Below are 56,167 nucleotides of genomic sequence, written 5' to 3'. Positions count from 1 at the left end.
GGTAGGCCTCGATGATCGGCAGCTGGATGTCGGCGAGCGTCGCGTGCGGCGCATCGGCGGGCCGGGGCTGGGTGCGCGAGAGCATCAGGCCGTCGCCGGCCAGGCCCGCGCGCGCACCGCCGCTGACCGAGAAGCTGGCCTGCCAGACCCGGTCGGGCAGCTGCGCCGAGACCGGGTACAGCCGGTCGCCGCCCAGCAGCGGGCGTCCGGCCCAGGCTTCGCGCAACTGCGCGAGGTGGCTGGCGAACACCGTCGCGCGCTGCTCGCTGTGCTGGCCGAAGGCGGTGAAGGACGAGGGCGTGCCGCCCGTGCCCACGCCGAACTCCAGCCGCCCGCCGGCGATCAGGTCGAGCACAACCGCATCTTCGGCCACGCGCACCGGGTTCTCCAGCGGCAGCGTGACGATGCCGGTGCCGAGCCGGATGCGCTGCGTGCGCGCCGCCACCGAAGCGAGAAAGACCAGCGGCGACGGCAGGCCGCCCTCGGCCTCGTGGAAGTGGTGCTGCGCGACCCAGGCCGAATCGAAGCCCAGGGCTTCGGCGTGCACGATCTGTTCGGTGACGAGGCGGTAGCGCTCGGCGGCGGTGGCGTCGTCAAGAAGCCGGCTGAAGAAGCCCAGGCGTTGAATGTTGTGAAACAAGATCGGAATTCCTTTTGCCGGGGATAGCGTCGATGAGTTCGCGCGTGTAGTCGCTGTGCGGCCAGAGGAAGACGTCTTCCACGCGACCGGCATCGACCTGCCGCCCGTTCTGCAGCACCGACACGGTGTCCGCGATCTGGCGCACCACCGCGAGGTCGTGCGAAATGAAGAGATAGGTCAGGCCGAGTTCGGCCTGCAGTTGGTCGAGCAGCCGCAGGATCTGCGCCTGCACGGTCACGTCGAGCGCCGAGACGGCCTCGTCCAGCACCAGCACCCGCGGCTCGAGCACCAGCGCGCGCGCGATCGCCACGCGCTGGCGCTGCCCGCCCGACAGCGCATGCGGCCGGCGTTGCAGCACCGCGGGCGGCAGGCCGACGCGCGCGAGGATGTCCTCCACGCGGCGCTGGCGCTCGGCGGCGTCCAGCGGATCGAAGTTGCGCAACGGCTCCTCGATGATCTGGAAGATGGTCTGGCGCGGGTCGAGCGAGCTGAAGGGGTTCTGGTGGACCAGCTGGATCTTGCGGCGGAACTGCCGCAGCGCCTCGCCGCGCAGGGTCGTGAGTTCGGTGCCTTCGATCAGGATGCGGCCGCTGGTCGGCTGGCGAAAACCCACCACGTCGCGGATGGTGGTGGTCTTGCCCGAGCCCGACTCGCCCACGATCGCATGCGTGGTGCCGCGCCGCACGCGGAAGGACACGTCGTCGACCGCGCGGAAGCGCGTGCCCCCCTTGCCGCCCACGGCGAAGTCGTGCACCAGGTGTTCGACCACGATGGCGAAGTCGTCTTCCGCGGTTGCCGCCGGTGTGCGCTCCGGCCGGAAGTCCGCCATCGCGAGCGAGGGCGCGTCGGCCAGCAGCTGGCGCGTGTAGGGGCTGCTCGGCTTGCGCAGCAGCTCGGCCGTCGGGCCCTGCTCCTGGATGCGGCCGCCCTGCAGCACCACGATGCGGCTCGCGCGGTCGGTGGCCACGCCCAGGTCGTGCGTCACCAGCAGCACGGCCGTGCCGTAGGCCAGGCGCAGTTCGTCGATCAGGTCGAGGATGCGCTTTTGCACCGTCACGTCGAGCGCGCTGGTGGGCTCATCGGCAATGATCAGCGCGGGCTGCAACGCGATCGCGATCGCGATCAGCACGCGCTGCTTCATGCCGCCCGAGAGTTCGTGCGGGTACTGGCGCGCGCGCAGTTCGGGCTGCGAGAGCCCGACGCGGGCCAGCAGCTCGACCACGCGGGCGTTGATCTCGCGCCGCTCGACGCGGCGGTGGATGCGCAGGATCTCGGCCACCTGCTCGCCCACGGTGCGCACCGGGTTCAGCGAGCTCGTCGGGTCCTGCGGGATCAGGCTCACGACGGACCCACGGATGCCGTCGAAGCGCTTCTGCGACCAGTTCGCGACGTCGACGCCGTTGAGCCGGATCGCGCCGGCCTCGCGCTGGCCGTTCTCGGGCAGCAGGCCGATCACCGCCTGTGCGGTGGTGGTCTTGCCCGAGCCCGATTCGCCCACCAGCGCGACGATCTCGCCCGGGTGGATGGTGAAGGACACGTCGTGCACCACACGGTGCAGCGTGTCCTGGTCGCGGTAGCCGATCGCCAGCCCTTCGACCTCGAGCACCGGTGCGACGGCCGCGCTCATCGGCGCGCCTTCGACACCGCCACGCTGATGCGGTTGGCCGACAGCACCACGGCCACCACGACCAGGCCCGGCACGGTGGTGAGCCACCAGCCGGTCGAGATGTAGTTGCGGCCTTCGGCGATCAGCAGGCCCCATTCCGGCGTGGGCGGCGGCGCGCCGTAGCCCAGGAAGCCCAGGGTCGAGATCGAGAGGATGGCGCTGCCGAACTGCAGCGCGGCCATGGCCACCACCGAGGTCAGCGAGTTGGGCAGCACATGGCGCCAGAGCACGCTGCGAAAGCTGCCGCCGCTGCCGAAGGCCGCCTCGACGTATTCGGCGCGGCGCACCCGCACCACCTCCGAGCGCACCAGCCGCGCGAAGCCCGCCACCGAGGCGATGCCGACCGCGAGCGCGGCGTTCAGCGTGCCGAAGCCCAGGATGATGATGATGCTCAGCGACAGCAGCAGCGAGGGCACGGCCAGCAACACGTCGACCACGCGCATCAGCGCGTCTTCCACCAGCCCGCCGACCGAGCCCGCGAGCACGCCGATCGCGGTGCCCAGCAGCAGGCCGACGGTCACGGCCAGGAAAGCGCCCGACAGCGAATGCACCGCGCCGTGCACCACGCGCGCATAGAGGTCGCGGCCCAGGCCGTCGGTGCCCAGCAGGTGGGTGGCGCTCGGTGCCAGCAGGTGCTGGCCCGAGGTGCCCTGCACCGGGTTGTAGCCCGAGAACAGGCCCGGCGCGATGGCCCACAGCGTGACGGTGGCGATCACCAGCCAGGCGAGCAGCAGACCGGGTTGCGCGCGGCGCACGGCCTTCCACGCCTTGTGCAGGCCCTTGCGCCATGCGGGCGTGGCCTTCGCCGGAACGGCCGCCGGGCTGGCGGCCACCGGGTTCGCGACCGCGGTGCGGGCCGCGCCCGTGGGCGCCAGCGAATCGATCTCGAGAGTGAGGCTCATGGTGTCAGTGGCCCAGTTGGACGCGCAGGCGCGGGTCGAGCACCGGATACAGCAGGTCGACCACGAGATTGATGAGAACGAAGGCCGCGGCGGAGATCACCACGATGGCCTGCAGCACCGCCGTGTCCTGGTTGCCCACCGCCTGCTGCGTGAGGCTGCCCAGGCCGTTGAGCCCGAACACCGCCTCGGTCACCACCGCGCCGGCCAGCAGTTCGCCGAACAGGATGCCCGCGATGGTCAGCGTCGGCAGCACGGCGTTGCGCGCCACGTGCTTCCACAGCACCCAGTTGCGCGTCGCGCCCTTGGCCCGCGCCACGGTCACGAAGGGCTGCGTGAGCACCTGGTCGATGTTGCGCATGAGGATCTGCGCCAGCGGCGCGGAGATCGGGATGGCCAGCGTGAGCGTGGGCAGCACCAGCCCTTCCCACTTGCCCGGGTTGATCACCGGGATCAGGCCGAGCCGGAACGAGAAGACCTGGATCAGCATGATGCCCAGCCAGAACACCGGCACCGAGATGAACAGCGAGGGCAGCGACTGGATCGCCGCGCGCAGCCAGGCGAAGCGCGTGAGGTTCGACAGGAAGGCCAGGCCCACCGCCAGCAGCAGCGCCACGCCGAAGCCGAAGCTCGCGAGCCGCAGCGTCGGCGGCAGGTTGACCGCCAGGCCCTGGCTCACCGGCACGCCAGCCTGCATCGAGTAGCCGAAGTTGCCGCCCAGGAAATTCCACAGGGTGTGGAAATAGCGCTCCCACACCGGGCTGTCGGCGCCGTAGGCGGCGCGGATGTCGGCGATCTCCGTCGGCCCCAGCCCCAGTTCGGGGTTGAGGAACTTGATCAGCACCGCATCCCCGGGCAGGGCCTGCAGCAGCACGAAGGACGCGGTGAACGCGGCCCACAGCACCACCAAGGCCTGCGCGATGCGGCTCCAGAGGTACTTGCTCATTCAGCGGCTCAGTGTGCGGCCAGCCAGGCGGCGTAGAAGCTCGGCCGGCCGACGGCTTCGTAACCCACGTCTCTGACCCACGGCGCGCCCGCGAAGGCCTGCGGCTCTTCGAAGATCGGGATCACGTAGGCTTGGTCGATCAGGTAGTTCTGCACCTCGCCGACCAGCGCCAGCCGCTTGGCCGGATCGACCTCGCTGGCGATGCCTTCGAGCAGCCCGTTGAGCTTGGCGTCCACGAAGCCCTTGACCTTGTCGCTCACGCCGCCCTTCTGCAGCAGCACGTTGCGGTTGGTCGGGTAGTACTGGCTCTTGATCACGTCGGGATCGGCGCGGCCCACCATGGTCGGCAGCACCGCCGTCTTGGCCGGGTCGAGGTTGTCGAGGGTCGTGGTGCCCGCGTCGCCGGTGAGCACGTTGAGCTTGACGCCGATCTTGGCCCACTGCTGCGCCACCAGTTGCAGCGTCGCCTTGTTCTGCGGCTGGGGCAGCGCCTCGTAGGCACGCAGTGCCAGTTCCTGGCCGTCCTTGCTCCGCGTGCCGTTGGCGCCGACGGTCCAGCCGGCCTCGTCGAGCAGCTGCTTGGCCTTGGCTTCGTCGTAGCCCAGCTTGGCCGACAGGTCCACGTAGCCGGCCGCGGTGGCGGCGATCACCGAGGTGGCTTGCGGGTAGTTCGAGGAGAACAGGGTCTCGACGATCTCCTTGGTGTTGGTCGCATGCAGCAGCGCCTGGCGCACGCGCACGTCCGCCACCAGCGGGTTGTCCGGACGGAAGTTGATGCTGTTGTTGACGCCGCGCGTCGAGGGCGCGTAGATCGCGAAGCCCTGGTCCTTCACGCGCTTCTCGTCGTAGGCCTGCACCTGGCGGATGAAGCCGGCCTGCCCGGCCACCAGCGCGCCGATGCGCACGCTGTCCTCGGGCGTCACGATGAGCTTGATCTCGTCGAGTCGCGCGCGGCCCTGGTGCGCCAGCGTGGTGGGGCCCCAGGCGTAGTCCTTGCGCGCCGCGAGCACCAGTTCCTTGCCCAACGTCTCGCTGGCGACGACGAAGGGGCCGGAGCCGATGATCCGGGTCGCGTCGCCCAGCTCCTCGAAGGGGCGGGCCAGCGTGCTCAGCGACACCAGGCCCGAACCGATCACCGAGGTGCCCTGCAGGAAGCCCGGCGACGGCTTCTTGAAGTAGAACTTGACCGTGCGTGCATCGATCACTTCGCTGCGGTCGTAGTTGTTGATGGCCTCGGACACCGGCTGCTTGAGTTCCTTGTTGCCCTTGCCGAAGGTGTCGAAGTTCTTCGCCACCGCGGCCGCGTCCAGCGGCGTGCCGTCGGAGAAGGTCACGCCTTCGCGCAGCTTGAAGGTGTATTCGGTCACGGCATCGTTGACCGTCCACGACTCCGCGATCCAGGGCTCGACCTTGAGCGTCTTCGGATCCTGGTAGGTGAGCTTGTCGGTGATCTGGTTGAGGATGCCGCCGTTCGGATAGAAGCCGCCCGCGGGTGGGTACAGGTTGGTGTGCGCCTGCTGCTCCAGGTAGACCAGCGTGCCGCCGGTCACGGGGGCCGAGGAATTCGCGGCGACCGCGGCGGCCGGCGCATCGGCGGTCTTGGAGCAGGCGGCGACCAACGCCATCAAAGCCACGACGGCAGCGGCCGCAGCCGCGCGCTCAAACCTTCTGGAAAACACGATCACGAAGTACTTTCGATGGAGAGGAAGAACGGCCCGGCGGCGCTCGCAAGCGCTTCGCCGGCCTGGGAAATCGTAGTCAGGCGCCTGTGCTTTGGGCACCGATTAAGTAGCATCCTTATGCGCCCAGCAGATAAGCGATGCCCGCATCTCGCGCGTGAACCCCGGTGCGGAATTCAGTCGCGTTTCACGGCTGGCGCCGGGGTGCCCGCACGCTCGAACTCGATGCGCGCGCCATGGCTGCGCACCCGGTCGAGCGCACCGAGCGGCTGCGTGGCATCGGCGGTGCGCAGCACCAGCGCATAAGGGCCTTCGACCTGGTCCTCGGTCGCCTCGCGTGCCGTGGACAGCACCAACGCGCTGCTGCCGAAGGCGATCACCGCCAGCCGCAGGCCCTGCCCCGGCAGCGGCACGGGCTGCCCGATCGCGACATGGGCGCCATTGCCGAACAGCGCGCGGTAGCGCGCCAGCGTGGCGTCGAGGTTGTGCACCGCGACCGCCAGGCTGGCCACGCCGAGCGCGCCGTTGGGATGCACGCGCGCGCCGCCCTCGGGCACGCGCAAGGCGCGCGGCGTGACGTCGCCGCACAGGAAGGGCAGATCGGTGGACGGCGGCCGTGCGGTCTGCCAGTGCAGGCGTTCGCCGTCGGGGCGCAGGCGCCCGCCTTCGAGCGGTCCGTCGAGCACCAGGCCGCGCTGGCCGGCCTGGGCCACGGTGTCGGCGACGCTGCGCGGCAGCAGGGCGAAGTCGATGATGCCTTCGCCATGGCGCTGCAGCAGTTGCCACCAGCGCTCCTGCGGCGCGGGCTGCTTCCAGGCGATGAGTTCGAAATAGCTGCCGTCGGCGAACACCACCAGGGCGTTGTGCGTCGAGCGGCCGGGATGGTCGCCGCCGCGCTGTACGTTGAAGCCCAGGGCGGTGTAGTCGGCGATGGTGGTGTCGAGGTCGTGGACGGCGATGACGATGTGGTCGAGCGTGAGGGACATGGCGGGCGCTCCTGTTCAGGCCGCGACGCGGGTGTCAGCCAGCGAGTTGGTGAGCTTGACCTCGGCCCGGATCGTCTGCGGATTGCGCAGCAGGTTCAGGATCGGGCAGTTGCGCTCGACCGCCTCGAACAGCGCGTCGATGTCGGCGCGGCTGGCGGGCGAATCGATGTGCACGGTGTAGGCGATCTGGTGCGGCCAGATGGGCGTCTGCTCATGGCCCGGCTTGCCGCCGCGCGGATCGATGATGCCGGTGACCTCGACCTCGAGGCTCTCCAGCGGCACCTGGCGCTCGGCCGCCTGGATCAGGAAGATGTGGGTCACGCAGGTGCCCAGCACGCCGAGCTGCAGTTCGGGCGAGCTCGGGCCCAGGTTGTAGCCCGCGAAATCGGGCGGGCTGTCGCTGATCACCTGGTGGTCGCGGATGCGCAGGCGGCGCACGCCGCTGCGGCCTTCGGCGCGCACCGTGGCCTTCAATTGCGCCGGCTGCGCAGTGCCGGCCTCGATGGCGGCGCTGCGCGCCAGCACGGCCGCGCGTTTCTCGGCCAGGTAGTCGTTGAGATGGCTCATGGTGTTCTTTCTTCGTTCCAGGGACGACGCCCGGCGGACCCGCCGGGACGCATGCGCCCTGGTTCCGGGGCAGCGGAAGCCCGGGATTCTTCGCGCCGGCGGCGCGACAGGGAACGAAGAAAAAGAAGCTGGCTTGCTCGGAATCCGCATATCGCGCCGGCACGCTTCGCCTCGAGGCTCGGTGGCCGCTGCGCGGCACGTGGTCCGGATGACGCCGCCGGAACGGCGCCGGCCTCAGTCCGCGCCGAGGCGCTTGCGCGAGCCGGATCTTCTGGGGAAGAGCCGCAGCATCTGGAGGCCGGTGCGCGTGATGGAGGTCACGGTGGCGGTGGGGTTCATCCAGCCGACGGGCGTGCGAACCGCCTTCGCGATGTCGGCTTCCACATGGCCTGCGATCACCAGGATGTGGATCGCGTCGACGTCCTCGCCGCCCTTGATCGTCACGGGAAAGTTCGTTTCGGAGAGCGACTGGAGCATGGAAATCGACATGGGTCGTGCGTGGGCCGTCCTTGCAGAGCAAGCCCTTTGAAGTTTCGTTGTGACGCGACTGCATTGCTTCGGGCGGGCGACGAAGCATCCCTTCGACATCGACATCGCCATCGCGGCCCCTTTTCATGGCCGGCGTCCCCTGTGCGCTGTCCGCGACCTTGGGCCGCACAGGGACGAAAGCGCCAGCAGACGGCCTTGGAAGCAAATTGTGACGGAATGATACTTGTCCTGACACGCCAAGCAATGGCGGTCGTGGCTTGCGGCCGATGCGCGATGTACCGGCCGTCAGTGGCTCGCCGGTGGCCGGGGCGGAGCACGCCAGAATGTTAGGCTCGCGCGCGACCGGCAGTTGCCGGGCTCTCACGACCTGCCATGACCACCGACTCGCTCACCTCCTCCCGCTCGCTGTCCTACGTTGCCCTGTTCGCCGCCTTGATCGCGGTGTTCGGCATGATCCCCAAGATCGACTTGCCGCTCGGCGTGCCGATCACCCTGCAGACCCTCGGCGTCATGCTCGCAGGTTGCCTTCTTGGGCCTCGGCGCGGTTTTCTCGCCGTGGCGCTGCTGCTGCTGGCCGTGGCGCTCGGGCTGCCGCTGCTGTCGGGCGGCCGCGGTGGGCTCGCCGTGTTCGTCGCGCCCTCCTCCGGCTTCCTGGTCGGCTGGATGTTCGGCGCCTTCACCTGCGGCTGGATCATGCGGCGCCTGTCGGGCGCGCGCGGCAAGGCCTTGTTTGCCGCAACCTTCGTCGCCTCGCTGGTCGGCGGGATCGGCGTGGTCTACCTGTTCGGCATCGCAGGCCTGGCCATGGCGGCCAAGCTCTCGCTGCAGCAGGCCGCCGTCGCGGTCCTGGTGTTCGTGCCGGGCGACCTCATCAAGTGCCTGGTGTGCGCGCTGATGGTGCAGACGGTGGCGCGCGGCCTCCCGAGCTGGCGGCTCGACCGCGACTGATGCCGCTCCAGCCGCCCGACTTCCAGACCGTTCATGCGCCGCTGGCCTGGTGGGCCCGGCACTCGCCCTCGGCGATGGCGCTGGACGACGGCGACGTGCAACTGAGCTTCGCCGAGCTCGCGGCGCGCGTGGCGACCGATGCCGCCGCACTCGATGCCGAAGACGCGCCCGCCGTCGTGTGGGCCCACGAGACGGCCTCTCCCGTCGACCAGCTGCAGCGCTTCCTGGCGATCATCGCCAGCGGCCGCACCGCAGCCGTGAGCGACCCCGACTGGCCCGCACGCGTGCGCGACGAAGTGCGGGTGCGCATGGCCTCGCTTGCGCGTGCCAGGCCCGGCGCGGAACCCGTGGCGGCGGGCTCGCCCTTCTACATCGGGTTCACTTCCGGCAGCACGGGCGTGCCCAAGGGCTTCCAGCGCACGCATGGATCGTGGACGCGCAGCTTCGACATCTGCGTGCAGAGCTTCGGCCCCGCCACGCAAACGACCCTCCTGGTCCCGGGCCGGTTGTCGCACTCGCTGTTCCTCTTCGGCGCGCTGCTGGGCTTGTGGACCGGCGCGGGCATGCGCGTGCAGCCACGGTTCTCCGCCGCGTCGGCGCTGGAGACGCTGCGCCTGGGCCAGGCAGGCAGCCTGGTCGCGGTACCGAGCCAGTTGCTGCTGATGCTCGAGCATGCCCAGCGTCATCGCATGGACCCCATCACGGCCACGCAGCTCGTGATGATCAGCGGCGCGCCTTGGCCGCGCGCGCGTACCACGGCGTTGCGGGCCTTGTTCCCGTCGGCCCGCATCGTCGAGTTCTACGGCGCATCGGAAACCTCCTTCATCGCCTGGGTCGACAGCGACCGCAGCGTGCCCGACGACGTGGTCGGCCGGCCCTTCTCCAATGTCGAACTGCGCGTCGAGGCGCCCGCACCCGGCCTGATCTATGTGCGCAGTCCGATGGTGTTCAGCAACTACGTCACGCTCACCGCCGAGGAAGACAGCACGGCCGTGCTGCGCGACGGCGACTGGCTCTCCGTGCGCGACATGGGCCACATCGACGAAGAAGGCTTCCTGCATCTGGTCGGCCGGCAGCAGCGCATGCTGCTGGTCCAGGGCAAGAACCTGTTTCCGGAAGAAGTCGAGAACGTGCTGGCCGGACACCCCTCGGTGGCCGCCGCATCGGTCCAGGGCCTGCCGCATGACGTGCGCGGCACGCAGGCGGTGGCCTTGCTGGTGCTGTCGGATGCCACCGACCGGTCGGCGCTCGTGGCGTGGTGCCAGGAGCGCCTGGAGCCCTTCAAGTTGCCGCGCCGCTTCTACGCCGTCGATGCGTGGCCGCGCACGCCCAGCGGCAAGACGGATCACGCGGCGCTGGCACGCCTGCTCGCCGCGCATCTCGCATCGCCGAACGCACCGGCGGCGGGCTTGAGGCTGTTGTGAACGCACCGGTGATCCTCGGCTGGGCGCGCAGCGCGGTGATCCCCGTGGGCGGTGCGCTCGGCGCGCTGGCGGCCCACGAGATCGGCGCGCCGGTGCTGCGCGGCCTGCTGGCGCGCTTCGGCATTCCGGCCGGCGCCGTGGATGCCGTCGTCGTGGGCAATGCGCTGGGTGCGGGTGGCAATCCGGCGCGCATGGTGGCGCTGGCCGCCGGCCTGGCGGACCGAAGCGCCGCGCTGTCGGTGGACACCCAATGCTGCGCCGGACTGGACGCCGTGAGCATCGCCGCCGGCTTGCTGGCCAGCGGTGGCGCGTCGGTGGTGGTCGCTGGCGGCGTCGAAGCCTGGAGCCGCGCCCCCATCCGCCAGCATCGCCCGCGCCACGCGGCGGAACGCCCCGTCGACTACGACCGCCCGGCCTTCGCCCCCGACCCCGAGCGCGACCCCGACCTGCTGCACGCGGCCGCGCGCCAGGCGGCCTTGCTGTCGATCAGCCGCAGCCGGCAGGACGCCTTTGCGGCCGAGAGCCATGCGCGCGCGCTCGCGCTGCGCGACCGGATGATGGCGCAGGAGATCGTGCCGATCGGGGACGCCACGCATGACAGCTACGCCCGCCCGCTGACACCGGCACGCATGGCGCGCATGCCGATCGCGGCCAGCGCCGAAGCGGCACCGCCTGACGCGATCGATCGCCCCGACACGGCCGTCAGCCGGCTGGCGATCGCGCCCCGCGCCGACGGCGCCGCCTTCGTCGTGATGGCGACGCCGCAGGCCGCGGCCGCACTGCAATTGACACCGCACTTTCGCTGGCTCGGCGGTGCGTCGGTCGGCGTGGCGCCGGAGATGCCGATGCTCGCCGCCGCCGAAGCCGCCAGCGCCCTGCTGCAACGTGCCCGGCTCGGTGTCGACGCGCTCTGGGGCCTCGAGCTGCACGAAGCCTTCGCCGTGCAGGCACTGGACTTCATCCAGACGCTCGGCATTGACCCGGCGCGACTCAACCGCGGCGGCGGGGGCCTGGGCCGCGGCCACCCGATCGGTGCTTCCGGCGCGATCAGCCTGGTTCGCCTGCTCAGCGACATGCAGTGCGACGCGCCGCCCGGTGCGCATGGCCTCGCGGCGATCGCGGGTGCCGGTGGCGTGGGGGCGGCAGGCCTCGTGCAGCGGCTCTAGCGCATGACGCTGAAGTAGTCCTCCAGCGGCCGTCGCGCCGTGCGCACGGCGTTCTCCGGCGCCAGCGGATCGGCGTAGCCCAGCGCCAGGCCGCAGACGACGGATTGGTCGTCCCGCAGCGCGAGGGTGGCGCGCACCAGCCCCGGATAGGACGCGATGGCACCGATGGGGCAAGTGCCGATGCCCTGCGCGTCGGCCGCCATCATCAAGGCGAAGAGGCACATGCCCAGGTCCATGTAGCAGCCGCTGCCCATGCGCGCATCGATCAGCACCAGCAAGGCCGTCGGCGCATCGAAGAAGCGGAAGTTGCGCTCGAACTGCGCATCGCGCGCGGCGCGGTCGTCCCGTTCCGCGCCCAGCGCGCCATACAGCGCCTGGGCCGCCGCGACCTGCCGGCGGCGCAAGCTGTGCGGCATCGGCACCGGGAAGTAGCTGTAGTCCTCGGCCTCCCGCGCGCCACTGCGGAAGGCGCCCACCAGGGCCGACGACAGACGCGCCCGGGCATCGCCCTCGAGCGAGATGAATTCGCCGGGCTGCAGGTTCGCCCCGCTGGGCGCGCGGCGCGCCTGCACGAGAAGGTCTTCGAGGCAACCGTCGGGCAGGCGCTGGTCGGTGAAGCCACGCGTCGCGCTGCGCTGCGCGAGCAGCGCCGGCAAGGCCAGGTGGGCGGGAATGGCGGGCGCGGTGACCGGCTCGAGGGGAAGGACGCTGTGCATGCCCGCATTTTCGTCAGCAAGCCGAAGGCGGATCCACGCGAGGCGCGCTCGGTGGTGCCAAGGCGCGGCCTTTCAAACCGCCGAGGGCACCGCACGTGCCGCTGGCGGAGTCCGCACGCGAACCTCATCGTCGATGCGCACGAGAACGTCTGGCATCAGAAGTCAGGCTCTGGCGCGCTCGGCTTTCCGCGCTTGGCCGCCCTCACCTTTTCTGATGTGCGCCCCTCAAATATTCTTCCTCCCATCTTCAACGCCACAAAATCCAAAGCCTCACCCTAGGTGAATCCACCTACTTTCATTTCTGACGTACGCACCTCATTATTCCGCCATGCCATTGGAAAACGATCCCTCCAGCCCGCGAGCGACCCTGAGCGATGTCGCGCGCGAGGCGCAGGTCAGCCTCGCCACGGCCGACCGTGTCATCAACAACCGTCCGGGCGTTCATGCGCGCTCGATCACGCGGGTCAAGGAAGCCATCGATCGCCTGAACTACCGGCCCGACCCCGCCGCAGCCCGGCTGGCGCGCACGCAACTCCATCGGGTGTGCTTCGTGCTGCCCTCGGGCAACAACAGCTTCGTGGAAGTGCTGCGCGACCAGGTCGTCGAGAACGGCCCGTGGATGGCCGATCACCGCGTGACGGCGCGCACGCTGGAAGTGGATGTCTTCGAGCCCCAGCGTCTCGCGGCCCTGATCCTGTCGCTGGAAGACCAGTGCGAGACCGCCGTCATCATGGCGCTCGACCACCCGCAGGTGCAGCACGCCATCGACCACCTGGTGGCGCGCGGCAAAGGGGTGATCACGCTGGTCTCGGACGTCCCCCGATCGCATCGGCAGCACTTCGTGGGCATCGACAACGTGGCCGCGGGCCGCACCGCGGCCACGCTGCTGGGCCGCTTCGCCGGACGGGTGCGCGGCGACATCGGCGTCATCGTGGGCAGCCTGTCGCTGCGCGACCACGCGGAACGCAGCTTCGGCTTCAGCCAGGTGATGGGCGCCGAATTCGCCGCGCTGCGGGTGCTCCCGCCGCTCGAAGGCAAGGACGACCCGCGGCTCACGCAGCGGCTCACGGCCCAGCTGCTGGCCGAGCATCCGCAATTGCGCGGCATCTACAGCGTGGGCGCGGGCAACCCCGGCATCTCGGCCGCGCTCCAGGCCAGCGGCCGGGCCCGCGAGATCGTGTTCGTGGGCCACGAACTCACGCCGGCCGCGCGCGCCGACCTGCTCGACGGAACCATGGACGCGGTGATCAACCAGGACGCCGGCCACGAGATCCGCTCGGCACTGCGCCTGGCCATTTCGCGCATCACCCACGAACCGGTGCATGCGGACCAGGAACGCATCCGCATCGACATCTACCTCAAGGACAACCTGCCGTGATCACCCTGGGCATCGACCTGGGCACCTCCAGCGTCAAGGCATTGCTGCTGGACGACGACCGCCCGCTGGCGGTCGCGAGTGCGCCCTTGCGGGTCAGCCGCCCCCACCCGGGCTGGTCGGAACAGGACCCGGCGCACTGGTGGCAGGCGACCTGCGACTGCCTCGATGCGCTGCGCACGGAGCACCCGCGCGTGCTTGCCGCGGTGCGCGGCATCGGCCTGTCGGGCCAGATGCACGGCGCGACCCTGCTCGACGCGAACGACGAGGTGCTGCGCCCCTGCATCCTGTGGGACGACGGCCGCAGCGCCGCCCATTGCGAGGCGCTCGAAGCGCCGGCGCTGCAGCTGCGCGCACGCACCGGCAATCCCGCGATGCCGGGCTTCACCGCGCCCAAGCTGCTCTGGCTGCGCGAACACGAGCCGCACCATGCCGACCGCATCGCCAAGGTGCTGCTGCCCAAGGCCTGGCTGCGCTGGAAGCTCACCGGCGAGTTCGCGGAAGACATGTCCGATGCCTCAGGCACGCTCTGGCTGGACGTCGGGCAGCGGCGCTGGTCTTCCGAACTGCTGGCCGCCTGCGGCCTGGACACCTCGCAGATGCCGCGCCTGGTCGAAGGCACCGAGCGCACCGGCGAACTGCGCGCCGAGTGGGTGGCCCGCTGGGGCTTCGACCGCGCGCCGGTCATGGCCGGCGGTGCAGGCGACAACGCGGCCGGCGCGATCGGCGTGGGCGCGGTCGCGGCCGGCGACGCCTTCGTCTCGCTCGGCACCTCGGGCGTGCTGTGGGCCACCACCGCGGGCTTCGCGCCGGCGCCCGAGCGCGCGGTGCATGCCTTCTGCCATGCGCTGCCCCGGACCTGGCACCAGATGGGCGTGCTGCTCTCGGCGGCCTCCTGCCTGTCGTGGTGGGCCGGCATCCAGCATGTGAGCGAGGAAGCGCTGCTGCGCGAACTCGAGGCCTCGTCACCGGGCGACCCGGCCTGCTGGTTCGCGCCCTACCTGTCGGGCGAACGCACGCCGCACAACGACACGGCGCTGCGCGCCGGCTTCCTGCAGCTGTCGGCGGCGACCGACCGGCCCGCGATGACGCGCGCCCTGCTCGAGGGCGTGGCCTTCGCCTTCCGCGACGCGCGCGATGCACTGTCGGCCGCCGGCACGGTGCTCACGCAGGCCGACCTGATCGGCGGCGGGGCCCGCTCGGCGACCTGGAACCAGATCCTGGCCGACGTGCTCGACCTGCCGCTGCACCAGGCGGCCGGTTCCCAGCACGGCTGCGCGCTCGGCGCGGCCCGGCTGGCCCGTGCGGCCGCCGACGGCGAGCGGCTCTTTTCCAAGCCCCCGCGGCTGCGCAGCTTCGAACCCGATGGCACGCGTGCGCGCCGCTACGACGAGATGCATGCGCGCTGGCAACAGCTCTACGGCCTGATCCGACACGCCCCTTCGGCGCAGGCCACGGCGGCCGCCGCCGATCCTTCCACCGCTCCTTCCTGACCCACCTGGAACACACGCCATGACCTCTGTGCCCTCTGCCGCGGCGCGCCCGCCCTTCTTCGGATTCGAAAGCCCGATCGTCTTTCGCGGGACCGAATTCCGTCCGTCGCCGGGCGAGCCCTTTGCCTACCGCTACTACGACAAGGACCGGCTGGTGCTGGGCAAGCGCATGGAAGACCAGCTTCGCTTCGCGGTCTGCTACTGGCACAGCTTCGTGGGGGCGGGCCTCGACCCCTTCGGCGACGCGACCTTCCAGCGGCCCTGGCACGGTCCGGGCGACCCGATGGAACAGGCCCTGCACAAGGCCGACGTGGCCTTCGATCTGTTCCGGCTGGTCGACACGCCCTTCTTCACCTTCCATGACCGCGATGTGGCGCCGGAGGGCGCGACGCTGGCGGAATCGAACCGCAACCTGCGCCAGGTCGCCAAGGTGTTCGAGCGCCATATCGCCGACACCGGCGTGCGCCTGCTCTGGGGCACCGCCAACCTGTTCTCGCACCGGCGTTACATGGCCGGCGGCGCGACCAACCCCGACCCGGAGGTCTTCACCTATGCCGCCGCGCAGGTGAAGAACGCGCTCGACGTGACGCACGGCCTGGGCGGCGCGAACTACGTCCTGTGGGGTGGCCGCGAAGGCTACGAGACGCTGCTCAACACCGACCTCAAGCGCGAACTGGCGCAGCTGGGCCGCTTCCTGAACCTGGTGGTCGAGCACAAGCACAAGATCGGCTTCAAGGGGCCGATCCTGCTCGAACCCAAGCCGGCCGAACCCACCAAGCACCAATACGACTACGACGTCGCGACGGTCTACGGCTTCCTGCAGGCGCACGGCCTGGAAAAGGAAGTGAAGGTCAACATCGAGCAGAACCATGCGCTGCTCGCGGGCCACAGCTTCGAGCACGAGATCGCGCTGGCCCATGCGCTGGGCATCTTCGGCTCGATCGACATGAACCGGGGCGACGAACTGCTGGGCTGGGACACCGACCAGTTTCCCAACAACCTGCAGCACGTCGCGATGGCGCTGTACGAGGTGCTGCGCGCTGGGGGCCTGAGCACCGGCGGTCTCAACTTCGACGCCAAGCTGCGGCGCCAGTCGATCGCCCCGGACGACCTGGTCTGGTCGCACGCGACGGCCATGGACCTGTGCGCCCGCGGGCTGCTGGTCGCCGAGGCCATGGTGCGCGACGGCGCCTTGCAACGCCACGTCGACACGCGCTATGCGGGCTGGGACACGCCCCGCGGCCAGTCGATCCTGCGCGGCGATGTGTCACTGGCGGCGCTCGCCGAGCAGGCCGAAGCGAATCCCGTCGAGCCGCAGCCCCGCTCGGCCGGTCAGGAACGGCTCGAGCACCTCGTCAGCAGCTACCTCTGAACGAACCCCACCAAGGAGCGAGACATGGCCAGCAACATCAAGGGCCCAGGCATCTACCTGGCCCAGTTCGCGAGCGACGAAGCCCCCTTCGACTCCTGGCAGTCGATCACGCGCTGGGCCGGCGGCCTGGGCTTCAAGGGGGTGCAGATCCCGTCGTGGGACGCGCGCATCTTCGACCTGCGCCGGGCGGCGGAATCGAAGACCTACTGCGACGAGGTGGCGGGCATCGCACGCGAGAACGGCGTGGAGATCACCGAGCTGGGCACCCACCTGCAGGGCCAGCTGGTGGCCGTGCACCCGGCCTACGACGAAGCCTTCGACGGCTTCGCGCCGGAGGCGGTGCGGCGCAACCCGCAGGCGCGCCAGGCCTGGGCGGTGGAGCAGATGCTGCTGTCGGCACGCGCCTCGCGCCACCTGGGCCTCAAGAGCACCGTGAGCTTTCCCGGCGCGCTGGCCTGGCCCTACCTGTATCCGTGGCCGCAGCGGCCCGCGGGCCTGATCGAAGCCGCCTTGGACGAGCTGGCCAAGCGCTGGCGCCCGGTCTTCGACGCCTTCGACGAAGCCGACTGCAACGTCTGCTTCGAGTTGCATCCGGGCGAGGACCTGTTCGACGGCACCACCTTCGAGATGTTCCTGCAGCGCGTGGACGACCATCCGCGCTGCTGCATCAACTACGACCCCTCGCACTTCTTGCTGCAGCAGCTCGACTACCTCGAATTCATCGACATCTACCACACGCGCATCAAGGCCCTGCACATCAAGGATGCCGAGTTCCGCCCCACCGGCCGCCAGGGCGTCTATTCGGGCTACCAGCCATGGATCGATCGCGCGGGACGCTTCCGCTCGCTGGGCGACGGCCAGATCGACTTCGGCGCCATCTTCTCCAAGATGGCCCAGTACGGCTACGACAGCTGGGCGGTGCTCGAGTGGGAATGCTGCCTCAAGCACCCCGAGACCGGTGCCGCCGAAGGCGCGGCCTTCATCCGCGACCACATCATCCGGGTCACGGAAAAAGCCTTCGACGACTTCGCGGGCGGCGAGAAGGACCCGGCCCAGCTGCGACGCATGCTGGGCCTGGCGCCGGTAGCGCCATGACCATCGAGGCCAGTTACAGCCATGCGGAGGCGGCGAGCGCCCGCATCCGCCTGGGCATGGTGGGCGGCGGCGAAGGCGCCTTCATCGGCGCCGTGCACCGCATCGCCGCGCGGCTCGACGACCAGTTCGTGCTGAGCGCCGGCGCGCTCTCCTCCACGCCGGAGAAGGCGGCCCGCTCGGCCGCCGCGATCGGCCTCGCGCGCAGCTACCCCGACTACCGCACCATGGCGCGCGAGGAGGCCGCGCGCGCCGACGGCATCGAGGTCGTGACCATCGTGACGCCCAACGACCAGCACGCGGCCGTGGCCGAGGCCTTTCTCGAGGCCGGCATCCATGTGATCTGCGACAAGCCGGTGACCACGAACGTCGCGGATGCGCACCGGCTGCAGGCGATCGCGCAGGCGCGCCGTCGCATCTTCGCCGTGACCTACAACTACACCGGCTACCCCATGGTGCGCCAGGCGCGCCGCATGGTGCGCGACGGCGAGTTGGGCGAGATCCGGCTGGTCCAGGTCGAGTACCCGCAGGACTGGCTGACCGAGCCGCTCGAGACCACCGGCCAGAAACAGGCGGCCTGGCGCACCGACCCGCAGCGTTCGGGCCCGGGCGGCTGCATCGGGGACATCGGCACGCACGCCTACCAGCTCGCGGGCTTCATCGCCGGCATGCAGCCCTCGCAGCTGTGCGCCGAACTCAGCACCTTCGTGCCCGGCCGAGCGCTCGACGACAACGTGCAGATCATGCTGCGCTATGCCAACGGCGCGCGCGGCATGCTCTGGGCCAGCCAGGTCGCGCCGGGCAACGAGAACGCATTGCGCATCCGTGTCTACGGCAGCCGCGCCGGGCTCGAATGGCAGCAGGAGCAGCCCAACAGGCTGCAGGTGTCGCGCTTCGGCGAGGCGCCGCAGACCGTCTCGCGCGGCAGCGGCGCGGCCCATGCGGATGCCGCCCGCGTCACGCGCCTGCCCGCGGGCCATCCCGAGGGCTACTTCGAGGGCTTCGCCACGCTCTACAGCGAGATCGGCCATGCCATCCGCGCGGCGCGCGACGGCCGCGCGCCGGCGGCGGAAGTGAACTTCCCGACGCTGGAAGACGGCATCCACGGCGTCGCCTTCATCGAAGCGGCGATCCGCTCGTCCGCCGACGGCGGCCTCTGGGTCGGTGTGTGAGATGAGCCTGCACGTGCGCTTCGACGCCATCACGAAGAACTTCGGGCCGGTGCAGGTGCTGCACGGCGTGAGCTTCGACATCGCGCCCGGCACGGTGCTGGGCCTGCTCGGGGAGAACGGCGCGGGCAAGTCCACGCTGATGAAGATCCTCTCGGGTTACGAGGTCCCCAGCGGCGGGACGCTCACGATCGACGACGCGCAGCGCTCCTTCGCGAGTTCACGCGACGCCGAAGACGCGGGCGTGGTGCTGATCCACCAGGAGTTCAACCTGGCCGAGGATCTCACGGTGGCGCAGAACATCTTCCTGGGCCGCGAGAAGCGCCGGGGCTGGCGGCTCGACGACGAGGGCATGCGCCGCGCGGCGCAGGAGGCGCTGGGCGCGGTCGGCCTCGCGGTCGATCCCGACACCCGGGTGCGCGACCTGATCGTCGCCGAGAAGCAACTGGCGGAGATCGCCAAGGCGCTGTCGCGCAACGCGCGGCTGCTGGTGATGGACGAGCCGACGGCCACGCTCACGCCCTCCGAGAGCCAGCGGCTCTTCGGCCTGATCCGGAGCCTGCGCGCGCAGGGCACGACCATCGTCTACATCTCGCACAAGCTCGACGAGGTCGCACGGATCACCGACGAGATCGTGGTCATGCGCGACGGCCGCTTCGTCATGCGCAGGCCGACCGCGCAGCATTCGCGCCAGCAGATGGCGAACCTGATGGTCGGGCGCGAACTCTCCAACATGTTCCCCGTGCGGCGCCGGCCCGAGCCGGCGGCGCCGCTGCTGGCCGTGCGCGGGCTGAACGTGCCGGGCTGGGCGCACGACGTGAGCTTCGAGGTGCGTCCCGGCGAGATCCTCGGCTTCGCCGGGCTGGTGGGCGCGGGCCGCACCGAACTGTTCGAGGGCCTGCTGGGCCTGCGCGCGCGCGACGGCGGCACGGTCGCGCTCGAGGGCCGGCCGGTCGCGTTCGCCGATCCGCGTGCCGCGGCGCGCGCCGGCCTCACCTACCTGAGCGAGGACCGCAAGGGCTGCGGCCTGCACGTGCGGCTGCCGCTGCAGGACAACCTCACGCTGATGGACCTGGACCGCCACGCGCACCCCTGGCTCGACCGCCGCTCCGAAGCCGCGGCGCTGACGCGCGCGGTGGCGGACTTCGGCATCCGCACACGCGACCTGGGTGCGCGCGCCGGCGCGCTGTCGGGCGGCAACCAGCAGAAGCTGGCGATGGCCAAGGTGCTGCAGCCCGGCCCGCGCGTGGTGGTGCTCGACGAGCCCACGCGCGGTGTCGACGTCGGCGCCAAGCGCGACATCTATTTCCTGATCGACCAGGTGGCGGCCGAAGGCCGTGGCGTGGTCGTCATCTCGTCGGAGCTGATGGAACTGATCGGCCTGTGCCACCGCGTCGTCGTGATGCGTGCCGGCACGGTCCAGGCCACGCTCGACGCCGATCACCTGACCGAAGAGGAGCTCATCGCGCATGCCACCGGCACCCACTGACAGCCTGACGCCGCCCGTCGGCATCGACCCGACGGCGCCCCCTCCGGCGCGACGCGGCGGCACGCCCTGGCGCCAGCGCCTGCGGGAAACCGGGCCGATCGCCGGCCTGGTGCTGCTGTGCATCGCGGGCACGCTGCTCAACCCCGACTTCGCGACCTGGGACAACGCGATGAACGTGCTGACCCGCACGGCCTTCATCGGCATCATCGCGGTGGGCATGAGCTTCGTCATCATCAGCGGCGGCATCGACCTCTCGGTGGGCTCGATGGCGGCGCTGATCGCGGGCTGCATGATCCTGGTGATGAACGCGCTGGCGCCGCATGTCGGGTCGCCGGTGACGGCGGTGCTGCTGGGCATGGCGGTGGCGCTGGTGCTGGGCGCGTCCTTCGGCCTCGCGCATGGCCTGCTCATCACCAAGGGCCGCATCGAGCCCTTCATCGTGACGCTGGGCACGCTCGGCATCTTCCGCGCCTACCTCACCTACTTCGCCGATGGCGGTGCGATCACGCTCGACGGCACGCTGTCGGATGTCTACAGCCCGGTGTACTACGCGAGCTGGCTCGGCATCCCGGTGCCGATCTGGGTCTTCGCGGCGATGGCGCTGGCGGGCGCCTTCCTGCTGAACCGCACGCGCTACGGCCGCTACGTGCAGGCGATCGGCTCCAACGAGCAGGTGGCGCGCTATTCGGCGGTGGCGGTCGACCGCGTGAAGATCCTCACCTACGTGCTGCTGGGCTGCTGCGTCGCCGTGGCCACGCTGCTGTACGTGCCGCGCCTGGGTTCGGCCTCGCCCACCACCGGGCTGCTCTGGGAGCTCGAAGCGATCGCCGCGGTGATCGTGGGCGGCACCGCGCTCAAGGGCGGCGAGGGCCGCATCCTCGGCACCGTGATCGGTGCCGTGCTGCTCTCCGTGATCAGCAACCTATTGAACCTGACCAGCATCATCAGCGTGTACCTGAATGCGGCTGTGCAGGGCTTCGTGATCATCATCGTGGCCTTTCTCCAGAGAGGTCGACGATGACGATGCGCGCGGTGGCCAGCCGGCAGCGCGCGGACTTTGACGCCCAAGAAAACCCCATAGGAGACATATCATGGACAGAAGGCTTTTTTCCGCCATCGCACTCGCCGCATGTGCGCTGTGCAGCACCGCTTCCTTTGCCGACAGCAAATCGGTCATGGGCGTGTCCGTCCCCGCGGCCACGCACGGCTGGACCGGCGGCGTCGTGTACTGGGCCAACCGCACCAAGGCCGAGCTCGAGAAGCAGTACCCCGGCATGAAGGTGTTCGTGAAGACCGCCGGCTCGGCGACCGAGCAGGCCAACCAGATCCAGGACCTGCAGACGGTCAACAAGATCGACACGCTCGTGATCCTGCCCTTTGAATCGGCGCCGCTGACCAAGCCGGTGGCGCAGGTCAAGGGCAAGGGCGTGTTCGTGACGGTGGTGGACCGCGGCCTGACCGACCCGGCCGCCCAGGACGCCTATGTGGCCGGCGACAACCCGGGCTTCGGCAGGGTCGCTGGCGAGTACATGGCCAAGACGCTGGGTGGCAAGGGCAACGTCGTGATCCTGCGCGGCATTCCGACCGTGATCGACAACCAGCGCGTGGACGCCTTCAACGAGGTCATGAAGGCGCATCCCGGCATCAAGGTGCTCGACGCCAAGCACGGCAACTGGAACCGCGACGACGCCTTCAAGGTGATGCAGGACTACCTCACGCGTTTCAAGCAGATCGATGCGGTCTGGGCCTCGGACGACGACATGGCGGTCGGCGTGCAGAAGGCGATCGAACAGGCGAAACGAACGGACGTGAAGCTGGTCGTGGGCGGCGCCGGGTCCAAGGACTACATCAAGAAGGTGATGGACGGCGACAAGGTCGTCTCGGCCGACGTGACCTACGCACCCAGCATGATTGCCGATGCCATGAAGATGACCGCCGAGGCCCGCGCCACAGGCAAGCCGATGCCGGCCTCGACGATCGTGCCCTCGGTGCTGGTCACCAAGGACAACGCGGCGAAGTACTACTTCCCGGATTCGCCGCACTGAAGATGCGTGGCGCGCATCGGCGCCGGTTCCATCGCGCGCGGCGCGGCCGCTCGATGCGCCTGTCGGCCGCCCAGCGTGGGCGGATCAGCGCATCGGGCGGCTGCATGTTGACCACCTCCGCCGAGCCCGGCCAGGGCCCCGCCACGCTCATCACCAGGATGCAGCCTTCGTCGATGGCCAGGGCCGGATCGTTGATGCGCCGGTGGTAGTCGTTCAAGCTTTTGAACCCCACCGCCCGCGCCTCGAAGAGCCTCTCCTAGCCCGGCCGGTTCAGGTCGTGCTTGCGGAAGCACTCGGAGATCACCGAGGTTTTCAGGATGGATCGACGCCGCTGACGTCGCAGGGCACGACCAAAGCGCGGTCGGGATCGAGTACGCCGGTCCCGGGCTCAGCAGCCATGACGCGGCATAGACATCTCTTCATGAGAGCGGAAGACTGGCGCGAACGGCCTGAGACGACCTCGCTGACGCGGGTCGGTTGAGACAGGCGACGACCCAGGGTGCGCCAAGCGCCAGTGCCAGGCGTGACTATCGCGTGATGGCAATCCGTGTGTCGCTGCCGCCCAGAGACGGCGCCCGAGGGACAATCTCGCGACCACAGATCAGGCTGGCAAGCAAGGGCAAGCCCGGAAGCGCCCGATCTCAGCGACCTCTGGAGGGAAGCCGCGAATGCGCATGGCAGGACGCTGGTCGTGCGAGATCTCGGTGGCCACGGCCTCCAGCTCGAGCGGGTCAACGGTATGCCAATGACGGTGCAGTCGGTGCGCGAAGGCAGCGATTCATTCGGTTTCAGGCATCTGGTCCGTTGCGCCAACCCACATAAATACTGCATATCCACACAGTCTTTTGATGCACTGCACCGATGCGACCTCAGCACAACCTGTTTTGAAGATGGCCGCGCACCGCGCCTGCATCGCCTCCGCGCCAGGCACGGATCGACACCGGACGGCCGAAGAGACGCGATGCTGCCCCTCTCCGACCAGCGCGCGTCAGCGCGGCCTTCCCGCTGCATCGCAGCCTCCACCGCATTCCTTTGCGGCCGCGTGTCCCGCGGCCTAGGAAAAGAGCCGCTGCCCCGGCACCGAATCCAGCAGCTTGACGGTGTACTCGTGCTTCGGCGCCGAGAAGAGGCTGCGCACATCCCCCTGCTCGACGACCTGTCCCTTGCGCATGACCAGGACCTCGTCGCTGATGTGCTGGACCACGGCGAGGTCGTGCGAGATGAACAGGAAGGCCACGTCGGTCTTGGCCTGGATGTCGCGCAGCAGGTTCAGGATCTGGGCCTGGATCGAAACATCGAGCGCCGACACGGCCTCATCGCAGATGATGATCTCCGGCTCCGAGGCCAGCGCGCGCGCGATCACGATGCGCTGGCGTTGCCCGCCCGAGAACTGGTGCGGATAGCGCTCCAGCGCGGAGGTCGGCAGCCCCACCTTCTCGAGCAGTTCGGCCGCGCGGTCCTTCAGTTGCGAGGCTGGGCAGAGGCCGAAATTCCGCAGCGGCTCCGAGACGATCTGGTGGACCTTCATGCGCGGGTTGATCGAGGAGTACGGGTCCTGGAAGACCAGCTGGAGCTTGCGGCGCGCGGCGCGCAACGCCGAGCCCCTGAGCGCCAGCCAGTCGCGCCCGTCGATGTTCACCTGGCCGCTCGTGGGTTCGATCAGCCGCATGATCATCCGCGCCACCGTCGACTTGCCGCTGCCGCTCTCGCCCACGATGCTCAGGGTCTGGCCGCGCGCCAGGTTGAAGGAGACGCCGTCGACGGCGCGGAAGGTCTTGCTGCCGTCCTCGCTCTTTTTGGTCTTGTAGTCCTTGACGAGGTTGCGGGCCTCGAGAACGTGGGCATCGGCACGGGGTACCGGCATCGCTGCGGTGTTGGGCATCACGTGGCCTCCATCATTGAGTTCAGGTCCGCCAGCCGCGTCCTCTTGTCCAGTCGAAGCGCATGCGCACCCCGGTGGAAGGCCGGCCGTGCCGCCAGCAGCGCGGCAGTGTACGCATGGCGGGGCCGCTGCAGCACCTCGGTCACCACGCCGGTCTCGACGACGTCGCCGCGGTACATGACCATGACCTCGTCGCAGACGTCGCCGATCACGCCCAGGTCGTGCGAGATGAACACCACGGCCGTGCGGTACTCGCGCTGCAGGTCCTTGAGCAGCATCAGCACCTCGGCCTGCACCGTGACGTCCAGCGCCGTGGTCGGCTCGTCGGCCACGATCACCTTCGGGTCGCACATCATGGCCATCGCGATCATCACGCGCTGGCGCATCCCGCCCGAGAGCTCGTGCGGATAGCTCTTGAGCCGCTCCCTGGCCTTGGGGATCCGCACGCGGTCGAGCAATTGCACGGCCTTGGCCAGTGCCTCCTTGCGGCTGCAGCCGCTGTGCACCATCAGGGCTTCCGAGAGCTGATAGCCGATGCTCAGCACGGGATTGAGCGAGGTCATCGGTTCCTGGAAGACCATCGCCATCCGGTTGCCGCGCAGTTCGCGCAGCCGTTGCTCCGACGCGCCCACCAGTTCCTCGCCGGCGAGCCGGATGCTGCCGGCCGTCACCTTCAGGGGCGGGCTCAGCAGGCCCATCAGCGCAAGCGACGTCAGCGTCTTGCCGCTGCCGCTTTCGCCGACGATGCCGACGGTCTTCCCCTCGACCAGCGAGAAGTTGACGTCGCGCACGAGCGAGCTGTCGCCCTCCTCGCCGCCGACCGCGATCGACAGCCCCTTGACCTCGAGAACGTTGACGCTCATCACTTCTTTCCTTTGGGGTCGAACAGGTCACGGATGCTGTCGCCCAGCACATTGACCGCGAGGATCGTGAGCGCGAGCACGATGCCGGGATAGAGGATGGCCCAGAAGGCGACCTGCACCGACAGCCGGCCGCCGCTCATGATGTTGCCCCAGGTCGGCGTCTCCTGCGGCAGGCCGACGCCCAGGAAGCTCAGGTAGGCCTCCAGCAGGATCGCCGAGGCGCAGACGAAGGTGGCCTGCACCGCCAGCGGCCCGGCCGCGTTGGGCAGGATGTGGCGGTACAGGATCTGCGGCACCGTGCAGCCGGTCACGATGGCGGCCTGCACGAACTCCTGCTCGCGGATGGTCAGCACCACCGAGCGCACGAGCCGCGCCACGCGCGGGATCTCGGGGATGGTGATGGCGATCACCACGGTCTTGATGTCGGCGTTGAAGAGTGCCATCAGCGCCACGGCCAGTACGATGCCGGGCATGGACATGATGCCGTCCATGATGCGCATCAGGATCTTGTCCAGCGCGCTGAAGTAGCCGCTGACCAGGCCGATGGTGGTGCCGATGAGCAGCGCCAGCACCGTCACGGCCACGCCCACCACGAGGCTGACCCGGCCGCCGTAGAGGGTGCGCGTGAAAACGTCGCGGCCGAACGAGTCGGTGCCGAACCAGTGCGCCATCGATGGCGCCTGCAGGCGCTGCAGCGGTGCCATCGCCTTGGGATCGAAGCTCGTGAGCTGGCTGGCGAAGAGCGTCGACACGACCAGCAGCAGCAGGTAGGTCGCGCAGACGAGCGCGAGGATGTTGCGGGTTCTGAGCAGTTTCATGTGCGGACCCGTGGATCGACCATCACGTAGAGGATGTCAACGGCCAGGTTGACCAGGAAGTAGAGGCCGGAGAAGAGCAGCAGCAGCCCCTGGATCACCGGGTAGTCGCGGCGCAGCACCACGTCCACCGTGAGCCGGCCCAGGCCGGGAATGGCGAACACGCTTTCGGTGACCACCACGCCGCCGAGCAGCACCGCCACGCCGGCGCCGATGGTGGTGATGATCGGCGGCGAGGCGTTCTTGAGCGCATGGATGCCCAACACCACCAGCGGCCTGAGCCCCTTCGCCCGGGCCGTGCGGATGTAGTCCTGCTTCATCACCTCGATGATCGAGGAGCGCGTCATGCGTGCCACCAGCGACGCATAGGCCAGTCCCACCGTGACGGTCGGCAGCACCAGGTGATGCAGCGATTTGAGCGGGTCTTCGAAGATCGAGACATAGCCCTGGACCGGGAACAGGCCGGCCTGGATGGACAGCTCCCGCACCAGCCCGTAGCCGATGAGGAACACCGGCAGCGAGAAGCCCAGCACGACCATCACCATCACGATCCGGTCGATGAGCTTGCCCTGGTGGATGCCCGCCACCACGCCCAGCGGCACGGCGACCGTGACCGAGAACAGGGTGGCGCACAGGGTCAGCATCAGCGTGGGTTCCAGCCGCTGGCCGATGAGCTCGGTCACGGGGATGTGCGCGAACAGCGACATGCCCAGGTCGCCCTGGACGACGTGGCCCGCCCACCGCAGGAAACTCAGGATCAGCGGCTGGTCGAGGCCGAGCTGGGCGCGAATGGCGACCAGCTCCGCCGGCGTGGCGTTGTCGCCGGCCATGATGATGGCCGGGTCGCCAGGGCTGAGTCGCAGCATCAGGAAAATGAAGAGGGCCACGATGACGACCACCGGAATGGTCGCCATCAGCCGGGAGAGAATCAGCCTTGGCATGACGTGCGCTGCGCGTTACTTCGAGACGTTCCAGAACACTGGAATCGACGAATTGATCATTCCCTTGAGCTCCTTGCTGAGCGCCGCGGGCTGGGCGAACTGGCCCCAGACGACGGAAGGCGTGGTCTCGTAGGCCAGCTTCTGGATGTCGGCCGCCAATTCCTTCTGCTTGGCGAGGTCCGCGGTCTCGCGGAACTCGGCGAGCTTCTTCGTGATGCGCTCGTCGCAGGACCAGCCCGGGTAGTCGGCGCAGTTGCTGCCGATGTAGAGGTTGGTGAGCGGGTTGGCCATGTCGTAACCCGCGTTGTGCACGGAGAACATGTGCCATCCGGTCTTCGAGGCCCGCTTGGACACCACGCTGCCCCAGTCCATGCTCTGGAGGTCGACGTTGAAGCCGACTTCGCGCAGCGACTGGGCCAGCACTTCGGCCGACACGCGCGGCGCCTCGATGTCCGTGCCCTGCAGGATGGTGATCTTCTCGCCCTTGTACTTGGTCTTGGCCAGGGCGGCCTTGGCCGCCGCGATGCTGCGCGGCGCGACGAGTTCGCTGCCCGCATTGGTCTCGTAGGTCCCGCCGCAGCTGAAGTAGGCCAGGCAGTTCGTGACCGCGTACTCGGGCGGCACGCCCAGCGCGGCCATGAACTTCGACGAGTCGACGGCCATGTTGACAACGCGCCGGATCGCCGGGTCGTCGAAGGGCTTCTCGAGGTGGTTCAGGCGGAAGTGGCCCATGAACATGCCCGCGCCCTTGGCGCTCACGAGCTGGACGCTCGGGTCCTTCTGCAGCAGCTTCAGCATGTCGAAGCTCGGGTACTGCACATAGTCGACCTCGCCGGCCTGCAGCGCCGAGATGGCGGTGTTCGCATCAGGGATGACCTTCCATATCACCCGGTCCACCTTGGCGACCTTGCCGCCCGCCAGGAAGTCCACGGCCTCCTTGCGCGGCACGTAGTCCTTGAAGCGCTCGAAGGTCATCTGGCTGCCGGGCTTCCACTCGCTGCGCTTGAAGACGAAGGGACCCGAGCCGATGATCTCGGGCACCTGCTCGCTCAGGGGCGTCTTGGCCAGGCGCGCCGGCATGATGAAGGGCACCATCGCCGAGGGCTTGCCCAACGTCTGCAGCACCTGGCCGTAGGGCTTGCCCAGTGTCAGGACGATGGTCTTCTCGTCGGTCGCGACCAGGCTCTTGGTGGCCGCCGTGAGGGCCTTGCCCAGGGCGTCCTTCTGGCCCCAGCGCTGCAGCGAGGCCACCACGTCGGCCGAGGTGACCTTGCTGCCGTCATGGAACTTGAGGCCGTCACGCAGGACGAACTTGTAGACCATCTTGTCGGGGCTGATGTCGAAGCTCTCGAGCATCTGCGGCTTGACCGAGCCGTCCTCGGCCTGCGAGAACAGCGTGTCGTACACCATGAAGCCGAAGGTGCGCGTGATGTAGACCGTGGTGAACGACGGGTCGAGTACCCGCACGTCCGCCTCCAGCACGGCGGTCAGCGTCTTCTTGTCGTGGAGTTGGGCATGGGCGGCGGTGACGCCGAGCAGCGCGGCGACGGCGCTCAGTTGCAGGGTCCGGGCGAGGCGGGAAAGAACGGGGCTCATCTTCAATACTCCATCGGTCAACGGGCGGAATGGGTGGGGCGGCGGTCTTGCCACTGCAGCTGGGTTTCCAGCTGCGCCGCGATCTGCAGCAGCAGGTCTTCGCGGCCTTCGCTGGCGACGATCTGGATGCCGATCGGCAGTCCGGACTTCGACACGGTCAACGGCACGGAGATGGCCGGCTGGCCGGTGACGTTGAAGGGTCGCGCCATGGCCGAGATGACCTTGCCCTTGTGGAAGGGCGCCCAGGGGTCGTCGGTCGTGCGGAACGCGCCCAGCTTGGGCGGCAGTTCGCAGACCGTGGGCGTGACCAGGATGTCGTAGTCGTTCCACCAGCTCTCGACATCGCGCGACCACGCGTGCAGCCGCTCCAGCGCACGCACGTACTGCACGGCGTTGTAGGTCTGGCCGTCCTGGAGGTACACCCAGTTCAGCGGCTCGATGTCCGACTCGACGATCTTCCGGCCGATGCGCTCGCCCCAGGCTTCCAGCGAGGCGGCGGTCCAGGTGCGGATGATCACGCCGACGTTGCTCATCATCACGTCGTTGTCGAGCGCGCGCGGATGCGACTCGTCGACCGCGTGGCCCATGCCCTCGAGCAGCCGGCCGCACAGCCGGGTGGCCTCGATCACTTCGGGGTCCATCGGGTATTCGTTGCCGGGCGTCTGCAGCATCAGGCCCGCGCGCAGCCGCGGCGGCGCGATCCGATGGACGCCTTCATAGCCGCCCGCAGGCGCCGCCTGCAGCGGGCCGTAGGGGTCGCCGGGCATCGGCTGGCCCAGGATGTCCAGCACCGCCGCGCTGTCGCGCACGGTCCGGGTGACCACGTGGCGGCTCACCATGCCGGCCCAGCCTTCGCTTTCGACCGGCCCTAGCGAGACGCGGCCGCGCGAGGGCTTCAGGCCGACCAGGCCGCATTCGCTGGCTGGCACGCGGATGGAGCCGCCGCCGTCGCCCGCGTGGGCCAGCGGCACCATGCGGGCCGCGACCGCCGCGGCCGAGCCGCCGCTGGAGCCGCCGGTCGAATGTTCGAGGTTGTAGGGGTTGCGGGTCGGGCCGTGCGCCAGCGGCTCGGTGGTCGTCATGGTCCCGAGCTCGGGCGTGTTGGTCTTGCCCACGACGATGAAGCCGGCGTCCTTGAGGCGGCGGAACAAGGTCGAGTCCTCGGTCTCCTTCCAGCCCAGTTCCTTCAGGAACTTCATGCCGCCGTGGTAGGGCTCGCCGGCCAGCGTACCGTCGAGGTCCTTCACGAGGATCGGCACGCCGCGGAAGCGGCCGGTGCCGTTCTGCGCGCGACGGGCTTCGTCGAGCGCACGCTCGTAGCGTGGATGGATGACCGCATGCACATCGCCATTGACCTGCTCGATGCGATCGATGGCCGCTTCGACCATCTCGACGGCGCTGACCTCGCCGCTGGCGACCAGTTCCGCGCAGGCCACCGCATCCAGTTCGCTCAACTTTCTATCCATATGTACCTCGTGATGCCCGTTCGGGCGTTGTTGGAAAAATGACTTCGCAGTGCCTGCAATTTTCAGACCATATCAGTCATACCTCACATCGTATTTACCCGAATGGTCATTTTTATCTACCGAATGGTCCAAATTCATCCAAAAAGCTCTGGCTCGGTGCCATCGGGCACAGCCCTGGTGCGACGTGGGTTCCGATTCGGTGCAAGTCTGGCGATGCGCGGAGCCGGGCCCCGCACGATGCCCCGTCGATTGGTCTTCTCATTGGAAGAACTCTGCTTTTTCTCGAGTGATGCACGCCGGGATGCGGTGCATCACGCACCTTTCGCCCCCCGTGTTCGGTTGAAGATCCACCCAAGGAAGCATCGACCGTTCGCATTGAAAGGGTCTACCCGATGTGTACGTTCGGGCAGAAAGATACTATGATTCAGCCACAAATCGCCGAAAGTTGGCATAAAAATGACCGAATGTGTTGTGAACGAAGCGCGTGCCGGCGCTCAGAACGAGGCCAGTGCCGCCAAGGGGCGGTTCGACGTCGCCATCATTGGCGCCGGCGTGGTCGGCTGCGCCGTGGCCCGCCGCTTCGCGCTGGCCGGCGCGCGGGTCGTGCTGATCGAGAAGGGGGCGGACCTGCTGTCGGGCGCATCCAAGGCGAACAGCGCCATCCTCCACACCGGCTTCGATGCGCCGCCGGACAGCCTGGAGCACGCCCTGGTCCAGGCGGGCCGGGAGGAATACCTTCAGATCGCCGACGGACTCAACCTCCCGCTGGTGCAGACCGGCGCGCTGGTGTGCGCCTGGGACGCGCAGCAGGCCGACAAGCTGGCCGCCATCGAGGCGCAGGGCCGGCGCAACGGGGTGCAGAAGCTTCGCATGCTCGGCGCGAAGGAAGCGCGGCAGTCCATGCCGCACCTGTCCGAGCGGCTGGTGCAGGCGCTGGAGGTGGTCGACGAGCACGTGATCGACCCGTGGTCGGCCCCGCTCGCCTACCTGACCCAGGCCGTGGCGCTGGGCGCGGTGTTCCTGCGCCATGCCGAACTCGTGCGAGGCAGCTTCGACGGCGGCTGGCACCTGCAGACCACCGCGGGCCGGGTCGAGGCCGCGTCGGTCGTGAACGCCGCGGGACTGTTCGGCGACCTCGTCGACGAGCGGCTGGGCCTGCCCCGCAGCTTCGAGATCCGGCCGCGCAAGGGCCAGTTCGTGGTGCTCGACAAGGCCGCCGCGCGCTACGTGCCGCGCATCGTCCTGCCCGTGCCCACCGAGATCACCAAGGGCATCGTGGTGTGCCCCACGGCCTTCGGGAACGTGCTCGTCGGCCCGACCGCCGAGGAGCAGGAAGACCGGGACCGGGCCACGGTCGAGCAGGCCACGCTGGAGATGCTGCTGCGCAAGGCGGCCGAGATCGTGCCCGCGCTCGCGGCCATTCCGGTGACCGCGGTGTATGCGGGCCTGCGCCCCGCGACCGAGGACAAGGCCTACCGGGTCTTCGTGCGCGCCGAACAGCGCGTCATCACGCTGGGCGGGATCCGCTCGACCGGCCTGAGCGCCGCGCTGGGCCTGGCCCAGCATGCGCTGCAGCTGCATGCGGGCTTCGGCACCGTCGCGCACGCGTCGCCTGCCGTGCCTACGGTGCGCATGCCCAACCTCGCGGAATGCCGGCCGCGCGACTGGCAGGCGCCCGACCATGGCGAGATCGTCTGCCACTGCGAGCTGGTGACCAGGCGCGAGATCGTGGCTGCCCTGAACAGCCCCGTGCCCCCGGGTGATTTCGGCGGGCTGCGCCGACGCACGCGGGCCGGCATGGGCCGTTGCCAGGGCTTCTACTGCAACGCCAGGCTGGCCGACATGACGCAGGACCTCTGGACTGCGCCGCTGGCCGTCAAGGCCGGGGAAGCAACCCGATGAGCGCGACCCATGATGTGATCGTCGTGGGCGGCGGCCCCTCGGGCGTCGCGGCGGCCGTGGAACTGCGACGGCGCGGCGTGAGGGACGTGGTGCTGCTCGACCGCGAATCCGAACTCGGCGGCGCGACGCGCCATTGCAGCCACTCGCCCTTCGGCATGCGGGAGTTCCATCGCGTCTACCTCGGCGCGAGCTACGGTCGCCGACTGCAGCAGGAGGCACTGGCCGCTGGCGTCGATGTCCGCACCTCGCACTCGGTGGTGCGCCTGGGCGACGACGGCGAACTGCTGGTGAGCAGCCCGCAGGGCGTTTCCAGCCTGCGGGGCCGCCGCATCGTCACCTCCACCGGCGCCCGAGAAACACCGCGTTCGGCGCGGCTGGTGTCGGGGGACCGGCCGCTGGGCGTGCTGACCACCGGCGCCCTGCAGTCCTATGTGGCCTTCCACGGGCTCATGCCTTTCCGCAGGCCGGTGATCGTCGGCTCCGAACTGGTGTCCTTGTCTGCTCTGCTCACCTGCGTCTCCCACGGTGCCAGGCCCGTGGCGATGCTCGAGGCCAACGCGCGGGCAACCGCCAAACAACCGCTGACTTGGCTGCCGACGGTCCTGGGCATCCCGTTCCACCGCGGCGCGGAGATCGTCGACATCCAGGGTCGCCAGCGGGTCGAGTCGGTCACGCTCCGGCGCGGCGAGGTCCTGACCAGCATCGCCTGCGATGGCGTGCTGTTCACGGGCCGATTCACGCCCGAGGCGTCGCTGCACATGCTCTCCGGCCTGGGCATTGCCGACGGCAGCGGCGCGCCGCTGGTAGACCAGTACGGCCGGCTGCAGAATCCGCTCTACTTCGCCGCCGGCAACGTGCTGCGGGCCGTCGAGACCGGCGGCTGGGCTTTTCGCGAGGGTCGGGCGGTCGGAAGAGCCGTCGCCGAAGACCTGTCGCGGCCGGCTTCGGCGTGCCAGCCCGTGCGGGTCCACTTCGACGCGCCGATCAAGCTGGTCGTGCCGGGCCTGGTCAGCAGCGGTGACCGCATGGCGGTCAACGCCTTCCGGCACTTCCAGCTGCGCATGACGTGCGCGGCGGTCGGACGCATCACGCTGCTGCTCGACGGCCTCCCGGCTTGGCAGCAGAGCGGCCGCTGGTTGCCCGAGCGGCGCATCCTGGTGCCGATGCCGCCCGGTGCGCCGGACGCCGGCCGGATTTCGTTTGTCTTCGAGGAGAAAGCCTGAATGCGGATTGCAGCGATCGACCAGGGAACGACCTCCACCCGCTGCCTGGTGGTGGAAGCACAGGGCGTGAAGCTGGCCGCTTCACTGCGCCATGCGCGACACCACCCCGCGGCGGGATGGGTCGAGCACGACCCCGAGGAACTGCTCGCGAACGTGCGCACGGTGCTCGACGCCGCGGGCCCGGTCGACGCGATCGCCCTCGCCAACCAGGGCGAGAGCTGCCTGGCCTGGGACGCGGCGACCGGCCAGGCCCTGTCGCCGGTCATCGTCTGGCAGGACGCGCGCACCGAAGCCGCGCTCAAGGCCCGGGGCGAGGCGGCGGACCGGCGCTCGCGCGAGATCACCGGCCTGCCGCTGGACCCCTACTTCTCCGCCAGCAAGCTGGCCTGGCTGGTGGCGCACGTGCCCGCGGTGTCACAGGCGCGGCGCGCCAAACGCCTGCGACTCGGTACGACCGATGCCTTCTTCCTCCAGCGCCTCACGGGCCAGTGCCTGACCGACGTGGCCACCGCCTCGCGCACCGGCCTGATGGACCTGGCGCGGCTGGCATGGAGCCCCGAGATGTGCGAGGCCCATGGCGTGCCCATCGAATGCCTGCCGCGCATCGTGCCGGTCGATGAAGGCTTCGGCTGCATCGAGGGCGTACCGGTGCTGGCCTCCATCGTGGACCAGCAAGCCGCGCTGTATGGCCACGGCTGCAGGGCGCCGGGCGACAGCAAGATCACCTTCGGCACTGGCGCCTTCTTCCTGGCGATCACGGGGCCGCAGCGCCCGGCGCCGTCCGACCTGCTGCCGACCGTGGCATGGCAGATGAAGGGGAAGCCGCCGGTCTATGCCGTCGAGGGCGGGATCTATGACGCGGGCGCCGCGCTGGAATGGGCACGCACCCTCGGCCTCTTCTCCTCGCTCGAGGAACTCGAGACCTTCGAAGGTCCATCCGCACTCAGCCGGGGCATCGTCTTCGTCCCCGCGCTGTCGGGCCTGGCGGCACCGCACTGGGACCGAACGGCCGCGCCGCTGTTCATCGGCATGGACCACGCCACCGACCGCCGCGACCTCGTGCGCGCGGTGCTCGAGGGCATCGCCATGCTGACGGCCGGACTGGTGGACGCCGCCGCCCGGAACTGCGGCCTGAGCGACACCCTCTCCATCGATGGCGGCCTGTCGCAGAGCCACTACTTCGCGCAGTTCCTGGCCTCGGCTTGCGGGCGGACGGTCACGGTGCCGTCGATGTACGAACTGAGCGCCCTGGGCCTGGCCGGCCTCTGCGGCGTGGACGTGGGAACGATGCGGGGCACGCTGCGCACCTTCCGGCCGGACGGCCTGGTGGGCGCCGAGGACCATCGGCGCTTCGCATCGGCCCTGGCCCGCGCGCAGCACTGGCGCCAGTGAGCGCCCCCCGATTCCAAGATTTTTTCAACGAGCCTTTCAACAGGCGGAGGTAGAGCAATGCGTAAGATTTTCCTGGCCTGTCCCTACGGTCACGACGACAAGGAGGTGGTGGCGCAGCGCTTCCAGCTGTCCAACAGGGTCGCCGCCCGGATCGTGAAAACCGGCTGCGCCGTCTTCAGCCAGGTGTCCATGTCGCACCCGATCAACGGCGAACTCACGGGCCTGGACAAGGCGGGCATCGGCAAGCTCTGGGCACCGGTGGACCAGGTCTTCATGGACGCCATGGAGGAACTCATCGTCATCGACGCCCCGGGCTGGAAAGACAGCGCAGGTGTCGCCCGCGAGATGCAGATCTTCAAGGACCGCGGCTGCCCGGTCCATCTGTGGAGCGTGGTGGAAGCCAGCTTCGCGGCGAACTGACTGCCGCGCGGGCCATGCGGAAGCCGCGTGCAGTCCAGGTCGGCAAAAGACATGGAATAGACTTGTAGAGCAAAGGATCAGGGCGCGCCCGCAAGAATGAAACCAATAGAACGTCGAGAACAGATTGTGCGATTGGTGCGCGAGAACAGCCGCGTTTCAGTCGAGGATTTGGCCGGGATGCTCGGTGCGTCCAAGGAAACCGTTCGACGCGACCTCTCCGGCCTGGCAGAGGAAGGGCGCATCCGCAAGGTACATGGCAGCGCGGTCCTGCCCGAGGCCACGAGCGAGAACTCGTTCGACATCCGGATGAACGAGAGTGCGCCGCACAAGAAGCGCATCGCCAGGCGTGCCGCGCAGTTGTTCAAGCCCGGCGATTCGCTGTTCATCGACACCGGCACCACCACGCTGATGTTCGCCGAGGCGCTCGCCGAGTCCACGGGCCTGACGGTGATCACCAACTCGGCGTCCATCGCGCGCGTGATCGGCCAGGGACGGGGCAAGAACAAGGTGTTCCTGCTCGGCGGCGAATACCGCGAGGAGTCGAGCCAGAACCTGGGAAGCTTCGTGCTCGAGCAGATCTCACGCTTCCGCGCCGACCACGCCGTGCTGACGGTGGGCGCTATTTCCCAGTTCGGCGCGATGGACTTCGCGCTCGAGGAATCGGATGTGGCGCGCGCCATGGTGGCGCATGCCAGGTCGGTCACGGTGCTCGCCGACTCCTCCAAGCTGGGCAGGGAGGCCCTCTTCCCCTGGAGTCCGCTGGCCGGCATCCAGCGCCTGGTCACAAATCGGATGCCGGAGGACATGGCGCTCGCCAACGCCCTGGGCGTCGCGCGCGTCGAAGTCATCCTGGCCGATGACGCCAGCCTCTGAGGCGCCTGTCTTGGGGCGCGCTACGTCTCGGCGCGCCGAAGCTGCCACGCCACGGTCAACAGCCCCACGCTACCGATGACCGCCAGCACCACCGCGGCGCTCGACAGCGCCTGACCCAACGCAGCGGGCGTGCCGCCGAAAACGCGCTCGGCCACCAGCGCGATCAGCGTGGGCGCCACCGCCGACCCCATGATCCCCACCCAGGCGAAATGCACGCCCGTGACCTTGCCGACCACCGCGCTCGGCGTGAGCTGGACCACCGTGGCGGTGCCGATGGTGAACAGGCTCGTCGCAGCCAGACTCAACAGCGCGATCAGGCACCAGGCCACCCATACCGAAGGTGCACCGGGGATCAGGAAAGCGGGCACCGACACCGCGGCACAGAGCAGCCCGCCCAGCATCGGAACGGCCGCCACGCCATAGCGTTTGCGCACCAGGTCCACCAGGAAGCCGGCGCCGAACTGGCTGGAGGTGCTCAGCAGCAAGGTGATCAGGCCGAAGACCAGGCCGATCTCGCCGGCCGCGAGTTTCCAGGTGCGGCCCATCAACGCCGGGATCCAGGTCGAGAAGCCGGTGAGCAGCATGATGGTGGCGGCGTTGGCCAGGAACAGCGGCACGAAGAGGCGCCACGGGATCGGCGCCTTGGGCGCCGCCGGCCGGTCGGGCTGTACTGGGTCCGGCGCCTGCCAGCGGCGCACCGGTTCGGGAAAGCTGAACACCAGCAGCGCCACCGGCAGCGAGGCCAGGCCGCAGGCGATCAGCACCAGCTGCCAGCTCTTCACCACGCCCAGCAGCGGCAAGTTCAGGCTGCCGCTCTCACCCACCACCGTGAGGATGGCGCCGCCGGCCAGCAGCGCACAGCCGCCGCCCAGGCTCGCCCCCATCGCCCAGATGGCCACGGCACGGCCGCGGAACTGGGGCGCGAACGCATCCTTGATCAGGGACATGCTCGCCGGACCGCAGGCGGACTCGCCGATCCCCACCCCGCAGCGGCCCAGGAACAATGCGGCATAGCTCGACGCCGTTCCGCAGAACACGGTGGCTGTGCCCCACACGCCGATGGCGCCGGCCAGGATCTTGCGGCGTGAGAAACGGTCCACCAGCATGCCCACCAGGAAGCCGCCGACAGCATAGGTGATGATGAAGGCGGCACCGATCAGCAGGCTGATCTCGGTGTCGGAAATCCCGAGGTCCCGCTTGATGGGCTGCACCAGCAGCGGCAATGCGGTTCGGTCGATGAACGCGATCGCGTTCACCAGGCACAGGATGGCGACCATGCGCCACTGCGCACGGGTGGGTGCCACGTTGTCGAGGCTGGTTTGCATACTGTCTCCGTTGTGTTTGATTCGAACTTGCTTCGGCCCGCAGAGCGCGGCGCGCCTTGCGCTACGGGCTCCGGGGGAGGGGCGCGATCTCGATGCGCCGGATCGGCTGTCCGGCGCGATAGGCCAGGATGTCCTCCACGACGGCGCCGTACCAGGCCCGGTACACCTCGTGCGTGACATAGCCGATGTGCGGCGTCAGGATCGTGTTCGGCGCATGCAGCAGGGGATGCGCGGGATCGATCGGCTCGTGGCTGTAGACATCGAGCGCAGCGCCCGCAATGCGGCGTTCCCGCAAGGCGCTGGCGAGCGCGGCTTCGTCCACCAGCGGGCCGCGTGCGGTGTTGACGAGGAACGCGCTGCCTTTCATGTGGCCGATCTCGTCGGCGCCCACCATGGCGCGTGTGGCATCGCTGAGGATCATGTGCACCGAGACCACATCCGATTCGGCGAACAGCGCCTGCTTGCCGACCGCGGTGGCGCCCACGGTGTCCGCGCGTTCCTGCGTCAGATGCGGGCTGTAGGCGATCACGCGCATGCCGAAGGCCTGGCCGATGCGCGCGACCTTGCCGCCGATCGTCCCCAGGCCCACCACGCCCAGCGTCTTGCCCGCGAGCGAGGTGCCGAGCGCGCTTTGCCAGCGGCCCGCGCGCAGGGATGCGTCCTCTTGCGGCACGGCGTGGGCCAACCCGAGGATGAGCGCCCAGGTCAGCTCCACCGTCGCGTCTTCGGCCCATGGCGTTCCGCACACCACGATGCCGCGCTCGCGGGCCGCAGCCAGGTCGATCGAGCGGTTGACCATGCCCGTCGTCACCAGCAACCGCAGCGCGGGCAGTGCCTGCAGGATGTCCCGGGGAAAGCGGGTGCGCTCGCGCATCGCGACGATCACGTCGTAGGACGCGAGCCTCGCCACCAGCTCGTCGGGCGCGCGCAAGGTCTGGTGGAAGAAGTCGACCTCGCATCCGCTCAGCACGGACCAGTCGGCCATGCCTTGCGCGACGCGCTGGTAGTCGTCGATGACGGCGATCTTCATGGACCGGCGCCGAAGTCCTCGGCCTCCTGCGCCGCCGTGCGCACGATGGCATTGAAGCGTGCGGGTGCCTCGAGCTTCGGCATGTGGCCATACCCTTCCAGCACGTGCAGCCGCGACGCCGGTGCGGCGGCATGCAGCACGGCGCCGTGCGCTTCGAGCGGGGCCACCTGGTCACGGGTGCCCGCCACGATCGCGAGGTGCCCGCCGTAGTGCGCCAGCAGATCCGGCGTATGGACGGTGAACAGCATGTGGGCCGCCTGGCGCCAGCCACTCGGCGTGACGGCATCGCGCAGCGCCTCGACATGTGCGCGCACCTCGGCGGACGTGTCGGGCGTCAGCAACCGGTCGGCCACGGCGCGGCGATCGGCGCTGGCGCCGGCACGCACCAGGCCGGCCAGTTCCGCGGCTCGCGCATCGCCCTGCAACCGGCCCCGCGCCGTGTTGGGTGCGGACAGGACCAGACCGGGCACGGTGGCGGGGCTGAGCGTCGCGAACGTGGCCGCGATCACGCTGCCCCACGAACTGCCCACCAACACGGCCAGTCGACGGATGCCGAGCGCGGCGATGAAGTCGCCCAGCGCCTGCGCATAGTCCTGCGCGCCGGGCGTCTCCGACGCCAGGGGCGTGCTGTTTCCGAAGCCCGGCGCATTCCATGCAATGACGCGGAACGCATCGGCCAGGCCGGCGAGCTGGGCCCGGTACCCGGCCGAGCTCGATCCGATCCCGTGCAGCAGCAGTACGGCAGGGGCCTGCGCAGGTCCGCGCGTGCGGTATTCGATCTGGCCCACGCCTCCCGCAAACACGTTCGAGGCGACCTGAACGGTCGATGGCGCCGGCAACGCCTGCCGGAGCAGGTTGAAGTCTTCCGAAGTGATCATTGGCATCTCTCAGTGGCTTGGCACGGCGGCGGCGTGCGTGTGCGTATGCGTGGCCTCCTCCGGCGCGGCCACATGGCCGAGCCGGCGCGAGATGTCCCGGGCCGTGGCCGCCAGCGCCTGCGCGAACGGCGTGTGCAGGCCGACGTCGAAGCGGCTCGCATCGCCCACCGCCGTGATCGCCAGCACGGCCTGGCCATGGGCGTCGAGCACCGGCGCACTCAGCGCATTGACGATCAGCTGCTCCCCATGGAACGCCCCGGGTGTGCGGCGCGCGAGCCCATGACGGCGCACGTCGGCCAGCTCGCGCTGCCAGGCCTCCTGCGTGGCGGGGCTGTTGAGGTCCGCCGGCACACCGGATCGTTCATCCGCGAGCGCCAGCTCGGCCGCCACGAAGCGCGCCGTGGCGGCATCGGGCAGGTGGGCTGCCAGGGCCCGGCCGGTCGCGCTGGTCGTCACGGACAGCACCAGCCCGAGCGGCAGCTGCGCACTCACGGGCGAGCCCGAGGCCTCCCATGCCACCACCGTGGGGCCATGGTTGCCCCACACGGCGAGCGTCATCGTCTCGTCGTGCTCCTTGCTCAGCCGGGCCATCGCGCGGGTGCCCAGGCGCACCGCATGCAGCTGGGCCTGCGCGCTGGTGCCGATGCCCGGTGGCGGCGAGCCCAGGTCGTGCGGATCGGCGACCAGGTACTGGCCTCCGCCGAACACCAGCGGCTTGCGGGTCGCGCGGCGGATCGTGCGGACCTCGCCCACATGGATGGTGTGATCGCCACCGGGCAGGCGCGAGGACACCGTGCATTCCAGCCAAGCCCTGCAACCGCGCAACAGGGGCACGCCGTCCACGCCGACGTCGATGTCCAGGCCGGCGAACTTGTCCCGGCCCGAGCTGGCGAAACGGTTCGACAGTTCGATCTGGTCCTCGGCCAGGATGTTGATGGCGAAGCGCTCGACGCCACAGAACACACCGTGGCTGGGCGCGCCGATGGCCTGGCTCCACAGCACCAGCGGCGGGTCCAGCGAGACCGAACTGAAGGAGTTCGCCGTGAGTCCATGGAAGCGCCCCTCGGCGTCCACCGTGGTGATCACCGTGACCCCGGTGACGAAGTCGCCCAGCGCGCGACGCAGCTCCTTGCTGTCGAAGCCGGTCGCTGTGCCCGGCTGGCGAGGGCTCGGGTCCTGGATGTGGGCGCTCATCAGACGCTCTCGTGCTCGATTTCACGCAGCACCGGCATCACCTCGGACGCGAAGCGCTTCACCGACTGCACCGCGACCTCGTGCGGCATGTCGCCGAAGACGAAGCTGCTGATCAGGTAGTTGAGACCGCCCTCTTCCAGCTGCTGGCGCAGCTGTGCCGTCACGGTGGCCGCGCTGCCGGCCACCGCATGGCCGGACGCCAGCAGCTGATCGAAATCGGGCGGCAGCTTGGCATTGACCGGCTGGGTCCCGTGCTTGTGCCAGAGCTTCATGAAATTGGCATAGAAAACCGGCCACGCCTTGCGGCCGATCTCCAGTGCCTCGGCGTCGCTCTCGGCCACTACCACGTAGCGATTGACACCCATGCGCGGCTCCACGCTGGCGCCCGGGTTGGCGCGGGACCACTCCTCGCGGTAGCGGTCGGTGATCGCGCGGACGCGTTGCACCGGACCGCCGCACACCACATGGACTCCCTTCTGCGCGGGCCACACCGTGGACTCCGGGGACGCCAGCGCGTACCAGACCGGCGGGGTCGGCTGCTGCAGAGGCTGCATGACGACCGGCACGTCGTCGAAGCGCCAGAACTCGCCCTGGAAGTCCAGCGTCGTGGACCGGAAGCAGCGCTGCAGGATCTCGAAGGCTTCGGCATACATCTGGGCGGCACGCGCCGGGTCCACCCCCAGTGCCTGCAGTTCGTGGGGCGATGCGCCGCGGCCGACGCCGAATTCGAAGCGGCCCTGGCTCAGATGGTCGAGCATGCAGATCTCTTCGGCCAGCCGCATCGGATGATGGATGGGCAGCAGATAGACCAGCGGGCAGAGCCGCAGCCGCCTGGTGCGCTGGGCCATGGCCGACAGGAACACGTTCTGCGACGGGGCGATGCTCAGCGGCGTCGCATGGTGCTCGCTCATGTGGTAGCAGTAGAAGCCGGATTCGTCGTAGAGCTCGGCCATCTGAAGGCGCTGCTCGTACTGCTGAGCCAGCGGCAGGCCGCTGCGGTCGTTCTGGTCGAAGATGCCGAATTGCATGGGGATCCTTTTGGAATGCGGGGAACAGATGAAAGACTCAGGTCCTGGCCGCCTTGGCAAAGACCTGGAACAGGTTTTCTTCGACGTCTGCGAACGTGAGCACGACGCCGTGCGCGCCCATGTCGCGCTGCATCAGGAAGCGGCCGCCCGCCTGCTCGATGTCGGTCCGCGTGGCGCCGGGGTCGTCGGTTTCGAAGACCGGCACGCTGCCCTGTGCGCCGCGAGCCGATTCGGCGGTCGAGCTGAGGGCGAAATTGCTGCCGCCGACACCGAACTGGCACCAGGCGTCGGCATCGCGAAACCGGAGGGTCAACCCCAGGCCCCTGGCGTAGAAGTCCTGCATGCGGTCCATGTCCCTCACGACGGTGTAGATGCTTTGAATCTTGTGAATAGGCATATGCGTCCCACTGCGCTATTCGGGCTTGACCCCGGCGTCGGCGATCAGCTTCTTCCAGCGCTTGCTTTCGGCGCGCAGGAATTGACGGAATGCCTCGGGATTGCTGTCGGTGACCGGGTCGAAACCCAGCTCGCGCAGCCGCGCCGACAGCGCGGGCGTCTGCACCGCGGCATTGATGTCCGCGGCCAGCTTGGCCACCACCGCGGACGGTGTTCCGGCAGGCGCCAGGGCGCCGAACCAGCCGACCGCGTCCATGCCCTGCACACCCGCTTCGGCGAAGGTCGGCACGTCGGGCAGCGCGGCACTGCGCACCTTGGAGACCACGGCGAGCGGCCTGATCTTTCCGGCGCGCACCTGCGGTGCGCCCGTGCCGACCGAGACGAAGGTCGAGTCGATCTGCCCGCCCAGCAGGTCGGACATCGCCAGGGCCTCGCCCTTGTAGGGCACGTGGAGCAGGTCCAGGCCTTGCGAGTGCTGCAGTGCTTCGCCATAGATGTGATAGCTCGAGCCGATGCCGAAGCTGCCAAACGAAACCGGCTTGTCGCCGCGCTTTCCGGCGGCCACGTAGTCCGCGAGCGAGCGGATCGGTGAGTTCGCCCGGACCGCGAGGAACACCGGTGCATTGGCGACCTGCGTCAGGGGCGCAAAGTCGCGCTCGACGTCATAGGGCACCTTGGCGAACACCGCGGGCGCCTGCACCAGCGCCGTGAAGGTGAAAAGCAGCCTGTAGCCCGTCGGCTCGGCCCGTGCCACCGATTCCGCGCCGATCACGCCGGTCGCGCCCGGCTTGTTGTCCACCACCACCGGCACACCCCAGCGCGTGGCCAGGATCTCGGAGAGCAGGCGCACCACCTGGTCCGGGCCACCGCCGGCCGGGCCGGGCAACACGAAGGTCACGGGCCGCTGTGGAAACGCACCGGCGGCCGATGCCTGCGGCGCGGTCTGGGCCCCCGCGCCGGCACACAGGCCCGCCCACAGGGCGGCCACCATGGTCGCGCACCTGGCGCGGCGGGCCAGCCCCGAGGCCGACGGAGAACGGGATGCGGAGGTTTGGGCGTGCACGGGCTGCACATGGCCGGGAACGGTTTGATTCTTCAAGAGAGTCTCCTTCGACATTTCAACAGTATTGAATGCTTATAATATGGTTGAATTATCGAATGGCGTTCGACGCCTGTCAACGGGGCAAGGACGCGTGCGCACTTAAACTCGTTTGGTTTAACGACGCGTCAGCCATGGAAGAACAGCAAGACAAGCAGGAAAAGAGTTCGCGCCGCGGCATCCAGTCGGTCGAGATCGCGTATCGCCTGCTGCGGGTGCTGCAGAACAGCGCACAGGCCGTGCCGTTGAAGGACATCGCGCTGGGCGCCGATCTCACGCCCAGCGCGGCCAACAACTACCTGGTGAGCCTGGTGCGCACGGGCCTGGCGACGCCTGACGACCGCGCGGGCTACTACAAGCTCGGGCCGTCCGCGCTCGCGCTGGGCATGAGCGCCATCCGGCAGATCGATGGCTTCGACCTGTTGCGCAGGGAGGTGACGCGGCTGCGTGACGAGACCAGCCGCAGCACGGCCGTGACCATGTGGACCGACGACGGCGTGCTGAGCCTCTTCAAGCAGGACGGCGATCTGCGAGGTGCATTCGAGATGCGCACCGGCCTGATCCCCTTGACTTCCACGGCCGCCGGCAAGGTTTTCGTTGCCTGCCTGCCGCTGTCCGTGACGCAACCGTTTTCAGCCGAGGAACTGAACGAGCAGGCCCACGCGAAGACCGACCCTGCCGCCTTCCACGAGGAGGCGGTGCGCGAACTGGAGCGCAAGAAGTACGCGACGCTGCATCGCGCGGACATGAGCGGCTACGCCTCGATTGCCGCGCCGATCTTCGACTTCACCGGCCAACTGCGCTTTGCCATCAGCCTGGTGGGCAGTCGCACAACCCTGCAGACCGAGCGAGGAAGTCCTCATGTCACGGCATTGCTGGAGAGTGCCGCGCGAGCGACCGTGGCCCTGGGCGGGACGACCTAGCGAGACACCACGGCACGGGGCGCAGAGGCCCGGTGCCGGCCGTGGCGACCGGCAGGTCGCCTTACGGCATTGCCGTCGACCCCACGGGCCGCTTCGCCTACGTGGCGAACATCGGCGACGGCACCGTGTCGGCCTTCCACATCGATGCCGCGTCTGGTGCGCTGCGCCCCATGGCAAAGCCCACCGTGGCGGCCGGGTCCGGTTCCCGCGACATTGCCGTGGCTCCCTCCGGCCGCTTCGCCTACGTATTGAACCAGGGCGACCAGAACATCTTGGCTTACGCCATCGATCCCGTGCCGGGCGCGCTGGCTCCGCTCGCAACGACACCGCCATCCACAGGCAGCGCTCCATTCAGCATCACCGTGGACCCGGAGGGGCGCTTCGCGCACGTGGCGAACCTGGACAGCCGCAACGTGTCGGCCTATACCTTGAACGCCTCGACCGGTGCGCTGGCGCCCACGGTGACGCCGACCATTTCCACGGGCAATCGCCCCGTCTCCGTTGCAATAGAGGCGAGCGGCAAGTTCGCCTATGTGGCGGACAACACAGACGACAACGTGTCGATCTACACCATCGATGCGGCGTCGGGTGTGCTGGGTCCACAAGCGGCACCGACGGTCGCGGCCGGACAGTTGCCGAACAGGATCCTCCTGTCGAGGTGAGGCGCATCGGTGCGCCTCCCGCACGGGCGTGCCGGCAGGCCTGGCATGGGTGCGGGAGACATCACGGCCCACGAAAGGCCGACGAAGGCTGCACTGGACGCCGATCCAGACATTGCCACGCAGGCGCTGCTTCGGCTCGAATGCATGAAGGCGTGAAACACGTGCACCGGCGAAAGGTGTCGACGTCGGCCCCACTCGCTGTCCTCGGCGATCGAGGGCCTTGGCCGCTGTGGAAACGCAGGGTTTGTCAAAGACCACCCGAGTTTGTCAAAGACAAAGAAAAACGGGTCACGCCTTGTGAGCGTGACCCGTTGATCTATCTGACGTTTATGGTCGGTGTGAAAGGATTCGAACCTTCGACCCCTTGCACCCCATGCAAGTGCGCTACCAGGCTGCGCCACACACCGAAGCCTGTGATTATAGCCGGCGAGATCAGTGTCCTGACGTCAAGAGCTCACGAATTTCAAACAACTCGCGTCGCAATTGTTGCCACGGCACCGGATCGATGGCCAGAAGCGACGAAACGGCCGTGGGCTGGAGGGGCTGATGCGCGGTGGCCGCTTCCCATTCTTCCGGCTCGATGTCGGTCGCCTCGACGCCGTCGAGATGCACCTCTTCGGCCAGGCCGCCCGCCTTGCGGCGATCGCGCTCGGATTGCGTGAGTTCCTGCAGCTTGTTGCGGGCACCACTGATGGTGAAGCCCTGGTCGTAGAGCAGATCGCGGATGCGCCGGATCATGAGCACCTCGTGGTGCTGGTAGTAGCGCCTGTTGCCACGCCGCTTCATCGGCCGCAACTGGGTGAACTCCTGTTCCCAGTAGCGCAGCACATGCGGCTTGACGCCGCACAGCTCGCCCACTTCACCGATCGTGAAGTAGCGTTTGACAGGAATCGGTGGGAGGGTTTTCTCCATTGAAATCAAGATCGTGCGCGCGAAACCTCATAGGTTACTCCAGGCACGTGCGCGATACCAAGTACTTATTCCGTACCGACGCGCCAGACTTCGGCGGACGTTGTTTCGCCGGCATCTTCGACGGCCGCCGCTTCACCGACCAGGCCGCCCTGGATCTGTTCCTTGAGCTTGGCGCTGGCATGGAAGGTCGCGACACGGCGCGCGCCGATGGGGATGGCCTCGCCGGTGCGCGGATTGCGCCCGGGCCGCGGGGCCTTGACGCGGATCTGGAAATTGCCGAAGCCCGATATCTTGACGTCGGTGCCTTCGATGAGGCCACTCGACACCAGTTCGAAGAAGGCCTCGACCATGTCCTTCGATTCGCGCTTGTTCAAACCGATCTGCTCGAACAGCAGTTCGGCCAGGTGCGCCTTGGTGAGCGCGGGCGTTTCGAGGGCTTCGAGCGTGAAATCCATGGCGGTCATCCTCGCAGGCGTGCGCCGAGCCGTTCCGCGAGGCGATCGAGGATCGCGCGCACGGCCGGATCGACCTGTTCATCGGTCAGCGTGGCGCTGTCGCTGTGGAAGCTCAGACGCACCGCCATGCTCTTCTCGCCGGCCGCCAGCCCGCCGTCGCGGCCCGGCTGCGGGCGGTAGATGTCGAACAGCGCCGCATCGCGCAGCAGTCCGTCGGTCGGTGCGCCGTCGATGGCCCGCAGCAGCGCGTCGTGCGTGACGTTCTCGGCCACGACCACCGCGATGTCGCGCTCGACGGCCTGGTGCTTGGGCACCGGCTGGGCCACGGGCACGGGGCGCACGGCCACGGCATCGAGGTCAAGCTCGAACACGATGGGCGCGTGGGCGAAGTCCCATTTCTGGCGCCAGCGCGGATGCAGTTCACCGACCACGCCGATGGCCTCGCCGTCGACCCGCACGCGGGCCGCACGCCCGGGGTGCAGCGCGGGATGCTCGGTCGCCTCGAAGGTGGGCACCAGCGGCGCGAGCAGCGCTTCGACGTCGCCCTTGACGTCGTAGAAGTCCACACGCTGGGGCTTGCCGTCCCAGCGCGCGTCGGCCGCATCGCCGAAGGCCAGGCCGGCCAGGCGCATCGGCTGATGGATGCCCTTGACGGTGCTGTCGGTGGTCTCGACCGTGTCGTCGCGCAGGAACACACGGCCGGCTTCGAACACGCGCACGCGCGGCGCCTTGCGGTCGAGGTTGAACTTGAGCACCTGCAGCAGCGAGCCGATCAGCGACGAACGCATCACGCTCATCGGGCTGGCGATGGGGTTCAGCAGCTTGATCGGGTTGGCGTTGCCCGCCAGGTCGGCTTCCCAATGCGCTTCGACAAAGCTGAAGTTGATGGTTTCCTGATAGCCCAGCGCGGCCACGCGATGGCGCACCGCGAAGCGGCTGCGCTGCGCTTCGGGGCGCAGGCGGGCGGTGATGGGCGCGAGCGGCGGCGTGGTCGGCAGGTTGTTGTAGCCGATCAGGCGCGCGACCTCTTCGATCAGGTCTTCCTCGATCTGCAGGTCGAAGCGGTGCGGGGCCGGCGTGACGATCACGATGCCATCGCCTTCCTCGATCGGCAGACCCAGGCGCTTGAGCGCATCGACGCACTGCGCCTGCGTGACCGGCATGCCGATCACACGCGCGGCGCGGGCCACGCGCAGCGTGACGGGCCTGGCTTCGGGCAGGCGCAGGATCTGGTCGTCGATCGGGCCGGCAGCGCCGCCGCAGACCTCGACGATCAGTTGCGTGATGCGCTCGATGATCTCGACGGTGCGGCTCGGGTCGACGCCGCGCTCGAAGCGGTGCCCGGCATCGGTCGAGAAGTTGAAGCGACGCGAACGGCCCTGAATGGACTCGGGCCACCAGAAGGCGGCTTCGACATAGATGTTCTTCGTGTCGTCGGACACCGCGGTCGCGTCGCCGCCCATGATGCCGGCCAGCGATTCGACTTCGCGTTCGTCCGCGATCACGCCGACCTTGGCATCGACGGTCACGGTGTTGCCGTTGAGCAGCTTGAGCTGTTCGCCGGCCTGGCCCCAGCGCACCGTGAGGCCGCCGTGGATCTTGTCGAGGTCGAAGATGTGGGTCGGCTGGCCGTACTCGAACATCACGTAGTTCGAGATGTCGACCAGCGGCGAGACGCTGCGCTGGCCGCAGCGTGCAAGGCGCTCGACCATCCAGGCCGGCGTGGCGGTGCGGGTGTCGACGTCGCGCACGATGCGGCCGGAGAAGCGGCCGCACAGTTCGGGCGCTTCCACCTTCACCGGCAGGCGATCGGCATGCGCCGCAGCGACGGATGCGATGGCGGGCGTGGCCAGTGGCGTGCCGGTCAGCGCGGACAGTTCGCGCGCGATGCCGTAGACGCTGAGGCCGTGCGCCAGGTTCGGCGTGAGCTTGAGCGTGAGCAGCGCGTCGTCGAGCTTGAGGACGTCGCGCACGTCGGCGCCGACGGGCGCATCGCCGGCCAGCTCGAGCAGGCCGCCATGGTCTTCGCTGAGCTTGAGTTCGCGCGCCGAGCACAGCATGCCCTGGCTCTCGACGCCGCGCAGCTTGCCCAGCTTGATCAGGAAAGGCTTGCCGTCTTCACCTGGCGGCAGTTCGGCACCGACCAGCGCGCACGGCACCTTGATGCCCACACGCGCATTCGGCGCGCCGCAGACGATGTTGAGCAAAGCGCCCTGCCCCACGTCGACCTGGCACACGCGCAGGCGATCGGCATTGGGGTGCTGTTCGGCTTCCTTGATTTCGCCGACGACGATCTTGCTGAAGGGGGGCGCGACAGGACGGCGCTCTTCGACTTCGAAGCCGCCCATGGTGAGCGTCTCGGCCAGGTCGGCGCTGGACAGCGGCGGGTTGCAGAACTCGCGCAACCAGGATTCGGGGAATTGCATCTTCTCGTTCTCGTTCGGGGCGTTGTCGGGGCTGGATCAGCGGAATTGCGAGAGGAAACGCAGGTCGCCGTCGAAGAACAGCCGGAGGTCGCTCACGCCATAGCGCAGCATGGTGAGCCGGTCCGGGCCCATGCCGAAGGCGAAGCCGATGTAGCGCTCGGGGTCCAGCCCCATGTTGCGCACGACGTTGGGGTGCACCTGGCCGGAGCCCGCGACCTCGAGCCAGCGGCCGGCCAGCGGGCCGCTCTGGAACTGGATGTCGATCTCGGCGCTGGGCTCGGTGAACGGGAAGAAGCTGGGGCGGAAACGCAGCACCAGGTCGTCGCTCTCGAAGAAGGTACGACAGAAGTCGGTGAACACGACCTTCAGGTCCTTGAAGCTCACGTTCTCGCCCAGCCACAGGCCTTCGCACTGGTGGAACATCGGCGAATGCGTGGCGTCGCTGTCCACACGGTAGGTGCGGCCCGGCGCGATCACGCGGATCTCGGGCGCCTTGAGCGTGCCGGTGCTGTCTGCGGCCGCGGCCTCGAAGGCGGCGGCGTGCTTCTTGATGTGCTGGTGGGCGTAGCGCACCTGCATCGGGCTGGTGTGCGGACGCAGGTTGTAGGGCACGCCGTCGTCGCCGTTGATGTCGACGTAGAAGGTGTCCTGCATCGAACGCGCCGGATGGTTGGGCGGGTTGTTGAGCGAGGTGAAGCTGTGCCAGTCGCTTTCGATCTCGGGGCCGTCGGCCACGTCGAAGCCCATGCTCGAGAAGATCGCCTCGATGCGCTCCAGCGTGCGGCTCACGGGGTGCAGGCCGCCACCGGCGTGCTTGCGGCCCGGCAGGGTCACGTCGAGCGCCTCGGCGCGCAGTTGCACCGCGAGCTCCTCGTCGGCGAGTTGCTGGCGACGCTCGTTCAGCGCGGCCTCGATCGCCTGCTTGGCCACGTTGATCGCGGCGCCGCGCGACTTCTTCTCGTCGACCGGCAGCTGGGCCATGCCCTTCATCAGCTCCGTGATGCGGCCGGCCTTGCCGAGAAACAGCGCCTTGGCGTTTTCAAGCTCCGCGGGGGCCGTCGCCTGGGCGAAGGCGGCACTGGCGGTGTCGACCAGAGAGTCCAACTCGTTCATGGGATTTCTTCGGGAAAAAATAAAAAAGGGCTGGTGCTCTTTCAAGCGCCAGCCCTTGTGCCGTGGGCGCAAACGGACGCCCCCGAAAGGGCTGCCGTCTGCTGTGCGGGATCAAGCAGCCAGCTTGGCCTTGACCTGCTCCACGATGCCGGCAAAAGCGGCCTTGTCATGCACGGCGATGTCCGCAAGCATCTTGCGGTCGATCTCGATGCCGGCCTTGCGGATGCCATTGGCGAACTGGCTGTAGGTCAGGCCCAGTTCACGCGAGGCGGCGTTGATACGCGCGATCCACAGCTGACGGAAGACGCGCTTCTTGGTACGACGATCACGGTAGGCGTATTGGCCTGCCTTCATCACCGCCTGTTTGGCGACGCGGAAGACATTACCGCGGCGACCGCGAAAACCCTTGGCGAGTGCGAGAACTTTTTTGTGGCGGGCGCGAGCCGTTACACCACGTTTGACGCGAGGCATGTATTTACTCCTTGTTCGTCTGAATTAAATGCCGCGACCGGGCAGCATGGCGGCGACAGAAACCATGTTGGTTTCATGCACTGCGACTGCACCACGGAGGTGACGCTTGTTCTTGGTGGTCTTCTTCGTCAAGATGTGACGCTTGAAGGCTTGACCGCGCTTGACGGTGCCACCGGGACGAACGCGGAAACGTTTTTTCGCGCTGCTCTTGGTCTTCATTTTGGGCATGTTCATGCTCCTTTAATTTGTGCTCGCGAGGCGCTGCGGATACTCCACAGACTTGTTGGCCCCGAGACACTTCTTCATCTCACCGTCGCCTTGCAGCGCCGGCGAAATCCCTTCAAATACTCTGTTCGCTCAGGCCGAAGCCGTTGCGGGTGCCGCACCTTCTGCGGCGGGCGCCGGCTTCGCAGCGCCGGGCTTCTTGCGGCCAGGTGCGATCATCATGATCATCTGGCGGCCTTCCAGCTTGGGGAACTGCTCGACGAGGATGGTGTCGCCCAGCTCGTCGCGAATGCGCTGCAGCAAGGCCAGACCCAGCTCCTGGTGCGTGATCTCGCGACCGCGGAAGCGCAGCGTGATCTTGCATTTGTCGCCCTCTTCAAGGAAGCGCTTGATGTTGCGCATCTTGATGTTGTAGTCGCCGTCGTCGGTACCGGGTCGGAACTTGATTTCCTTGACCTCGATGACCTTCTGCTTCGACTTCGCCTCGGCGGCCTTCTTCTGCTCGTGGTACTTGAACTTCCCGTACTCGATCAGGCGGCACACCGGAGGGTTCGCCGCAGCGACAACCTCCACCAGGTCCACATCGGCCTCACCGGCCAGACGCAGCGCCTCGGAAATACTCATGACACCCAATGGCTCGTTTTCCGGGCCTACAAGGCGGACTTCCGGGGCCATGATTTCCCGGTTCAGGCGGTGTTGGCGTTCCTCGCGGTGGCGGCGGTCGCGAAATGCAGTAGCGATGGTCAGAATCCTTCAAACAATTTGCTACAAAAACTGTAGCTAACACCGTCGTATCCACGCCCACAAACAGACCGGCTTCGAAAAATCAGCGTTTGTGTTGAATGTCGTCGGCGATCTTTTGGGAGAACGCTTCCACCGACATGGCACCGAGGTCAACATTGCCCCGGGCGCGCACTGCGACGGCACCGGCTTCCTTCTCCTTGTCGCCTACGACAATGATGTAGGGAAGCTTTTGCAACGAATGCTTGCGTATTTTATACGTAATCTTCTCGTTGTGCAGATCGAGCTGAACTCTAAGCCCTTGATTCTGCAGCGTTTTCGCCACGGATGCCGCGTAGTCGGCCTGGCCCTCGCTGATATTGAGCACCGCCACCTGCACTGGCGCGAGCCATGCGGGCAGTGCGCCGGCATGGTGTTCGATCAGCATGCCGATGAAGCGCTCGAGGCTGCCGACGATCGCGCGGTGCAGCATCACCGGGTGCGCGCGGCCGCTCGTTTCCGTCACGTACTCGCCGCCCAGGCGCTCGGCCGTGTTGAAGTCGACCTGCATCGTGCCGCACTGCCACTGGCGGCCCAGCGCGTCCTTGAGCGTGTACTCGATCTTCGGGCCGTAGAAGGCGCCGTCGCCCGGCGAGATGATGAAGTCCACGCCCGAACGGCGCAGCGCTTCCATGACCGCGTGCTCGGCCTTGTCCCACAGTTCGTCGGAGCCGACGCGGTTGTCGGGCCGCGTCGCGACCTTGTAGAGGATGTCCGTGAAGCCGAAGTCGGCATAGACCTTCTGCAGCTGCGCCGTGTAGGCCACGCATTCGTCGAGGATCTGGTCTTCCGTGCAGAAGACGTGGCCGTCGTCCTGCGTGAAGCCGCGCACGCGCATGATGCCGTGCAGCGCGCCGCTGGGCTCGTTGCGGTGGCACTGGCCGAACTCGCCGTAGCGCAGCGGCAGGTCGCGGTAGCTGCGCAGGTCGCTCTTGAAGATCAGCACGTGGCCCGGGCAGTTCATCGGCTTGAGCGCGTACTCGCGCTTCTCCGACTCCGTCGTGAACATGTTGTCGCGGTAGTTCTGCCAGTGGCCCGTCTTCTCCCACAGGCTCTTGTCGAGGATCTGCGGACCCTTGACTTCCCAGTAGCCCGTGTCGCGGTAGATGGCGCGCATGTACTGTTCGACCTGCTGCCACACGGCCCAGCCCTTGGGGTGCCAGAACACCACGCCCGGCGCCACCTCGTCGATGTGGAACAGGTCGAGCTCCTTGCCCAGCTTGCGGTGGTCGCGCTTCTCGGCTTCCTCGATGCGCTGGATGTACTGCTCGAGCTGCTTCTTGTCGGCCCAGGCCGTGCCGTAGATGCGCTGCAACTGCTCGTTCTTGGCGTCGCCGCGCCAGTAGGCGCCGGCCAGCTTCGTGAGCTTGAAGACCTTGAGGAAACGCGTGTTCGGCACGTGCGGGCCGCGGCACATGTCGACGTATTCCTGGTGGTAGTAGAGGCCCATGGCCTGCTCGTCGGGCATGTCCTCGACCAGGCGCAGCTTGTAGTCCTCGCCGCGCGACTTGAAGACCTCGATCACCTCGGCGCGCGGCGTGACCTTCTTGACCACGTCGTAGTCCTGCGCGATCAGCTCGCGCATGCGTGCCTCGATCGCCGCCACGTCCTCGGGCGTGAAGGGGCGCTCGTAGGAGATGTCGTAGTAGAAGCCTTCGTCGATCACCGGGCCGATGACCATCTTGGCCGTCGGATAGAGCTGCTTGACCGCGTGGCCGACCAGGTGGGCCGTCGAGTGGCGGATGATCTCCAGCCCTTCGTCGTCCTTGGGCGTGATGATCTGCAGCTTGGCGTCGTGGTCGATGATGTCGCTGGCATCGACCAGCTTGCCGTCGACCTTGCCGGCGACCGTCATCTTCGCCAGGCCGGGGCCGATGGAACGGGCCACATCGGCCACCGAAACCGGGCCGGGGTACTCGCGCTGCGAGTTGTCAGGGAGCGTGATCTGGATCATGAAAAACCTTGGGCGGAAAAACAAAAAAGCGCGGTGGTGGCCGCGCTTTGCTCTGGTTGAACGGCTGGACGGACCAGCGTGCGCGGATTACCGGCGCGTTCCTTCGAAGGTGGAAGCGCCGTGGAATGCGTCGGACGTAGTTCGCGGTGTCATAACCAGAATGCCTTTCCCGTTCTTGTGAGGAGCAGAGAGGGCCGAGTTTAACAGCGGACGCAAAAAAAGCCCGGCACGGGGCCGGGCTCCTGGTGCAGCGCAGGGGCCGATCAGTGGAACTGCTCTTCCTCGGTCGAGCCGGTCAGCGCCTTGACGCTGGACGAGCCGCCCTGGATCACGGTGGTCACGTCGTCGAAGTAGCCGGCGCCGACTTCCTGCTGGTGCGACACGAAGGTGTAGCCCTTGTCGCGTGCGGCGAACTCGGGTTCCTGAACCATGTTCACGTAGTGCTTCATGCCTTCGCCGTTGGCGTACGCATGGGCGAACTGGAAGGTGTTGTACCAGTTGATGTGGATGCCGGCCAGCGTGATGAACTGGTACTTGTAGCCCAGCTCGGACAGGTCTTCCTGGAACGAGGCGATCTGCTTGTCGTCGAGGTTCTTCTTCCAGTTGAAGGAAGGCGAGCAGTTGTACGACAGCAGCTTGCCCGGGCAGGCGGCGTGCACGGCCTGCGCGAATTCACGGGCGAAGCCGATGTCCGGCACGCCGGTTTCGCACCACACCAGATCGGCGTAGGGGGCGTAGGCCACGCCGCGGCTGATGGCCTGCTCCAGGCCGTTCTTGACGCGGTAGAAGCCTTCAGGCGTGCGCTCGCCGGTCAGGAAGCGCTTGTCGTTGGCGTCGTGGTCGGAAGTGATCAGGTTGGCGGCTTCGGCATCGGTGCGGGCCAGCACGATGGTGGGCACGCCCATCACGTCGGCGGCGAAGCGCGCCGAGATCAGCTTCTCGCAGGCTTCATGCGTGGGCACCAGCACCTTGCCGCCCATGTGGCCGCACTTCTTCACGGCCGCCAGCTGGTCTTCGAAGTGCACGCCCGCCGCGCCGGAAGCGATCATGTTCTTCATCAGCTCGAAGGCGTTCAGCACGCCGCCGAAACCGGCTTCGGCGTCGGCCACGATCGGCAGGAAGTAGTCGATGAACTCCTTGTCGCCCGGGTTGATGCCACGGCCCCACTGGATTTCGTCGGCGCGCTTGAAGGTGTTGTTGATGCGGCGGACCATCGTCGGCACCGAGTCGTAGGCATACAGCGACTGGTCGGGATACATGGTCTCCGAGGTGTTGCCGTCGGCGGCGACCTGCCAGCCCGACAGGTACACGGCTTCGAGGCCGGCCTTGGCCTGCTGCATCGCCTGGCCGGCGGAGATCGCGCCGAAGGCGTTCACGTAGCCCTTCTTGGCACCGCCGTTGATCTTGTCCCAGAGCTTCTCGGCGCCGCGCTTGGCCAGCGTGTGCTCGATGGGCAGCGAACCGCGCAGACGCACCACGTCGGCGGCGCTGTAGCCGCGCTTGACGCCCTTCCAGCGCGGGTTGCTCGCCCAGTCCTTCTCGAGGGCGGCGATCTGCTGTTCACGGCTGAGCTGTTCGGTGAAATTCTGGGGCATGAGTGACTCCGGAGGTGGGTTGATTTGGATCGGTTCGGCGCGAGGCCTTGGCATCCACTGTAGTCCCGAGACCTCTGTCTTATGTCTTATATAAGACATATTTTTAATCAAGCAAAATCAACAGGTTAGAGAGTGTTTTTCTCTATGCGGAATTTGTTTTCTCATATTGAGAAAAAATACTGCGCTGCAACACGTCGTCTTTCCGCATTGCAAAATCAATTTCTACGGGTGAAATCGCGGCGCGCACCCGGGGCCGCGAACCAGTCGCCGGCCCCGATCACCGGCCGCCCTGCCACGCGTTCCGGATGCAGTTCATAGACCAGACACTGCAGGCGCAGGCCGCCCACCTCGACGCTCAGTTCGCGCCGCAGGTATTCGCCCGTGCCGTCGGCCCGCACGTCCTCGAGCAGGTCGAGCGCCGCCTCGACCTCGGGCGTGATGCGGTAGACCTCGCCGCGCAGCCGCGCGTCGCCGCCGAGCACCGCGCCCGGATAGCTGCCCAGGTCGTGGAGCGTGGCCGCGATGAAGGCCTCGCCCACGAACCGCGGCGCGGGCCGGTAGCGCGCGATGTCGTTGGAGCCGCCGCGGCGCAGCGTGCCGTAGACGAAGACATGGGCGAAGCGTGGCGGCGCACTGCGATGGGGCATCATTGAATTCAATCTCTTCATCGATTCGATCGCCCTCCAGTGAACCACACCGCTCCCGACCCGCGCCGCCTGGTCGCCTACGGCTGCCTCGCGCTCAGCATGACGTTGGTGGGCACTTATGTGGCCCTGTCCAAGCCGCTGGTCGCGGCCTTCCCGGTGCTGCTGCTGGCCTGGCTGCGCTTCGGCATCGCCGCGCTGGCGATGCCGCACTGGCTCAAGCGCCCCGCCGACGAGCCGCCCATGACCCGCCGCACGCGCGGCCTGGTCTTCCTCGAATCCTTCCTCGGCAACTTCCTGTTCTCGGTCTGCATGCTGTTCGGCGTGAGCATGACCAGCGCGGTCTCGGCCGGCGTGATCATGGCGTCGATCCCGGCGGTGGTCGCGGTGGCCAGCTGGATCTTCCTGCGCGAGCGCATCGGCTGGCGCATCGGCCTGGCGATCGGCTGCGCGGCCGCCGGCATCGGCCTGCTGGCGCTGTCGCCCGCGCATGCCAGCGCGCCCACCGACGCGCCGCGCAGCGCGATGCCATGGCTCGGCAACCTGCTGGTGTTCTGCGCGGTGCTCTGCGAAGCCGCCTATGCGGTGATCGGCAAGTCGCTGACCGGTCGCCTCGGCCCCAAGCGCATCTCCTCGCTGATCAACCTCTGGGGCTTCGTGCTCTCGACGCCCTTCGGCCTCTGGTTCGCGCTGAAGTTCGACTTCGCCGCGGTGGGCGCTGGCACCTGGGGCCTGCTGGTGCTCTATGCGCTGGCCGCCAGCATCTGGACCGTGTGGCTCTGGATGACCGGCCTCAAGCACGTGCCCGCGGCGCAGGCCGGGGTGTTCAGCGTGATGCTGCCCGTGAGTGCGGCGCTGGTGGGCGTGCTGGTGCTCGGCGAATCGCTCGGCGGCGCGCAGATCCTGGCCTTCGCGGCGGCGCTGGCGGGGGTCGTTCTCGCCACCTGGCCTGCGCGGCGCAACGCGCCATCGATCCACTGATGCGGGCGCTGGAGCGCATCGCCCGGCGACGACACGCGCTCGCCCCTCTGAAAAAACAACAGCGCCCAATGAAAAAGTCCCTTTTCCCCTTGGAAACGCGTTTCTTCTCCATTAGCATGCGATCTGCCAGTGGAGACGCAGCTTTTCATTGGTGAAATGTCCAACCAAAAAAGGAAATCAACCATGGCAACTGCAAAGAAGGCTCCGGCCACCAAAGCGCCCGCAAAGAAGGCCGCTCCCGCTGCTCCGGCAAAGAAGGCCGCTGCGCCCGCGAAGAAGGCTGCTGCACCGGCGAAGAAGGCCGCTGCTCCCGCGAAGAAGGCTGCTGCTCCTGCAAAGAAGGCAGCACCCGCGAAGAAGGCCGCCGCTCCTGCCAAGAAGCGCACGCCCAACGCCGCGTTCATGAAGGCCCTGACCCCCAGCCCAGCACTGGCCGCCGTCGTCGGCTCGACGCCGCTGCCGCGCACCGCCGTCGTGAGCAAGCTGTGGGACTACATCAAGAAGAACAATCTTCAAGACAAGGCCAACAAGCGCAACATCAA

At 68.2% G+C, this 56,167-nt stretch carries 52 protein-coding genes, 1 tRNA gene and 1 pseudogene (2 of these 54 cut by a window edge); 20 read left to right on the top strand and 34 right to left on the bottom strand.

The window, feature by feature from the left end; genetic code table 11:
* From K0H49_RS26865 to K0H49_RS26830, 8 genes are all read right to left on the bottom strand, one after another.
* On the bottom strand, positions 1-640 hold the 5' portion of the coding sequence (locus tag K0H49_RS26865) for a putative FMN-dependent luciferase-like monooxygenase (protein ID WP_257625234.1). The gene continues 410 nt to the left of window position 1, outside the view; 640 of the gene's 1,050 nt are visible here — the first part of the coding sequence; its start codon is at positions 638-640; its stop codon lies beyond the left edge, outside the window.
* Positions 594-2,267, bottom strand: a complete 1,674-nt coding sequence (locus K0H49_RS26860) for a dipeptide ABC transporter ATP-binding protein (RefSeq protein WP_219219414.1) — start codon at positions 2,265-2,267, stop codon at positions 594-596. The genes K0H49_RS26865 and K0H49_RS26860 overlap by 47 nt, the downstream gene beginning before the upstream one ends.
* Positions 2,264-3,208 carry an ABC transporter permease gene (locus K0H49_RS26855; protein WP_219219412.1) on the bottom strand — a complete coding sequence of 315 codons (945 nt, stop codon included), beginning with the start codon at positions 3,206-3,208 and terminating at the stop codon, positions 2,264-2,266. The genes K0H49_RS26860 and K0H49_RS26855 overlap by 4 nt, the downstream gene beginning before the upstream one ends.
* 4 nt (positions 3,209-3,212) lie before the next feature.
* Positions 3,213-4,151, bottom strand: a complete 939-nt coding sequence (locus K0H49_RS26850) for an ABC transporter permease (RefSeq protein WP_183027202.1) — start codon at positions 4,149-4,151, stop codon at positions 3,213-3,215.
* Positions 4,152-4,159: 8 nt separating this feature from the next.
* Complete coding sequence (locus tag K0H49_RS26845; RefSeq protein WP_219219410.1) at positions 4,160-5,776, bottom strand: TIGR04028 family ABC transporter substrate-binding protein; 1,617 nt, start codon at positions 5,774-5,776, stop codon at positions 4,160-4,162.
* Between the two features lie 230 nt (positions 5,777-6,006).
* Positions 6,007-6,816 carry a VOC family protein gene (locus tag K0H49_RS26840; RefSeq protein WP_219219408.1) on the bottom strand — a complete coding sequence of 270 codons (810 nt, stop codon included), beginning with the start codon at positions 6,814-6,816 and terminating at the stop codon, positions 6,007-6,009.
* A 15-nt stretch (positions 6,817-6,831) separates the two neighbouring features.
* Positions 6,832-7,383 (bottom strand): OsmC family protein, encoded by a 552-nt coding sequence (locus K0H49_RS26835; protein WP_219219406.1) that lies wholly within the window; start codon positions 7,381-7,383, stop codon positions 6,832-6,834.
* Positions 7,384-7,617: 234 nt separating this feature from the next.
* Entirely contained in the window at positions 7,618-7,872 is a 255-nt protein-coding gene (locus K0H49_RS26830; RefSeq protein ID WP_219219404.1) for a hypothetical protein, read from the bottom strand.
* A 372-nt stretch (positions 7,873-8,244) separates the two neighbouring features.
* Here K0H49_RS26830 and K0H49_RS26825 point away from each other — a divergent pair, with 372 nt between their 5' ends.
* From K0H49_RS26825 to K0H49_RS26815, 3 genes are read left to right on the top strand one after another with little or no spacing between them, the layout of a single operon-like run.
* Complete coding sequence (locus tag K0H49_RS26825) at positions 8,245-8,820, top strand: biotin transporter BioY (protein ID WP_219219402.1); 576 nt, start codon at positions 8,245-8,247, stop codon at positions 8,818-8,820.
* Positions 8,820-10,244: an AMP-binding protein gene (locus tag K0H49_RS26820; protein WP_219219400.1), complete on the top strand. Its 1,425-nt coding sequence runs from the start codon at positions 8,820-8,822 to the stop codon at positions 10,242-10,244. The genes K0H49_RS26825 and K0H49_RS26820 overlap by 1 nt, the downstream gene beginning before the upstream one ends.
* Positions 10,241-11,410: an acetyl-CoA C-acyltransferase gene (locus K0H49_RS26815; protein ID WP_219219398.1), complete on the top strand. Its 1,170-nt coding sequence runs from the start codon at positions 10,241-10,243 to the stop codon at positions 11,408-11,410. Before K0H49_RS26820 ends, K0H49_RS26815 begins: the two co-directional genes overlap by 4 nt.
* Here the strand turns inward: K0H49_RS26815 and K0H49_RS26810 are convergent.
* A complete protein-coding gene (locus tag K0H49_RS26810) occupies positions 11,407-12,126 on the bottom strand; it encodes a nitroreductase (protein WP_219219396.1) in 720 nt (239 codons plus the stop codon). The two genes, K0H49_RS26815 and K0H49_RS26810, sit on opposite strands and share 4 nt — an antisense overlap.
* Before the next feature lie 328 nt (positions 12,127-12,454).
* On the opposite strand from K0H49_RS26810, the gene K0H49_RS26805 reads away from it, so the two are divergent.
* The 8 genes from K0H49_RS26805 (at position 12,455) to K0H49_RS26770 (ending at position 22,161) form a co-directional block, all read left to right on the top strand.
* Entirely contained in the window at positions 12,455-13,504 is a 1,050-nt protein-coding gene (locus K0H49_RS26805; RefSeq protein WP_219219394.1) for a LacI family DNA-binding transcriptional regulator, read from the top strand.
* Positions 13,501-14,994 carry a xylulokinase gene (gene xylB / locus K0H49_RS26800; protein WP_374122433.1) on the top strand — a complete coding sequence of 498 codons (1,494 nt, stop codon included), beginning with the start codon at positions 13,501-13,503 and terminating at the stop codon, positions 14,992-14,994. The genes K0H49_RS26805 and xylB overlap by 4 nt, the downstream gene beginning before the upstream one ends.
* Before the next feature lie 19 nt (positions 14,995-15,013).
* Positions 15,014-16,366, top strand: coding sequence for a xylose isomerase (gene xylA / locus K0H49_RS26795; RefSeq protein WP_219219392.1), 1,353 nt, complete (start codon positions 15,014-15,016; stop codon positions 16,364-16,366).
* 24 nt (positions 16,367-16,390) lie between these two features.
* Complete coding sequence (locus K0H49_RS26790) at positions 16,391-17,461, top strand: sugar phosphate isomerase/epimerase family protein (RefSeq protein WP_219219390.1); 1,071 nt, start codon at positions 16,391-16,393, stop codon at positions 17,459-17,461.
* On the top strand, positions 17,458-18,630 hold the full coding sequence (locus tag K0H49_RS26785) for a Gfo/Idh/MocA family protein (RefSeq protein ID WP_219219388.1): 1,173 nt from the start codon (positions 17,458-17,460) through the stop codon (positions 18,628-18,630). Before K0H49_RS26790 ends, K0H49_RS26785 begins: the two co-directional genes overlap by 4 nt.
* Position 18,631: 1 nt before the next feature.
* Positions 18,632-20,116 (top strand): sugar ABC transporter ATP-binding protein, encoded by a 1,485-nt coding sequence (locus K0H49_RS26780; RefSeq protein WP_219219386.1) that lies wholly within the window; start codon positions 18,632-18,634, stop codon positions 20,114-20,116.
* Entirely contained in the window at positions 20,097-21,137 is a 1,041-nt protein-coding gene (locus K0H49_RS26775) for an ABC transporter permease (RefSeq protein WP_219219384.1), read from the top strand. Before K0H49_RS26780 ends, K0H49_RS26775 begins: the two co-directional genes overlap by 20 nt.
* Before the next feature lie 70 nt (positions 21,138-21,207).
* A complete protein-coding gene (locus K0H49_RS26770; protein WP_219219382.1) occupies positions 21,208-22,161 on the top strand; it encodes an ABC transporter substrate-binding protein in 954 nt (317 codons plus the stop codon).
* Between the two features lie 79 nt (positions 22,162-22,240).
* Here K0H49_RS26770 and K0H49_RS26765 read toward each other — a convergent pair.
* The 7 genes and pseudogenes from K0H49_RS26765 to K0H49_RS26735 all read right to left on the bottom strand — a co-directional run.
* Positions 22,241-22,480, bottom strand: a pseudogene (locus K0H49_RS26765) (dihydroxy-acid dehydratase); the annotation flags it as partial.
* Positions 22,481-23,215: 735 nt separating this feature from the next.
* Entirely contained in the window at positions 23,216-24,043 is an 828-nt protein-coding gene (locus K0H49_RS26760; RefSeq protein WP_219219380.1) for an ATP-binding cassette domain-containing protein, read from the bottom strand.
* Positions 24,043-24,906, bottom strand: a complete 864-nt coding sequence (locus K0H49_RS26755; protein ID WP_219219378.1) for an ABC transporter ATP-binding protein — start codon at positions 24,904-24,906, stop codon at positions 24,043-24,045. Before K0H49_RS26755 ends, K0H49_RS26760 begins: the two co-directional genes overlap by 1 nt.
* Positions 24,906-25,724, bottom strand: coding sequence for an ABC transporter permease (locus K0H49_RS26750; protein ID WP_219219376.1), 819 nt, complete (start codon positions 25,722-25,724; stop codon positions 24,906-24,908). Before K0H49_RS26750 ends, K0H49_RS26755 begins: the two co-directional genes overlap by 1 nt.
* The gene (locus K0H49_RS26745; RefSeq protein ID WP_219219374.1) at positions 25,721-26,662 is read right to left on the bottom strand and encodes an ABC transporter permease; all 942 of its coding nucleotides are present in this window, start codon (positions 26,660-26,662) and stop codon (positions 25,721-25,723) included. Before K0H49_RS26745 ends, K0H49_RS26750 begins: the two co-directional genes overlap by 4 nt.
* A 15-nt stretch (positions 26,663-26,677) precedes the next feature.
* Positions 26,678-28,258, bottom strand: coding sequence for an ABC transporter substrate-binding protein (locus tag K0H49_RS26740; protein WP_219219372.1), 1,581 nt, complete (start codon positions 28,256-28,258; stop codon positions 26,678-26,680).
* A gap of 17 nt (positions 28,259-28,275) precedes the next feature.
* On the bottom strand, positions 28,276-29,712 hold the full coding sequence (locus K0H49_RS26735) for an amidase (protein WP_219219370.1): 1,437 nt from the start codon (positions 29,710-29,712) through the stop codon (positions 28,276-28,278).
* Between the two features lie 468 nt (positions 29,713-30,180).
* On the opposite strand from K0H49_RS26735, the gene K0H49_RS26730 reads away from it, so the two are divergent.
* From K0H49_RS26730 to K0H49_RS26710, 5 genes are all read left to right on the top strand, one after another.
* Positions 30,181-31,626, top strand: coding sequence for an NAD(P)/FAD-dependent oxidoreductase (locus K0H49_RS26730; RefSeq protein ID WP_219219368.1), 1,446 nt, complete (start codon positions 30,181-30,183; stop codon positions 31,624-31,626).
* Entirely contained in the window at positions 31,623-32,849 is a 1,227-nt protein-coding gene (locus K0H49_RS26725; RefSeq protein WP_219219366.1) for an NAD(P)/FAD-dependent oxidoreductase, read from the top strand. Before K0H49_RS26730 ends, K0H49_RS26725 begins: the two co-directional genes overlap by 4 nt.
* On the top strand, positions 32,850-34,241 hold the full coding sequence (locus K0H49_RS26720; protein ID WP_219219364.1) for an FGGY family carbohydrate kinase: 1,392 nt from the start codon (positions 32,850-32,852) through the stop codon (positions 34,239-34,241).
* A 57-nt stretch (positions 34,242-34,298) separates the two neighbouring features.
* The gene (locus K0H49_RS26715) at positions 34,299-34,661 is read left to right on the top strand and encodes a DUF1937 family protein (protein WP_219219362.1); all 363 of its coding nucleotides are present in this window, start codon (positions 34,299-34,301) and stop codon (positions 34,659-34,661) included.
* Between the two features lie 96 nt (positions 34,662-34,757).
* The gene (locus tag K0H49_RS26710; protein ID WP_257625233.1) at positions 34,758-35,534 is read left to right on the top strand and encodes a DeoR/GlpR family DNA-binding transcription regulator; all 777 of its coding nucleotides are present in this window, start codon (positions 34,758-34,760) and stop codon (positions 35,532-35,534) included.
* A gap of 20 nt (positions 35,535-35,554) precedes the next feature.
* Here K0H49_RS26710 and K0H49_RS26705 read toward each other — a convergent pair whose 3' ends face one another.
* The 7 genes from K0H49_RS26705 to K0H49_RS26675 all read right to left on the bottom strand — a co-directional run bounded on the left by K0H49_RS26705 (position 35,555) and on the right by K0H49_RS26675 (position 42,484).
* A complete protein-coding gene (locus tag K0H49_RS26705; protein ID WP_219219357.1) occupies positions 35,555-36,859 on the bottom strand; it encodes an MFS transporter in 1,305 nt (434 codons plus the stop codon).
* Positions 36,860-36,920: 61 nt separating this feature from the next.
* Positions 36,921-37,889 carry a D-2-hydroxyacid dehydrogenase family protein gene (locus K0H49_RS26700; protein WP_219219354.1) on the bottom strand — a complete coding sequence of 323 codons (969 nt, stop codon included), beginning with the start codon at positions 37,887-37,889 and terminating at the stop codon, positions 36,921-36,923.
* A complete protein-coding gene (locus tag K0H49_RS26695) occupies positions 37,886-38,767 on the bottom strand; it encodes an alpha/beta fold hydrolase (RefSeq protein ID WP_219219352.1) in 882 nt (293 codons plus the stop codon). The genes K0H49_RS26700 and K0H49_RS26695 overlap by 4 nt, the downstream gene beginning before the upstream one ends.
* A 9-nt stretch (positions 38,768-38,776) precedes the next feature.
* Positions 38,777-39,961, bottom strand: a complete 1,185-nt coding sequence (locus tag K0H49_RS26690) for a flavin reductase (protein WP_219219350.1) — start codon at positions 39,959-39,961, stop codon at positions 38,777-38,779.
* The gene (locus K0H49_RS26685) at positions 39,961-40,989 is read right to left on the bottom strand and encodes an LLM class flavin-dependent oxidoreductase (protein ID WP_219219348.1); all 1,029 of its coding nucleotides are present in this window, start codon (positions 40,987-40,989) and stop codon (positions 39,961-39,963) included. The genes K0H49_RS26690 and K0H49_RS26685 overlap by 1 nt, the downstream gene beginning before the upstream one ends.
* A 37-nt stretch (positions 40,990-41,026) precedes the next feature.
* Positions 41,027-41,386: a VOC family protein gene (locus K0H49_RS26680; RefSeq protein WP_219219345.1), complete on the bottom strand. Its 360-nt coding sequence runs from the start codon at positions 41,384-41,386 to the stop codon at positions 41,027-41,029.
* A 15-nt stretch (positions 41,387-41,401) separates the two neighbouring features.
* Positions 41,402-42,484 (bottom strand): Bug family tripartite tricarboxylate transporter substrate binding protein, encoded by a 1,083-nt coding sequence (locus K0H49_RS26675; RefSeq protein WP_219219343.1) that lies wholly within the window; start codon positions 42,482-42,484, stop codon positions 41,402-41,404.
* Between the two features lie 59 nt (positions 42,485-42,543).
* Between K0H49_RS26675 and K0H49_RS26670 the strand changes: the two genes are divergently transcribed.
* Together K0H49_RS26670 and K0H49_RS26665 are read left to right on the top strand one after the other, a co-directional pair.
* Positions 42,544-43,407 carry an IclR family transcriptional regulator gene (locus K0H49_RS26670; protein ID WP_219219342.1) on the top strand — a complete coding sequence of 288 codons (864 nt, stop codon included), beginning with the start codon at positions 42,544-42,546 and terminating at the stop codon, positions 43,405-43,407.
* Entirely contained in the window at positions 43,356-44,069 is a 714-nt protein-coding gene (locus K0H49_RS26665) for a lactonase family protein (protein ID WP_374122442.1), read from the top strand. The genes K0H49_RS26670 and K0H49_RS26665 overlap by 52 nt, the downstream gene beginning before the upstream one ends.
* Positions 44,070-44,399: 330 nt before the next feature.
* On the opposite strand, the gene K0H49_RS26660 is transcribed toward K0H49_RS26665, so the two are convergent.
* The 11 genes from K0H49_RS26660 to K0H49_RS26610 all read right to left on the bottom strand — a co-directional run bounded on the left by K0H49_RS26660 (position 44,400) and on the right by K0H49_RS26610 (position 54,647).
* Positions 44,400-44,476: transfer RNA gene (locus K0H49_RS26660), tRNA-Pro, on the bottom strand.
* Between the two features lie 25 nt (positions 44,477-44,501).
* The gene (locus tag K0H49_RS26655) at positions 44,502-44,981 is read right to left on the bottom strand and encodes a MerR family transcriptional regulator (protein ID WP_219219338.1); all 480 of its coding nucleotides are present in this window, start codon (positions 44,979-44,981) and stop codon (positions 44,502-44,504) included.
* 65 nt (positions 44,982-45,046) lie between these two features.
* Positions 45,047-45,445 carry an integration host factor subunit alpha gene (locus tag K0H49_RS26650; RefSeq protein WP_219219336.1) on the bottom strand — a complete coding sequence of 133 codons (399 nt, stop codon included), beginning with the start codon at positions 45,443-45,445 and terminating at the stop codon, positions 45,047-45,049.
* Positions 45,442-47,862: a phenylalanine--tRNA ligase subunit beta gene (gene pheT / locus K0H49_RS26645; protein ID WP_219219334.1), complete on the bottom strand. Its 2,421-nt coding sequence runs from the start codon at positions 47,860-47,862 to the stop codon at positions 45,442-45,444. The genes K0H49_RS26650 and pheT overlap by 4 nt, the downstream gene beginning before the upstream one ends.
* A 36-nt stretch (positions 47,863-47,898) precedes the next feature.
* On the bottom strand, positions 47,899-48,975 hold the full coding sequence (gene pheS / locus K0H49_RS26640) for a phenylalanine--tRNA ligase subunit alpha (RefSeq protein WP_219219332.1): 1,077 nt from the start codon (positions 48,973-48,975) through the stop codon (positions 47,899-47,901).
* 111 nt (positions 48,976-49,086) lie between these two features.
* Positions 49,087-49,446 (bottom strand): 50S ribosomal protein L20, encoded by a 360-nt coding sequence (rplT, locus tag K0H49_RS26635; RefSeq protein WP_007832499.1) that lies wholly within the window; start codon positions 49,444-49,446, stop codon positions 49,087-49,089.
* A gap of 24 nt (positions 49,447-49,470) precedes the next feature.
* Positions 49,471-49,674 (bottom strand): 50S ribosomal protein L35, encoded by a 204-nt coding sequence (gene rpmI, locus K0H49_RS26630; protein WP_007832497.1) that lies wholly within the window; start codon positions 49,672-49,674, stop codon positions 49,471-49,473.
* Positions 49,675-49,803: 129 nt separating this feature from the next.
* Positions 49,804-50,421 (bottom strand): translation initiation factor IF-3, encoded by a 618-nt coding sequence (infC, locus tag K0H49_RS26625; protein WP_219220355.1) that lies wholly within the window; start codon positions 50,419-50,421, stop codon positions 49,804-49,806.
* 76 nt (positions 50,422-50,497) lie between these two features.
* Complete coding sequence (thrS, locus tag K0H49_RS26620; protein WP_219219330.1) at positions 50,498-52,405, bottom strand: threonine--tRNA ligase; 1,908 nt, start codon at positions 52,403-52,405, stop codon at positions 50,498-50,500.
* Between the two features lie 263 nt (positions 52,406-52,668).
* Positions 52,669-54,000, bottom strand: a complete 1,332-nt coding sequence (gene aceA / locus K0H49_RS26615) for an isocitrate lyase (RefSeq protein WP_219219328.1) — start codon at positions 53,998-54,000, stop codon at positions 52,669-52,671.
* Positions 54,001-54,215: 215 nt separating this feature from the next.
* A complete protein-coding gene (locus K0H49_RS26610) occupies positions 54,216-54,647 on the bottom strand; it encodes a gamma-glutamylcyclotransferase family protein (RefSeq protein WP_219219326.1) in 432 nt (143 codons plus the stop codon).
* 99 nt (positions 54,648-54,746) lie between these two features.
* On the opposite strand from K0H49_RS26610, the gene K0H49_RS26605 reads away from it, so the two are divergent.
* Entirely contained in the window at positions 54,747-55,625 is an 879-nt protein-coding gene (locus K0H49_RS26605) for a DMT family transporter (RefSeq protein WP_219220353.1), read from the top strand.
* A gap of 183 nt (positions 55,626-55,808) precedes the next feature.
* Positions 55,809-56,167 carry the 5' portion of an SWIB/MDM2 domain-containing protein gene (locus tag K0H49_RS26600; protein ID WP_219220351.1) on the top strand. Its footprint extends 88 nt past the window's final position, so the window shows 359 of its 447 coding nt (coding positions 1-359); the start codon lies at positions 55,809-55,811; its stop codon lies beyond the right edge, outside the window.

Source organism: Variovorax boronicumulans (assembly GCF_019352895.1).
GTDB classification, from domain to species: domain Bacteria; phylum Pseudomonadota; class Gammaproteobacteria; order Burkholderiales; family Burkholderiaceae_C; genus Variovorax; species Variovorax boronicumulans_A.
This window is presented reverse-complemented; position numbering and strand designations above follow the sequence as displayed.

What these genes read in the sequence shown, in the direction of transcription:
- rplT (WP_007832499.1), bottom strand. Translation starts at nt 49,446, where the DNA reads ATGCCTCGCGTCAAACGTGGTGTAACGGCTCGCGCCCGCCACAAAAAA.
- K0H49_RS26610 (WP_219219326.1), bottom strand. Translation starts at nt 54,647, where the DNA reads ATGCCCCATCGCAGTGCGCCGCCACGCTTCGCCCATGTCTTCGTCTAC.
- K0H49_RS26790 (WP_219219390.1), top strand. Translation starts at nt 16,391, where the DNA reads ATGGCCAGCAACATCAAGGGCCCAGGCATCTACCTGGCCCAGTTCGCG.
- xylA (WP_219219392.1), top strand. Translation starts at nt 15,014, where the DNA reads ATGACCTCTGTGCCCTCTGCCGCGGCGCGCCCGCCCTTCTTCGGATTC.
- K0H49_RS26780 (WP_219219386.1), top strand. Translation starts at nt 18,632, where the DNA reads ATGAGCCTGCACGTGCGCTTCGACGCCATCACGAAGAACTTCGGGCCG.
- K0H49_RS26720 (WP_219219364.1), top strand. Translation starts at nt 32,850, where the DNA reads ATGCGGATTGCAGCGATCGACCAGGGAACGACCTCCACCCGCTGCCTG.
- K0H49_RS26685 (WP_219219348.1), bottom strand. Translation starts at nt 40,989, where the DNA reads ATGCAATTCGGCATCTTCGACCAGAACGACCGCAGCGGCCTGCCGCTG.
- K0H49_RS26650 (WP_219219336.1), bottom strand. Translation starts at nt 45,445, where the DNA reads ATGACCGCCATGGATTTCACGCTCGAAGCCCTCGAAACGCCCGCGCTC.
- K0H49_RS26850 (WP_183027202.1), bottom strand. Translation starts at nt 4,151, where the DNA reads ATGAGCAAGTACCTCTGGAGCCGCATCGCGCAGGCCTTGGTGGTGCTG.
- K0H49_RS26750 (WP_219219376.1), bottom strand. Translation starts at nt 25,724, where the DNA reads ATGAAACTGCTCAGAACCCGCAACATCCTCGCGCTCGTCTGCGCGACC.
- K0H49_RS26825 (WP_219219402.1), top strand. Translation starts at nt 8,245, where the DNA reads ATGACCACCGACTCGCTCACCTCCTCCCGCTCGCTGTCCTACGTTGCC.
- K0H49_RS26775 (WP_219219384.1), top strand. Translation starts at nt 20,097, where the DNA reads ATGCCACCGGCACCCACTGACAGCCTGACGCCGCCCGTCGGCATCGAC.
- K0H49_RS26830 (WP_219219404.1), bottom strand. Translation starts at nt 7,872, where the DNA reads ATGTCGATTTCCATGCTCCAGTCGCTCTCCGAAACGAACTTTCCCGTG.
- K0H49_RS26605 (WP_219220353.1), top strand. Translation starts at nt 54,747, where the DNA reads ATGACGTTGGTGGGCACTTATGTGGCCCTGTCCAAGCCGCTGGTCGCG.
- aceA (WP_219219328.1), bottom strand. Translation starts at nt 54,000, where the DNA reads ATGCCCCAGAATTTCACCGAACAGCTCAGCCGTGAACAGCAGATCGCC.
- K0H49_RS26690 (WP_219219350.1), bottom strand. Translation starts at nt 39,961, where the DNA reads ATGAGCGCCCACATCCAGGACCCGAGCCCTCGCCAGCCGGGCACAGCG.
- K0H49_RS26705 (WP_219219357.1), bottom strand. Translation starts at nt 36,859, where the DNA reads ATGCAAACCAGCCTCGACAACGTGGCACCCACCCGTGCGCAGTGGCGC.
- K0H49_RS26680 (WP_219219345.1), bottom strand. Translation starts at nt 41,386, where the DNA reads ATGCCTATTCACAAGATTCAAAGCATCTACACCGTCGTGAGGGACATG.
- K0H49_RS26845 (WP_219219410.1), bottom strand. Translation starts at nt 5,776, where the DNA reads ATGGCGTTGGTCGCCGCCTGCTCCAAGACCGCCGATGCGCCGGCCGCC.
- K0H49_RS26715 (WP_219219362.1), top strand. Translation starts at nt 34,299, where the DNA reads ATGCGTAAGATTTTCCTGGCCTGTCCCTACGGTCACGACGACAAGGAG.
- K0H49_RS26770 (WP_219219382.1), top strand. Translation starts at nt 21,208, where the DNA reads ATGGACAGAAGGCTTTTTTCCGCCATCGCACTCGCCGCATGTGCGCTG.
- pheT (WP_219219334.1), bottom strand. Translation starts at nt 47,862, where the DNA reads ATGCAATTCCCCGAATCCTGGTTGCGCGAGTTCTGCAACCCGCCGCTG.
- K0H49_RS26785 (WP_219219388.1), top strand. Translation starts at nt 17,458, where the DNA reads ATGACCATCGAGGCCAGTTACAGCCATGCGGAGGCGGCGAGCGCCCGC.
- rpmI (WP_007832497.1), bottom strand. Translation starts at nt 49,674, where the DNA reads ATGCCCAAAATGAAGACCAAGAGCAGCGCGAAAAAACGTTTCCGCGTT.
- K0H49_RS26835 (WP_219219406.1), bottom strand. Translation starts at nt 7,383, where the DNA reads ATGAGCCATCTCAACGACTACCTGGCCGAGAAACGCGCGGCCGTGCTG.
- K0H49_RS26670 (WP_219219342.1), top strand. Translation starts at nt 42,544, where the DNA reads ATGGCGTTCGACGCCTGTCAACGGGGCAAGGACGCGTGCGCACTTAAA.
- K0H49_RS26655 (WP_219219338.1), bottom strand. Translation starts at nt 44,981, where the DNA reads ATGGAGAAAACCCTCCCACCGATTCCTGTCAAACGCTACTTCACGATC.
- K0H49_RS26760 (WP_219219380.1), bottom strand. Translation starts at nt 24,043, where the DNA reads ATGCCCAACACCGCAGCGATGCCGGTACCCCGTGCCGATGCCCACGTT.
- K0H49_RS26725 (WP_219219366.1), top strand. Translation starts at nt 31,623, where the DNA reads ATGAGCGCGACCCATGATGTGATCGTCGTGGGCGGCGGCCCCTCGGGC.
- K0H49_RS26840 (WP_219219408.1), bottom strand. Translation starts at nt 6,816, where the DNA reads ATGTCCCTCACGCTCGACCACATCGTCATCGCCGTCCACGACCTCGAC.
- pheS (WP_219219332.1), bottom strand. Translation starts at nt 48,975, where the DNA reads ATGAACGAGTTGGACTCTCTGGTCGACACCGCCAGTGCCGCCTTCGCC.
- K0H49_RS26710 (WP_257625233.1), top strand. Translation starts at nt 34,758, where the DNA reads ATGAAACCAATAGAACGTCGAGAACAGATTGTGCGATTGGTGCGCGAG.
- K0H49_RS26745 (WP_219219374.1), bottom strand. Translation starts at nt 26,662, where the DNA reads ATGCCAAGGCTGATTCTCTCCCGGCTGATGGCGACCATTCCGGTGGTC.
- K0H49_RS26730 (WP_219219368.1), top strand. Translation starts at nt 30,181, where the DNA reads ATGACCGAATGTGTTGTGAACGAAGCGCGTGCCGGCGCTCAGAACGAG.
- K0H49_RS26805 (WP_219219394.1), top strand. Translation starts at nt 12,455, where the DNA reads ATGCCATTGGAAAACGATCCCTCCAGCCCGCGAGCGACCCTGAGCGAT.
- K0H49_RS26810 (WP_219219396.1), bottom strand. Translation starts at nt 12,126, where the DNA reads ATGCACAGCGTCCTTCCCCTCGAGCCGGTCACCGCGCCCGCCATTCCC.
- K0H49_RS26820 (WP_219219400.1), top strand. Translation starts at nt 8,820, where the DNA reads ATGCCGCTCCAGCCGCCCGACTTCCAGACCGTTCATGCGCCGCTGGCC.
- K0H49_RS26695 (WP_219219352.1), bottom strand. Translation starts at nt 38,767, where the DNA reads ATGATCACTTCGGAAGACTTCAACCTGCTCCGGCAGGCGTTGCCGGCG.
- K0H49_RS26740 (WP_219219372.1), bottom strand. Translation starts at nt 28,258, where the DNA reads ATGAGCCCCGTTCTTTCCCGCCTCGCCCGGACCCTGCAACTGAGCGCC.
- K0H49_RS26860 (WP_219219414.1), bottom strand. Translation starts at nt 2,267, where the DNA reads ATGAGCGCGGCCGTCGCACCGGTGCTCGAGGTCGAAGGGCTGGCGATC.
- K0H49_RS26755 (WP_219219378.1), bottom strand. Translation starts at nt 24,906, where the DNA reads ATGAGCGTCAACGTTCTCGAGGTCAAGGGGCTGTCGATCGCGGTCGGC.
- K0H49_RS26855 (WP_219219412.1), bottom strand. Translation starts at nt 3,208, where the DNA reads ATGAGCCTCACTCTCGAGATCGATTCGCTGGCGCCCACGGGCGCGGCC.
- K0H49_RS26700 (WP_219219354.1), bottom strand. Translation starts at nt 37,889, where the DNA reads ATGAAGATCGCCGTCATCGACGACTACCAGCGCGTCGCGCAAGGCATG.
- thrS (WP_219219330.1), bottom strand. Translation starts at nt 52,405, where the DNA reads ATGATCCAGATCACGCTCCCTGACAACTCGCAGCGCGAGTACCCCGGC.